The organism is Variovorax sp. PMC12 (genome assembly GCF_003019815.1).
Classification (GTDB): domain Bacteria; phylum Pseudomonadota; class Gammaproteobacteria; order Burkholderiales; family Burkholderiaceae_C; genus Variovorax.
On record NZ_CP027773.1, the window covers coordinates 5,828,618 to 5,873,297 of the forward strand.

Below are 44,680 nucleotides of genomic sequence, written 5' to 3' on the forward strand. Positions count from 1 at the left end.
GGCCGCTCGCCCGGCCCGGCGCGGATTCCATGACCCAGCTTTCGTCCCGCATCCTCGGCGTTCTTCTTCATAGCCTGCTCGTCCTCCGGCGCTGGGGGCAGGGCGTGCTGCTGTGCCTGGCCGCGGTGTCGGGCGCCCATGCGCAAACGGCTGCGACGGGCGACTGGCCGCAAAGGCCGATCCGCATGGTGGTGCCGTTCACGGCCGGCGGCGGCAGCGACATCGTGGCCCGTGTCCTCGCGCGGCCGCTGTCCCAAGAACTGGGCCAGCCGGTGTTCATCGACAACAGGCCGGGCGCGGCCACCGTCATCGGCACCCAGTACGTCGTGCGTTCGGTGCCTGACGGCCACACGCTGCTGCTGTCGGGATCGACCAGCTTCAGCATCAACCCGGCGCTGCGCAAGAAGCTTCCTTACGACCCGGCGCGCGACCTGGCGCCCATTGCCATCGTCGCGCGCAGTTCGCTCGCGATCGTGGGGGGCAAGGCCACGCCCTGGCATTCGCTGCCCGAGCTGATCGCGGCGGCCAAGGCGCACCCGGGGCGCATTCGCTACGGCACCTTCGGCCCGGGGTCGGGCCCGCACCTGGCGGGCGAGATGCTCGCCGCCGCAGCGGGCATCCGGCTGCAGGCCGTGCCCTACCGCAACACGGGCCAGCTTGCCGTGGCCCTGAGCGCCGGCGAAGTGGACCTGGGCATCGAGGTGGCGGGCGCGGTGGCGCCGCTCGTGAATGCGGGCCGGCTGCGTGCGCTGGCCGTGTTCGGCGCCGGACGCTCCGGTGCGTTGCCCGGGGTGCGCACCCTGGCGGAGCAGGGCTTGCCCGATGCCACGTTCGAAGCCTGGTTCGGGCTGGCCGCCCCGGCGCGCACGCCGGCGCCGGTGCTCGACGCGCTTTCCCGGGCGGTCACGCGGGCCATGGACGACGCTGCCTTGCAGGCGAACCTGCGCGCACAGGGCATGGACCCCGTGACGGTCGGCCCGGAAGCCTTCCGCAAGGAGGCCGAGAGCGAGATCTCGCGCTACCGCGTGCAGGCGGACCGCGCGGGCATCTCGCTGGACTGAGCCGCCAGCGCGGCGGCTTCAGGCGGCAGGCGCCGCGTCCAGGAAGTCGCGCAGCGCGAACAGCACCGCGTCCGGCGCCTCGCTCATCAGCGCGTGGCCGGCGTGCACCGTCACCACCTTGCCGCTGCGGGCCTTGCCCACCAGCGCCTTGGTGGCACGCGGCGGCGTCATCTGGTCTGCGTCGCCGAGCAGGAACAGCACCGGGCACTGCACCTTTTCCATGGCCGCTTCGCCGTTGGCGTAGTCGTTGCAGGCCTTGAAGCCGATGTGGAACACGTTGGCGTCGCGGTTGCTCGCGAGCACGCGGCGCATCAGCGCGCGCGAGCTGCCGTAGAGCCACGTGCCCGGCCCGAGCGAGGAGGGCGGCGGCGCCAGCAGCGCATGCGAGAAGGTGTTGACCATGGCGATGGCGCGCTGCGGGTCGTTGAGCGCGCCGTCGAGCAGCGCGGGCGACACCGTCATCGGGTAGGCCGTGCCCACCATCGCCAGGTGCGACACGCGCCCGGGCGCGCGCGCAGCGGTCTCCAGCGCGATCAGCGAGCCGAAGCTGTGGCCGACCAGCGCGGCTTTCTCCACGCCCGCCGCGTCGAGCAGCGCGATGACGAACTGCGCCGCCTCTTCCACGCTGGCGGGCGGCGGGCCTTCGCTCTTGCAATGGCCGGGCAGGTCGACCGCCAGCACGTTCCAGCCGTGGTTGGCGAACCAGCGGGTCTGCAGGATCCACACGCTGTGGTCGTTCAGCACGCCGTGGATGAACACGGCCGTGGGCCTGGCCGGATCGAGCGGCTTGCCGCCGGTGTAGCAGTAGGTGCCGTGGCCGTTGACGATGTAGTTCATGTCAGGCACCCGCCTTTTCCGCCGCCTTCAGCGCGCGCTTGAGGTCGTCGATCAGGTCGGCAGCGTCTTCCAGGCCGATCGACAGGCGGATCGTGCCTTGCGATATGCCCGCGCCGGCCAGCGCCTCGTCGGTCATGCGGAAGTGGGTGGTGCTGGCCGGGTGGATCACCAGGCTGCGGCAGTCGCCCACGTTGGCGAGGTGGCTGAACAGCTTGAGCGCTTCGATGAAGGCCTTGCCCTGCGCGCGGCTGCCCTTGATGTCGAAGCTGAACACCGCGCCGGCGCCGCGCGCGCCGTGGCGCAGCAGCTTCTGCGCGAGCGCGTGGCTCGGGTGCGACTCGATCAGCGGATGTCCCACGCGCGACACGAACGGGTGCGCGGCCAGGAATTCGACCACCTTCTGCGTGTTGTCGATGTGGCGCTCCATGCGCAGCGGCAGGGTCTCGATGCCCTGCAGGATGAGCCAGGCCGTGTGCGGGCTCATCGACGCGCCGAAGTCGCGCAGGCCTTCGCGGCGCGCGCGCAGCAGGAAGGCGCCGACGGTGCTTTCCTCGCTGAACACCATGTTGTGGAAGCCGTCGTAGGCCTGCGTGAGCTCGGCGAACTTGCCCGACTTCTCCCAGTCGAAGCTGCCGCCGTCGACCACCACCCCGCCGATCACGGTGCCGTGGCCCGACAGGAACTTGGTGGCCGAGTGATAGACCAGGTCGGCGCCCCAGTCGAAGGGCTTGATGAGGTAGGGCGAGGTGAGCGTGGAGTCGACCAGCAGCGGCACGCCGGCTTCGTGGGCGATGTCGCTCACCGCCGGTATGTCGAGCACGTCGAGCCCGGGGTTGCCCACGGTTTCGCCGAAGAACAGCTTGGTCTCGGGCCGTACGGCGTTGCGCCAGCCGTCCAGGTCGCCGGGCTTGACGAAGGTGGTCTCGATGCCGAAGCGGCGCATCGTGTAGTGCAGCAGGTTCTGCGAGCCACCGTACAGCGCCGTGCTGGCCACGATGTGCGAGCCCGCGCCCATCAGCGTGGCCACCGACAGGTGCAGCGCGGCCTGTCCGCTGGCGGTGGCGATGGCGCCGATGCCGCCTTCGAGCGCCGACACGCGCTGCTCCAGCACCGCGTTGGTCGGGTTGCTGATGCGCGAATAGACGTGGCCGGCGCGCTCCAGGTTGAACAGCGCGGCGGCGTGGTCGCTCGACTCGAAGACGAAGGAGGTGGTGAGGTGGATCGGCACGGCCCGCGCGCCGGTGGCGGGGTCGGGCGAGGCGCCGGCGTGCAGCGCGAGGGTGTCGAAACCGGGGTCGGAATAACCGGGCATGAAGGCCTTTCTGTGTCTGAGCGTTGTCTCCTGGCAATGCCCCGTTACGTCTGCAATTCATGCGTCCGCGACAAGGGCGCTCAGGTCGGCGTCGATTGTGGGCTATATTCAAAAACGGCAGGCCCGCCCAGATACACCAGAGATAGCCGAGATTGAGTCCCGAGAGGAGCACACGATGAAAGTCAGCGACATCCTTCGCGTCAAGGGCAACACGCTCTTCACCATCACGCCAGACGACCCGCTGGCAGACGCCGCCAACACCATGGCGGAAAAGGACATCGGTTCGCTGGTGGTCATGGAGCACGGCGACCTGGTCGGCATGCTCACCTTCCGGGAAGTGATCGTCGCCATCGTCAACAACGGCGGCCAGGTCGGCACCACGCTGGTCCGCAAGGCCATGGACGACGCCCCCGTCACCTGCACCCTGGAAACCGACCTCGACGAAATCCGCCGCATCATGCTGGAGCGCCACGCGCGCTACATGCCCGTCATGGACAAGCGCATGCTGATGGGCGTGATCAGCTTCTACGACGTGGCCAAGGCCGTGGTGGACAGCCAGAACTTCGAGAACAAGATGCTCAAGGCCTACATCCGCGACTGGCCCGCGGAAGACGAAAAGACCGGCTGAGCGCTGCCTCCGCGTTGGAGGCGAGCCCTACTCTTTGATGTTGGCGGTCTGCACGATCTTCTGGTTGCGCGCGTATTCCGCCTGCACGAACTTGCCGAACGACTCCGGCGTGCCGCTGCCCGGCAGCGCGCCTTGCTCCATCAGCTTGGAGCGCACGCCTTCTTCCTGCAGCACCGCATTGAGTTCCTGGTTGATCTGCGCGACCACCGCCGGCGGCGTTTTCGCGGGCGCGAAGATGCCGGTCCAGCTCACCATGTCGAAGCCCTTGAGGCCAGGCATCTCGTCGAAGGTGGGCACGTTCGGCAGCGTGGGCAGCCGCCTGGTGCTGGTGATGCCAAGGGCCTTCAGGCGCTTGCCGTTCACGTGCGGTATGGCGCTGGTGCTCACCAGCATGGCCAGGTCGACCTGGTCGCCGATCACGTCGGTGGCAATCTGCGCGCCGCCGCGGTAGGGCACGTGGGTGACGAAGATGCCGCTGCGCTCCTTCAGCAGCTCCATGGCCAGCTGCAGCACCGTGCCCACGCCCGAGGTCGCGTAGTTGTACTTGCCGGGCTTGGCCTTCGCGAGCTTCACGAAGTCGGAAAAAGTCTGGGCCTCCAGGCCGGGCCGCGCCACCAGCACCATCGGCGCGGTGTTGAGCAGGCCGACCGGCGCCAGGTCTTTCAGCGGATCGAAGCGGAAGGCGGTCGGGTTCACCAGCTTGCCGATGGCGATGGCGCTGTCGGGGCCGACCACCAGCGTGTAGCCGTCGGGCGCGGCGTTCACCGCCTTGGCCACGCCGATGGCGCCGCCCGCACCGCTCACGTTCTCGATGACCACCGACTGCTTGAGCCGCTCGCCGAGGCGCTGCGCGACGAGGCGCGCATTCACGTCCACGCTGCCGCCGGCGGTGTAGGGAACGATCAGCGTGATGGGCTTGGCCGTGGGCCAGGCCTGCGCGAGCGCCGCGGTGGGCAGGGCCGCGCAAAGCGCGGCGGTGAGAAGCAGGCGGCGGGGAGTGTTCATGGCGTGGGTCATTCGAGGGTGGTGGGGGCGGGTTCGGTGTCGAGGCGGTCGCGCAGCGTGTCGAACGCGGCGCTCCATTGCGTGCGCCATTCGCGGCGCTGCGTGTCGTCGATCCACGCGCCGTCCAGGCCGTTGTGCATGAAGCCGCGCAGGTCGTCCAGGCCGAAGCCGAAGTCGCGCACCATCATCAGCCAGGCCTGCGTGGGCGTGACCTTGTGCAGCGTCGGGTCGTCGGTGTTGGGGTGTATGCGCAGGCCCAGGCCGGGCATCTTGCGGATCGGATGGTCCAGCGCCCAGCGCTCCGGCGGCAGCGTGCGCAGGTAGTACGAATTGGTGGGCACCACGGTGAAGATCACGCCGCGCTCGGCGCACTGGCGCGCATAGTCGGGCTGGTCGACCACCGTGTAGCCGTGGTCGATGCGGTCGACCTGCAGCACGTCGAGCGCGGTGCGCACGTTGGTCCAGGGCATACCGAACTCGCCCGCGTGCGCGGTGGTCTTCAGGCCGGCTTTCTTCGCATCGGCATAGGCCCGGGTGAACAGCTCGGGCGGGCGGTCGTTCTCGCGGTAGTCGATGCCGATGCCGATCACCTCGTCGCAGCGGTGCGCCTTGACCCACTCCACCATTTCCACCGCGGCCTGCGGGCTGGCTTCGCGGTCGATGGCGGCGATGAGCCGGCCGGTGATGCCGAAATCCTGCTGCGCGTCGTGGATGGCGCGCACGATGGCCGCCTGCGCCATCGGATAGGCAATGCCCGATTCATGCACCGTGCCGGTGGGGTTCCAGAAGAACTCCGCATAGCGCACGTTGTGCGAAGCCGCGTCCTGCAGGTATTCGAGCGTGAGCTGGTACAGATCGCCGGGGCCGCGCACCAGCTGGGCGTCGAGCGCGCGCAGCACGCGCAGCACGCCGACCGGTTTTTCTCCGCGCGTGTAGAAGCCCTCGATCTCGTCGGCCGCCAGCGGCGCGCCGGCCCGCAGGTTGAGCTGCTTGAAGGTCTCATGGCGCACCGTGCCGAACAGGTGGCAGTGCAGCTCGGCCTTGGGCATGGCCCGCAGCATCGATTCCAGCGTGAAGGGGACGGGGGTGGGGCTGGTCATGCTGACCAGTCTAGTAATTGCCTTCTCATAAGGAAAATTTTGAATTTCTATAATTTGATTCACTGAATCAATAACCGAGGATGCGTCCATGGCCGCCTTGCCCCTGCGTGCGCTCACGCTGCGCCAGCTGCAGTTCTTCTCGGTGCTGGTGGAAGAAGGCCAGTTCGGCCGCGCTGCCAGGCGGCTTTCCATCACGCAGCCGGCCCTGAGCAACGCCATCAAGCAGATGGAAAAGCTGCTGGGCGCGGAGCTGCTGACCCGCTCCACCCACCGGCTGGAACTCTCGCCCGTGGGCGCCGAGGTGCTGGCGCGCACCGACTTCCTGGTCAACACCTTCGACGTGGCGCTGCGCGACATCGAAAGCACGGTGCAGCGCGGCCGGGCCTTCGTGCGCGTGGGCGTCATTCCCTCGGCCAGTGCGCGCGTGGCGGCCGCGGCCAGCGAGTTTCTGGGCAGCGGCCAGCGCGAGGTGGAGTTGGCCTGGCGCGACGCGCCGTCGAACACGCTGCTGGCCGAGCTGCGCAGCGGGCAGATCGACATGGCGGTGGCCGCCATCACCGAGCCACCGGGCGGGCTGACCTGCATCGACCTGTTCCGCGACCCGCTGGTGCTGGTGGTGCGGCGCGACCATGCGCTGGCGGCCGCCGGCGACGCGAACTGGGAGGCCATCGGCAAGGAACGGCTGGTGCTGTTCGAGAGCGGCAGCATGCCCGCGCTGGGCAACCCGGCGCGCGCGCAGTTCGCGCAAGGCGCGGAGCCCTACCGCGTGAGCTATTCGGAAACGCTCTATGCGCTGGTGCGCAGCGGGCAGGCGCTGGGGCTGATGCCGCGCCTGTACACCTCTTCGCTGCGCGACCCCGAACTGGCCGTGGTGCCGCTGCTGAAGCCGCGCGTCGAACGCCGCGTGGTGCTGGCCTACCTGCCGGGGCCGATGCGCAACGTGGTGGCGCAGGAGCTGATCGCGTTCCTGCGCGACAGGCTTCCGCAGGCCGGCGAGGCCACGGTGCGGCGCGTGAGCAAGGCGCAGCGCGCGCGGCGCTGAGCGCTTCAGGCCATCTGCGTTTCGCGCCGGAAGCGTTCCAGCGTCCAGCCCTCGCCAAGCAGAAACATGCGCGTGTGCAGTTCGGCGAGCGTGGCGCGCTCGACCTCTCGGCCAAGGTAGCTCAGCTGCTTGTTGCGCAGGTCGGCAAAGCCCGCCTCGCAGTGGCGCGACAGGCTCTGCCAGAGCGCATGCGCGCCCGGCGACTGCCGCGCGCCGCTCATGAGGCAGATGCCCCGGCCCAGCGCCCAGCGGTATACGGCGGAGGCCAGCCCGCGCCGCTGATAGGCCGGGTCGTACTGCGAATGCGGCGCGCGGATGTGGCGGTCGGCCCTGCGGTTGAGCTCGATAAGCCGGTTGAACACGGTGTAGCCGACGAGCCTGTCCCGGCGCGTGTCTTCGATGTAGACGTACAGCTCGCCGTCGGCCTCGCGATAGCGTGCGCGCAGGCCGGGGTCGCCGAGCGCGAGCTGCGGCATGTCGTGCAGGCGGGCGCCCATCGTGCGCATGCGTTCGTGCACCGGCACCAGCGTGTCTGCTGGCTTTGCCTTGTGCGGATCGACGTCGATGCGCAGCTCGGCCGGCCTGAAGCGCCACCAGACCGGCTGCATCGGAGGAAATGCCGGCGCGAGCGTCATGCCGCACCCCTCTGCGCCAGCGCCGCGGCGTGTTGACCCTGCCGTGCGGCAAGCGCGCAGTGCGGCACCACCAGCACGTCGCCCGTGGACCAGCGCAGCACGCGCAGCGCCACGCTGCCGAAAAGAAAGTCCATCAGCGCGCAGCGCCTGCGCTTGCCGACCACCAGCAGGTCGGCCTTCGAGTACTGCTGCTGCACGGCCGCCTGCCGCGCCGGATCGCCGCGCCCTATCGACGACACCACGCGGTTGCGGCGCGCGATCGACGCATCGGACAGCCACAGCATTCGTTCGCGCGCATGGCGGGCGCACGCGTGGCGGTAGGCGTCGATCACATGCGCGGACACGTCGGCGTAGCGCAGCTTGCCTTCGTGCATGGGCGTGAAGGCGTGGAACAGCTCGATGTCGGCCTGGCCGTCGAAGGCGCAGGCCAGGTCGACCAGGGGGCGCGACTCTTCCATGAGATCGACGGCGACGAGGATTCGGCCATAGCCGCCGGCGCGCGCATCGAGCCGCGCCACCAGCACCGGCCGCTGCGCCGCCCGCACCAGCTGTTCGGCCGGCTGGCCGTGGAAGAAGGCCGCGAGCGAGCGGTCGGGCTCGTCGCCGATCACCACGAGGTCGCACCACTGCGCCTCGTGCGCGGCGCCGTCGAGGCGCCCGCGCGTGTCGTCGATCTTCTTGACGAGGATGCCGAAGCGCTCGGCCACCTCCAGGCATAAGGCGCCCAGGCCGCTGGCCGCATCGGCATCCGCAGGTCCGGCGAAGGCGGCGGGCGCGTACATGATCTTCAGCAGCGCGCCGTGCGCCGCCGCGATGTTGGCTGCACGCACGACAGTGCGCAGGCCGTGCGCCGACAGGTCGGTCACCGCCAGGATCGATTGGATGTTCATCGTCAGTGTTCTTTCCGCATGACAAAGCCGGCCGCCGGCCACGGCGAAGCGGCTGGCAGCGAGCGAAGGAATCAGCTGGGGAAAGCGCGGCGTGCCCGTGCGGGCGCGCTACCGCGCGGGGCTTGGGCCCGGCGGTCGATGAAAGGTGCTGAAGAAAGGGGGGGAGGCTGACCGCCGGGCTCAGAGATCTGCGAGGGTCGGATGCGACCCTGCAGCCGTGCACGCAGTGAAGACTGCGCGCGGCGTGCTGCGGATGAAAGCCTGGCGTTGCATGGGCCCGAGTGTAGGAAGCCCGGCGCGCAAGGGCAAACAATGGCCTCACGGCCCTTGCCGGATTGCCGCGCTGCGGCTCAGCCGCTCAGCTCGGCCGCCGCGTGGATGGTTTCGCGCACGCGCGGGTAGATCTGCGCATTCCACTTGCTGCCGCTGAATACGCCGTAGTGGCCCACGCCGGCCTGCAGGTGGTGTGCCTTGAGGTAGGGGCGTATGCCGGTGCAGAGGTCTTGCGCTGCCACCGTCTGGCCCACGGCGCAGATGTCGTCGCGCTCGCCCTCCACCGTCAGCAGCGCGGTGCGGCGGATGGCGGCGGGGTTCACGGTGCGCTCGCCCACGGTGAGCTTGCCGCGCGGCAGGTCGTAGGTCTGGAACACGCGCTCCACCGTCTCCAGGTAGAACTCGGCCGGCAGGTCGTTCACGGCGAGGTACTCGTCGTAGAAGTTGCCGATGGTGCGGGCCTTGTCGATGTCGCCTTCCACCAGGTGGGTATACATGTCCTGGAACTGCTTCTTGTGGCGCTCCGGGTTCATGCTCATGAAGGCCGACAGCTGCAGGAAGCCCGGGTACACGCGCCGCATGGCGCCCGCATGCGGCCACGGCACATGGCTGATGAGGTTGCGCCGGAACCAGTCGATCGGCCGGTCGGTGGCGAGCTTGTTGACCGTGGTCGGGTTGATGCGGCAATCGACCGGGCCGGCCATCAGCGTGAGGCTGCGCGGCGTGGCGGGGTTGTCGTCCTCGGCCATCAGCGCGGTGGCGGCCAGCGCGGCCACGCAGGGCTGGCAGACCGCCACCATGTGCACGCCCGGGCCCACGGCCTCCAGGAAACGCATGAGCTGCAGCGTGTAGTCGTCCAGGCCGAACCGGCCCTCCCAGAGCGGCACGTCGCGCGCGTTGTGCCAGTCGGTCAGGTACACGTCGTGGTCGCGCAGCAGCGTGCGCACGGTTTCGCGCAGCAGGGTCGCGAAATGGCCCGAGAGTGGTGCGACCAGCAGCACGGGCGGGTGCACCGCTTCGGTGTCCTTCCTGAAGTGCAACAGGGTGCCGAAGGGCGAGACCAGGGCTTTTTCCTCGTGCACGGCCACTTCGGCGCCGTCGACCGGCACGCTGGCAATGCCGTAGGGCGGCCGCGTGTGGGTCAGCCGCATGCGCGAGAACACCTCGAACTGCGCGGCCATGCGCCGCAGCATGGTGCGCTCGGTGCCGTCTTTCCACAGCGCCTGGCCCAGGTACTGCGCGGCGAGCCTGGCAGGCGACAGCATGTCGGCTTGGTTCTGGTAGGCCCGGTACAGCATGGCCCTGGTGCAGGCAAGTTGCGGGCCAGCCGCATGGCATGGCGCTTGCACGCAGCGAGGCAACGCCCAAGGAGCTTCAAGATGGCCAAACCCGTTCTTACCATCAGCAGCAAGAACTACGGCGCGTGGTCGCTGCGCGGCTGGCTGATGTGCAGGCTGGCCGGGCTGGACTTCAGCGAGAAGGTCATCCCGCCCGACGACCCGGCCATGAAGGCCGAGATGCTGCTGCTGTCTTCGTCGATGCTGGTGCCCTCGCTGCAGCATGGCGGCGTGAAGGTGTGGGACACGCTGGCCATCGGCGAGTACCTCAACGAGATCAAGCCCAAGGCCGGACTGCTGCCCGACGACATCGCCGCCCGCGCCCACTGCCGCGCCGTCTGCGGCGAGATGCATTCGGGCTTTTCGTCGATGCGCGGCGCGCTGCCGATGAACATCAAGGCCCATTTCAAGAACTTCAAGGTGTGGTCGCGCGCGCAGGCCGACATCGACCGCATCGTCGCCATCTGGCGCGAATGCTTCAAGGCCTACGGCGGCCCCTTCCTGTTCGGCAAGCAGCCGGGCATGGCCGACGCGATGTACGCGCCGGTGGTCACGCGCTTCCTGAGCTACGACGTGGCGCTGGACAGCGCGTGCGCGGCCTACTGCAAGCGGGTGATGGAGCTGCCGGCCATGAAGGAATGGGTGGCCGCGGCGAAGCAGGAGCCCGAGGAAATCGACGAGCTCGACGCGGAGTTCTGAAAAAACGGGCGCGAGCTTCGGAGGCTAGTGCCGGAACATCCGCAGGTCGAGCGCGCTTTCCTCACCCAGCCACATGGCATGGGCCGTGTGGTCCGCGAAGTCGTCGCCGGTCACGCCGTGCACGAACACATCGAGCCCGTTGCGGTTGGCCTCTAGCCAGCCGATGACCTGGTCGAATTCTGCGGCGTCGAATGCGAGCTGGCAGCTCCAGTGCGGATGCGGCCCCACCAGCCGCTCGTGCACGCGGCCGACCACCACCATCAGTTCCTGTCCGGCGCGCTCGCAGAGGCTGCGCGCCTGCGCCAGTGTGTCGGGCGCGAAATAGACGTGGGCGTGGTACTGGGCGTAGAGGTTTTCAGGGCGGCGTGGCATGGTGGGCTCATTGTGGACCCGGGCGCGGGTCCAGGTGAAAACGCCCGCTGTAGCGGAACACGTCGCCGAACCAGCGGTGGCGCAGCAGCATCTTCATGGTGAAGCGGTCGGCGTCCTGCGGGTCGGGCCGCTCTTCCACGTAGGCGGTGCCCAGCAGGAGCCCCAGCGGCAGCGGAATGCGCAGCCCCGCCACGCGCCAGATGTAGCCCCGGTCGCGGAACACCAGCGCGCCTTCTTCCGCGCTCACGGCCAGCCGCATGCCGATGCCGAAGCGCACGTACTCGATCACCTCGCTGCCCCGGCGCGCGTCGTGCGCCATGTACGAGCGGAAATGGAAGGGCGGCCTGCCCGGAAAGCGGAAGACCCGGTCCCAGTGGAGCGTGGCGTCGTCGGGGCGGCAGCTGTAGTGCACTTCGATGGGCACGTCCTTGCCCTGATGCGGCACCAGCGCGCCGAACAGCCGGCCGAGGGGCATCAGCAGCGCGGCCCAGCGGGCGTGCCAGACCTCGCTCATGGTGCCGCGCACGCACACGTGGTCGTCGGAGAACGGTGCCATCGCGTAGTGGCGGCGGATGACGTCGCCGAGTCGTTCCCAGGCGGGGCCGAGCGCCTGCTGGAAGACCGGTGCGGTGGGCGGCATCGTCGTCATCCGGCCGCCGCCGCGCCGGCCGTGGCTTCGGCGCGTGCCTTGTAGAAGCGCAGGATGTTCTCGGACGCGTCTGCCAGCAGCAGGTGCATGACGCGGTCCGCATACCAGTTGAAGCTGGTGCTCATGCGCCACGACACCGCAACGCGCAGCTCGGTGCCGCCGTCGCGCGGCGTCAGCGTGTAGGTGGCGTCGCGCAGGTCGAAGTACTGGCCGCCGATCATCACGTGATCGTCGAGCGCACCGGCCGGGAAAGAGTCGGGCGAGAAGCGGAAGCGCCACTTCAGCTGGCGCTTGGGCTGCCATTCGGTGATGATTTCCTCGAAGTGCACGTTCTTCTGCCACTGCACCTGGCGCACGCGGCCTTCGGGCGTGTCGACCGTGACGCCCGACACCGGCATCGGCACGCCGATGCGGTAGGCCCAGGCGTCGCCGACTTCGGCGGGACGGATGTCGCGCGCGGCGTTCAGCTCGTGCCACACGCGCTCGGCCGGCGCGGCGATGAAGAGCGTGCGCGACGTGTTCGACAGCCGTTCGGGGTTGGGCAGCTGCGGCTCGATGGCGCCGAGCACCAGCGGCAGCACCGCGAAGCTGTAGATGGCCTGCTTCGGCCAGTTGGTGATGCGGCACACGATGCCCATCGCCAGTCCGCCGACGCTGCCCATCACCGCGAACAGCGGCACGATGACGACGGCGCAGATCAGCCCCTCGATGAACACCGCCAGCGTGCCGCCGACGAAAAGCGCCGTTGCCACCCACGGCGCCCAGAGGTAGTAGCCCCAGCTGCGGCGCTCGATGCGCTCGGCCATGTACACGGTGACGGCGCCGCACAGCGCGGGCACGAAGTACACGAAGGAGCCGAGCATCGGCGAGAAGCGCTGGCCCGGGCCGCCGCTGAAAATGATGCGAAGCACCAGCGCGATGGCCGCGCCCGCCAGCATCGGCCAGAACCATGCGAAGGGCATGGCGCCGCGGGATTGGGGCGGCAGTTCGCCGGGTGCCTGGTCTGGCGCGAGTGCGGCGAGCCTGCTGTCCTGGTTGTCGTCTTGCATGCGTAGCTTTCTGCTGGTTGTTTCTTCTCGTGTTCGCTCAGCCGGCACTGCGCGTGGCCGTGACCATGCAGTAGTCGAAGTCGCGCCAGAACATGCCCAGCGCCAGCGCGTAATAGCTGGCCACGATGTGCTTGCGCCGCCACGCGCCGAGCTTGCCGCGCGCCTTCCAGAGTTCGACCAGGGTGAAGCGCGTGGCCAGCACCGGAATGTGCAGCGCGCTGGGCGCGACGCGCCAGCGCAGCGACTTGCACTCGATGTCCTCGAAGCCGTTGTCGCGCAGGGCGGCGATGAAGTCGTCGCGAACGGCCAGCGTTGGCACGGCCCAGCTGTCGGCCCACAGGCGGTGCAGCCAGCCGGCCACACGGCCAGGCTTGCGGCGCAGCAGGAAGCCGTCGGCCACCGCCAGCCGGGCGCCGGGCTTGAGCAGGCGCGCGGCCTCGCGGATGAAATCGGCCTTGGCGGTGCCCTCTGCATAGCAGGCGCTCTCCAGGGCCCAGGCGCCGTCGGCCTGCGCGGCGGGCAGGCCGGTGCGGGTGTAGTCGGCCTCCACGTGGGCCATGCGGTCGGCCACGCCTGCCGCCGCATCGAGCCTGGCGGCGATGCTGTTCTGCACGGCCACGTTGGTCACGGTCACTGCGTACAGCGACGGGTTGTTGCCCACCAGCGTGCGCGCGGTGGCGCCGGCGCCGCAGCCCATGTCGATCACGCAGCGGCGGGGCGCGGCGCCGGGTTGCGCATCGCCAAGCCGCAGCGCGCGGCCGACCACGCGGTTCATCTCGACCAGCATGCCTTCGCGCCTGAACGGGTTCAGCCCGGCGCGCCAGAAGCCGAAGTGCATGTTGTAGCTGGGGCTCCAGGCGCTGTAGTCGAACGCGACTTCGGTGAAGTAGACCTGGGTGTCTTCGGCGGTGATGGAGGTGCCGGCAGGTGCCTGTGCGGGCGCTTCGAGCGGAAGGTGGAAGTCGGGCTGGAAAACTGTGGGCATGGCTGTTCCCTCGGGTGGTGTTTTTTCTTCAGAGGCGGCAGTTGCCGTCGTTGCAGGTAGGCGCGACGCGCCCCGCCAGCCGTGTCGCCAGCCAGCGCGGAATGCGGTAGCGGTTGCGCGCCAGCAGGGCATAGGCGCGGTCGGCCAGCGGCGCGACCAGCGGCAGGTCGAGCAGGCCGCCGCCGCTGGGCAGGCCCACCGCCGCGCGGCTCGCGCGGATGGCCGCCACGCCGACCAGCACCCGGCCCGTGGCGTCCACCGCGTGGATCGCGGCCATGAGCGCGTCGCGCGGCGCCGGCCCGTCGCTGAACGAGGCCGGCGAGCAATCGACGAACCGCAGCCGGCCCGCGGTGTCGCGCGCCCCCAGGTTGCCCATTTCGGCCGAGCAGATGGCGCAGCTTGCGTCGAAGTACAGGGTCAGCGGATAGGCGGGAAGGGCGTTGCGGCTCATGGCATCCTTTGTTCTCGATATTTCTGTCAAAACAGAAATACATAGGCAAAAAAAGAGAAGGGTTCAGATCATCGGCAGGCTGGCGTGGTGTGCGTCGGGGTCTTCGTCCTTGCCGCCCTTGTCGCCGCGCACGAACTTCTGCACGCTGGCGCCCAGCGTCAGCACCTTGTCGAGCGTGCCCGGCGACAGCCGCAGCATTTCGTCGGCCCAGGTGGCGAGCTTGTTCATGAGGTCCATGGTGGAGCGGATGCGGTCCTGCGCATCGGGCGGTTCCTTCTGGAAATCGGGGCTCGAGACAAGTTCTCGGAGCACGCGGATGGTCGGGTCGAACTCGCGTTCCTTGCGCTCGCGCACCACGGTGCGGAACAGCTCCCACACATCGACGCTGGTCTCGAAATAGTCGCGCCGGTCGCCCAGCGTGTGGGTGACGCGTACGAGGTTCCAGGCCTGCAGTTCCTTCAGGCTGTTGCTGACGTTGGAGCGCGCGACGCCCAGCGTTTCGGACAGCTCCTCGGCATGCATCGGCTTGCCGTGGGCGAAGAGCAGCGCGTGGATTTGCGAGACGGTGCGGTTGACGCCCCACATGGACCCCATTTCGCCCCAGTGGAGGACGAACTTACGTTGAATTTCTGTGAGTTCCATGGCTTGGAGTTTAGGATTTGCGAAATTTCTGTCAAGAGAGAAATGTAAAAAGCGGGCAGTCGCAAGGAAACGGTGAAATACTGTACAAATACACAGTAACGAGATTCGCCATGCCCGCAGCCCACATCCCCATCCACGCCATCAAGGGCCGCGGCGCGGCTACGCAGCTTGCGCATCGCTTCTCCAAGGACGAGCGCAATGCCTTCGACGACGGCTGGGGCACGCTCGAAGACGGCGTGGCCGAGGCGCAGGAGCTGCAGCCCATCGCCACCGAGGTGCGCTTCGAAGACGTCAAGTCGGCGCTCAACGAGAACGACTCGCCCGACATCTACTTCGACCGCTCGCTCAACCCCTACCGCGGCTGCGAACATGGTTGCATCTATTGCTTCGCCCGGCCCACGCACAGCTACCTCAACCTGTCGCCCGGCCTCGACTTCGAGACCAAGCTGATCGCCAAGCGAAACATCGCCGACATGCTGCGTACGGAACTCGGGCGCAAGAGCTACCGGCCCAGCTACATCGCCATCGGCACCGCCACCGACTGCTACCAGCCCATCGAGCGAGACTTGAGGCTCACCCGCTCGGTCATCGAACTGCTGCAGGAAGCGCGGCATCCGTTCGCGCTGGTCACCAAGTCGAGCGCCATCGAGCGCGACCTCGACGTGATCGCGCCCATGGCCGCCGACCGTCTTGCGGCCGTGTACGTGACCGTGACCACGCTCGACGGCGAACTCGCCCGCAAGCTGGAGCCGCGCGCCGCGGCGCCGCACCGCCGGCTGCGCACCATCCGCACGCTGACCGAGGCGGGCGTGCCGGTCGGCGTGAGCGTGGCGCCGCAGATTCCCTTCGTGACCGAAGACATGGAACAGGTGCTCGAGGCCGCATGGGAAGCCGGCGCGCGCAGCGCCTTCTACACCGTGGTGAGGCTGCCGTGGGAGGTGGCGCCGCTCTTCAAGGAATGGCTGGCGCTGCACTATCCGCAGCGCGCCGACCGCATCATGGCGCGCATCCACGAGATGCGCGGCGGCAAGGACTACGACGCCGACTTCGCCACGCGCATGAAGGGCTCGGGCCTGTGGGCCGACCTGATCCACCAGCGCTTCGAGAAGGCGACCAACCGACTGGGCTACAACCGCGAGCGCATTCCGCTGGACATCACGGCGTTCCGGCCGCCTGGCGCCGCGGGGCAGGGCAGCCTGTTCTGAACGTCCGCGTGCCGGCTTCGCGAACCTTCTACACGTAGCCCAGCGGGAGCGCCGTGGTCTGCTTCAGTTCCTGCATGGCGAAGCTGGAGCTGACGTCGTGCAGGTTCGTGCCCGAGATCAGTCGCTTGTAGACGGCGTCGTAGGCGGCGATGTCCGGCACCACCACGCGCAGCAGGTAGTCCACGTCGCCGCTCATCCGGTAGAACTCGACCACTTCCGGAATGGCATGGACCGTGGCGGTGAAGCGGTCGAACCACTCCTGCGAGTGCGTGCTGGTCCGCACCGACACGAAGACCGTCACCGCCACGTTGACCTTGCGCGGGTCGAGCAGGGCCACCGAGCGCGTGATGACGCCCGCCTCCTTGAGCCGCTGGACGCGCCTCCAGCATGGCGTGGCAGACAGGCCCACCTGCTCGGCGATGTGCGCCACCTGCAGCTCGGCGTCTTGCTGCAGGAGATCAAGAATCTTGATATCTATGGAATCCAGTTTCATCAAATATCCTTGATTGAGCATTGGATTCCAATCTTATCGGCATAGGCAGCATAAAACGCAAGCCGCTGCTCCGCCCCGGGCGGCAGACTCTTCCGGGTGCGCGGCGCTGTCGCCCGCCACGCCCGCCAAGCCTGCAAACGCTTGCATCTCTTCTCCCGGAATCACCTGAATGGACATCTACCTCGACGCCAACGCCACCACGCCCGTTCTGCCTCGTGCCCGGGCCGCGGCACTCGCAGCCATGGCCGACGACTTCGGCAACCCCAGCAGCGTCCACAGCACCGGGCTGAAGGCGCGCGCGCTGATGGATTCGGTGCGCTCCCGCGCGCGGCGCCTGCTGGGCGCTCCCACGGGCGACCTGCTGTTTCTCAGCGGCGCCACCGAAGGCATCCAGACGGCGGTGCTGTCGGCGTTGAGCGCGCTGCGCGGCCGCGAGGACGTCGACTGCGTGCTGTACGGCGCGACGGAGCACAAGGCGGTGCCGGAAGCGATCAGCCACTGGAACAAACTGCTGGGCCTGAACCTGCGCGTGCTGCCCATCCCGGTCGGTCGAGACGGCCGCCATGACCTGCATTGGCTGCGCGCGCATGCCGCACGTGCCGGTCTGGTCTGCACCATGGCCGCCAACAACGAGACCGGCGTCGTCAGCGACCTGGACGGCATCGCCCAGGCGCTCGACGGGAGCCCGGCGCTGTGGATGGTGGACAGCGTGCAGGCGCTGGGCAAGCTCGAGCTCCGGCTCGAAGCCCTCCGCATCGACTACGCGCCGTTCTCGGGGCACAAGCTCTATGCACCGAAGGGCATCGGCCTGCTGTACGTGCGCGCCGGCGCGCCGTTCACGCCGTTGATGGCGGGCGGCGGCCAGGAGGGCGCATTGCGCTCGGGGACCGAGAACATGTCCGGCATCGCCGCGCTCGGCACCGTGCTGGAAGCGCTCGAAGACGGCCACACCTTCCGGGACGCGCGCACGCTGGAGGCGTACCGCGACCGCATCGCCGCCGCGCTGAAGGATGCGTTCCCCGGCGTGGTGTTCAACGCGCCCTTTGAACTGAGCTTGCCGACGACCCTCAATTTCTCGGTGCCCGGCCTCGACTCGAAGCTCCTGCAGGATCTGTTCGACGCGGCCGACGTGCGGGTGAGCGGTGGCTCGGCCTGCGGCGCGTCGAAGGCGCTGCCGAGCCACGTGCTGCAAGCCATGGGGTTGCCCGCCTGGCAGGCGGCCTCGGCCGTGCGCCTGTCGTTCGGGCCGGCCAGCGACGCGGCCTTCATCGACGAAGCCTGTGAAAGGATCGGCTCCTGTGGCGCTTCGCTGCGCGCAAGCTGCCTCAATACCGGCGCCGACACCTCCCGTCCGGGCGACGCGCTCGACGGCCTGACCCGCTTCGTGGCCGGCGGTGCATGCTGCTACCTCCTGGCGGATGCCGGCAGCCGGCGCTGCGTGGTCATCGATCCGCTGCCCGAGTTGACCGGCCGCATCGCGCAGCTGCTTCGCTGCCAGGACTACACGCTGGCCGCCGTGCTCGACACGCACAGCCATGGCGATCATGTTTCCTCGGTGGGCGAATTGCGCGCCGCGCTGCCGGAACGCCTTCTCCAGCAAGGCGAGGTCGATGCGCTCGGCTGGCCCCTGGGCGCCGATGCCATCTGCCTGGGCGCGCAGACGCTGACCCGGCTGGCAACACCCGGGCACACCGCCGACTCGACCGCCTACCTGCTGCATGACGAGCAGTTGAAGATCCGCCTGGCATTCGTGGGCGACACGGTGATGCCCGGCGCGCTGGGGCGAAGCGATTTCGCGCAAAGTGCGCCGCTCGCATTCGGCCCTTCGCTGAAGCAACTGGCGCAGGCCGCGGGCCCCGGCACGCTGCTGCTCCCGGCGCACGACTACGACGACCGCTTCGCGAGCACCCTGGCCCGCGAATGCGCGGCCCAGCCGCTGCTCGCGCAGGTGCTGTCCGGCAGCATCGACGCGGCAGGCTTCGCCTCGGCAAAGGCCGAACTCGAGAAAGACCTCGCGCTGACCGAATACCAGACCCTCGCCTGCGGTGCGCGCATCGACAACGGCTGCGCCGGCCCGGGCCACGAGATGAACGCCATGCAGGCGCAGCGGCTGCTGCTCGAGCATCCGGGCCTGGTGCTGGTGGACGTGCGCGAGCCCTACGAGCAGCGCGTGAGCGAATCGTCGCCCTTCGGTGTCGACACCCACCGCGAGGCGGTGCCGCTGTCGGGGCTTCTGAATGCGCTGCCCGGCTGGATGGCGCTGCCGGCCGGTGCGCCGATGCTCTTCTACTGCCGAAGCGGCAATCGCAGCGCGCAGGCGGCCAAGGCCCTGCGCCGCCTCGGCCATGCGCAGGCATGGAGCCTGGCGGGCGGCCTCGCGCTGTGCTCCGCTGCGGACGCCGTCGCGCAGCCGGCTGCGTCAATGCACTGAGCCAGGGGAGCTCGAGCGGAATCGCTCCGACAGTGACGACGTGCGTCGATCGACCAGCAAGGCACCAAGTCGCGCGAACAGAGCTTGCCGTTCAACCGGCCTTCGCAGTCCGGTCGATGCCGACGGCGGGGCACGACGATGCCGGGGCCTTGCCGGGCTCATCCGCGCCGCACCAGTCGCCACCCAGCGCCTTCACCAGGAACACCGCGGTCAGCAGCCGCTGCCCCCGCAGCTGCGCGGCCTGGCGTTCCACCGTCAGCAGCGACTGCTGCGCGGTGATCACGTCGAGGTAGGTCGACGCGCCGCCCTCATAACGGCTGGTGGCCATGTCGAGCACGCGGCGCGCGGCCGTGACGGCGGCCTGCGCCTGGGTCGTTGCGCTGTCGAGCGCGGCAAGCCCGGTGATGCCGTCTTCCACTTCCTGCATTGCGGTCAGCACGGTGCGGCGGTAGTTGCCCACGGTGACCTCGTAGCCGGCCTTCGCGAAATCGACGTTGGCGCGGATGCGTCCGCCGTCGAACAGCACCTGCGTGGCCGACACGCCCAGCGACCACAGCAGGCTCGGGCCATTGAACAGGGTCTCGATCGTGCGGCTGTCCACGCCCACGGTGGGCGAGATGAAGATGCTCGGGTAGAAGGCCGCGGTGGCGACGCCGATCTGCGCGTTGGCGGCGGCCATCGCGCGCTCGGCCGAGGCCACGTCGGGCCGGCGCTGCAGGATCTCGGACGGCACGCCCAGCGGCACGGCCGGCGGCCTGATCTCGCGCAGGTCCACCGGCAGCGAGAAGCTGGGCGCCGGCGTGCCGGTGAGCGTGGCCAGCGCATGCTCGTACTGCGAACGCTGCTTCCTCAGCACGTCGACCTGCGTCAGCGTGGTCTCCAGCAGCGCCTGCTGCTGCGCCACGTCCAGGCCCGATACGGCGCCCAGGTCGTGGCGCGCCGTGACAAGCTCGAGCGCGCGGCGCTGCAGCGCGATGGAGCGGGTGAGCACGTCGAGTTCGACGTCGGTCGAGCGCAGGTTGAAGTAGCTGCTGGCCACGTCGGCGCTGAGCAGCAGCCGGGTGTTCTGCAGGTCCGCCGCCGATTGCTCCGCCGACGCCTTGGCACCCTCTACCGTGCGCTGCACGCGGCCGGCCAGGTCGACTTCGTAGCTCGCATTGAGCGACAGCGCGAAGTCGCTCTGCACGGTCGTCGAATTGGGCGTCGCGTAGTTGGTGAGCGGGCGGTTGGCGGAAATCCTCAGGCGCGAGGCGCGGGTGCCGAGGCCGACTTGCGGATATTGGCCGGCCGCATTGGCCGCGAGCGTGGCGCGCGCCTGCGCCAGCCGCGCATTGGCGATGGCCAGCGTGGGGCTGCCGGCCAGCGCCTGCTGCTGCAGCGCGTCGAGCTGCGGGTCGCCGAAGCGGCGCCACCATGGGCCCTTGTCGGCTGTGTCGCTCGGCGTGCTCACGCGCCAGGGCTCCTCCAGCTTCCAGCTGACCGGCAGCGGCGTGTCCGGCGTCCTGTAGTCGGGGCCGACCGCGCAGCCCGCCAGCAGCATGGCGGCGAGCAGCGCGAGCGGAGCGGCCACGCGCGGCGGCGTCACGCCGGGGCCTTCGGTGTCGGCGCCTTCGCCGGCGGCGCTTCGGGCGCCACCGCCACCACGTCGCCTTCGGCCAGCGAGTCGGACGGGTTCAGCACCATGCGGTCGGTTTTCTCGAGGCCGTCGATCACCTCGACGTTCTCGCCGTAGTTGCGGCCCAGCGTCACGGCGCGCAGGTTGACGCGGCCCTGCGCATCGACCACCGCGATGCGCGTGCCCTCGGCGCGGAACAGCAGCGCGTTCGACGGCACCGAGAGCGTGCGGCTCGCGGCCAGCGGCAGCGACACCTGCACATAGGCGCCCGGCAGCAGCGCGCCGTCGCTGTTGGGCAGCGACACCTCCACCTGCATCATCCGCGTGGTCGTGTCGATGGAGCCGGCGGTGCGCGCCACCTGGCCCTTGAAGGTCTGGCCGCGCAGCTCGGCCTGCGTCACTACCACGGGCTGGCCGGTCTTCACGAGCTGGGCGTAGGCCTGCGGCACGTTGATGTACACGCGCAGCGGATCGGTCTGCGCCAGCAGGAACAGCGCGCGACCGGCACCGCCGCCCGCGCCCGCGTCGATCAGGTCGCCCACGTCCACGTTGCGCCGCGTGATCACGCCCGCGAACGGCGCCACCACGCGCTTGAAGCCCTCGGTCTGCTTCAGCCGCTGCACGTTGGCGTCGGCCGCCGCCACGTTGGAGGTGGCCTGCGCCACCGCGCTGCGGCGCTCGTCCAGTTCCTGCTGCGAGACCACATCCTTCTTGCGCAGCGCTTCCCAGCGCTCGGCGGTGCTGCGCGCCAGTTCCAGGCCGGAGGCGGCCTGTGCGCGCGCGGCCACGGCCTGCGACAGCTGCTGGTCGATCTCGGGCGTCTCGAGTTCGGCGAGCAGCTCGCCCTTCTCGACGCGGCTGCCGATGTCCTTTGTCCAGCGCTTGAGGTAGCCGCTGGCGCGCGCCGAAATCGGTGACTGCACGAAGCCCTGCAGCGTGCCCGGCAGCGACAGCGTCTGGCCGGCGGTGGGCACGCGGGGCAGGGCGGTCTGCACGTACTGCTTGGCGCGTTCGGTCGTGCCCGCTTCGAGCGCGCGGGCGTTGGCGATGCGCACGAACACCGTGCGCGCCGCGCCCAGGCCCAGCAGCATGAGCACGATCAGCACCAGCCAGCGCGTGCGTCGCACGATCTGCCGGCGGCGCAGCAGCTCGCCGTCGCTCTCGCCGGTGGGATGGATGGTCAATGCCGCGTGGCGTTGCTCCGTCATGAAATCAATTCTCCTGGGGCGTTGCGCCCGCTGGCGGTTGATGCTGCTGCTGGGAGGCTTCACGCGCCGCCCGGCGGCGGGCAAGCCGACTGTGCACTCCCGCGAACACGGCGGGTACGAAAAACAACGTCGACACCGTGGCAAAGACCAGGCCACCGATCACCGCACGGCCCAGCGGCGCGTTCTGCTCGGCGCCTTCGCCCAGGCCCAGCGCCATCGGGATCATGCCGATGATCATCGCCAGCGCCGTCATCAGCACCGGCCGGATGCGGGTGGCGCCCGCTTCCAGCGCGGCCGACAGCGGCGGGATGCCGGCCTGCAGCCGCTCGCGCGCGAAAGACACCAGAAGAATGGAGTTGGCCGTGGCCACGCCCATGGTCATGATCGCGCCCGTGAGCGCCGGCACGCTCAGCGTGGTGCCGGTGATGAACAGCATCCACGCGATGCCCGCCAGCGCGGCCGGCAGCGCGGTGATGATGATGGCCGCGTCCAGCCACGACTGGAAGGTGACCACGATCAGCAGGTACACCAGCACGATGGCCATCGCCAGCCCCACGCCCAGGCCGATGAACGACGACTGCATGGTCTGCACCTGGCCGCGGATGTCGACCCGGCTGCCGCGCGAGAGCTTCGGACGCATCTCGTCGACCAGCTTCTGCACCTTGGAGGCCACGCTGGCCAGGTCGGTGCCCTGCACGCTCACGTACACGTCGATCACCGGCGCGATGTTGTAGCGCGACATGACGGCCGGCAGCCGGTCGGCCTGCGCGCTCACGAGATTGCCCAGCAACTGCTGCGAGCCCGGCCCGCCCGCGCCGCCGCTGGCGCCCACCGGGATGTTGAGCAGCGAATCGAGCGAATCGACCGTGTATTGCGGCGTCTGCACCGCGATGCTGTAGACCACGCCGTTGGCCGGGTTCAGCCAGAACGCGGGCGCCGTCTGCGAACTGCCCGACAGCGCGATGAGCACGTTCTGCCCCACGTTGGCGGCGGTCAGGCCGTATTGCTGCAGGCGCGTGCGGTCCATCTGCAGGCTCAGCGCGGGGCCGTCCAGGCGCTGGTGCACGTGGGCATCGACCGCGCCCGGAATCTGCCGTATCGCCTTGGTCAGCTCGGCCGCGCGCGCCGCGTTGCCGGCGATGTCGTTGCCGCTGAACTGCACGTCGATGGCCGCGGGCAGGCCGAAGTTCAGGATCTGCGTGACGATGTCCGCCGGCTGGAAGAAGAACTCGATGCCCGGAAAGCGCTTGGGCAGCTCGGCCCGCAGCAGCGACACGTACTGCTCGGTCGGCTTGTGGCCTTCTTTCAGCGACAGCAGCAGCTCGCCGTCGAAGGTGCCGATGGTGCCGGCGTTGCTGTACGACAGGTTGATGCCGCTGTTGGGAATGCCGAGGTTGTCCAGGATGGTTTCGAGCTGGTCCGGCGGCACCAGCTCGCGGATGGCGGCCTCGACCTTGTCGGTGAGGCGCGCGGTTTCCTCGATGCGGGTGCCGGTGGGTGCGCGCAGGTGCAGGCGGATCTGGCCGGCATCGACGGTCGGGAAGAAGTCGCGGCCCAGCGCCGGGTAGAGCAGGCACGACAGCAGGCAGAAGCCGAGGAACAGGCCGATGAAGCCGGCGCGCCTGGAGAGCACCGCCGACAGCACCAGCGTGTAGGCACGGCGCACGCGTTCGAAGCGCTGGTCGAAGGCGCGGTACAGGCGCTGCAGCGCGCTCTGCCTTGCGCCTTCGCCCGGCTGCGGTTGCTGCGGGCCGTGCGAGCCGCCCATCAGCAGCATCACCAGCGTCGGCACCAGCGTGCGCGAGAGCAGGTAGGAGGCCAGCATGGCGAACACCACCGCCTCCGCCAGCGGCACGAACAGGAAGCGCGCCACGCCCGAGAGAAAGAACATCGGCACGAACACGATGCAGATGCACAGCGTGGAGACGAAGGCGGCCGAGCCGATCTCGCCCGCGCCGACCTCGATGGCCTCCTTCAGCGGCTTGCCCATGTGCAGGTGCCGCTCGATGTTCTCGATGGTCACGATCGCCTGGTCGACCAGGATGCCCACCGACAGCGCCAGCCCGCCCAGCGTCATGAGGTTGAGCGTTTCGCCCAGCGAGTACAGCACCAGGATGGACGCCAGGATCGACAGCGGAATGGTCAGCCCGATGATCAGCGTGCTGCGCCAGTTGCCCAGGAACAGCAGCACCATCGCGGCGGTGAGCGCGGCGGCCAGGATGGCTTCGAACACCACGCCCTTCACGGCCGCCTTGACGAACACGGACTGGTCGAACAGCGGCGTGATCTTGATGTCCTCGGGCATCGTCTGCGCGGCGACGGGCAGCATGGCGCGGATGTTCGACACGATGTCCAGCGTGGAGGCGCCGCCGTTCTTCAGCACCGACAGCAGGACGCCGCGCACGCCGTCCTGGCGCACCACGTTGGTCTGCGGCGAGAAGCCGTCGCGCACGTAGGCCACGTCGCGCAGGTAGGTGGTGGCGCCGTTCACCGTGCGGATCGGCAGGTCGTTCAGGCCCGCGATGGCGTCGGGCGAGCCGTTCATCTTCACGTTGTATTCGGTGGCGCCGAACTTGGCCGTGCCCGAGGGCAGGATCAGGTTCTGCGTGTTCACCGCGTTCACCACGTCGGCCGGCGAGAGGCCGCGCGCCTGCAGCGCCTGGGTGTCGAGGTCGACCGAGATCAGCCGGTTCTTGCCGCCGTAGGGAAAGGGAATGGCCGCGCCCGGCACCGTGATGAGCTGCGGGCGCAGCTGGTTGACGGTGGCGTCGAACAGGGAGTTTTCAGAACGCGTGGGGCTGGAGAGCGCCAGCTGGATCACCGGCACGCTGGAAGCCGAATACTTGATGACCAGCGGCGGCGTGATGCCCGGTGGCAGCTGCCGCACCTGCGCCTGCATGGAGGCCACTACCTGCGAGATGGCCATCTCGATGTTGGCCGTGGGCTGGAAGAACACCTTGATGATCGACACGCCCGCCAGCGACTGCGACTCGATGTGCTCGATGTCGCTCACGGTTGTGGTCAGCCCGCGCTCGACCTGGCCCGAGATGCGCTGCCCCATTTCCTGGGCCGGCAGGCCGGTGTAGTTCCAGATGACGCTGACCACCGGAATGTTGATTTCCGGAAAGATGTCGGTCGCCATGCGCGCCAGCACGAAGGGCGTGGCCAGCACGATCAGCATCGCCATGACGATGAAGGTGTACGGACGACGCAACGCAAGCTGGACCATGGCGGGGGCTCTCTGCTTCCGACGGAAAAAGGTTTCGCATCATAAGGAAGTAGATTTAAGTTTGCTGGCCAGGTCAGGGCGGCTGTCGCGCTTTACCAAATGGGTGTCGAATGACACCAGATGCCATTCGCACAGGGCACTCTCAGGCCTTGCCCGCCCGCATTGCCTCGAGAGCCACGGACACGCGGTTCATTGCGTCGGCGACGATTTCCAGTTCTTGCGCAGTGGCTGGCGCAACCATCGCACTCACGAGTTCGGCCTGGATCGCCAGGCACTTCCGGGCGATTGCCATGCCGTCATCGGTCAAGGTCAGGCGCCTGATTCGCGCGTCGGCACCGTCGCTGTCGCGCCGCACCCATCCCCTGGTCTCCATCTGCGTGAGCAGCATGCTGACGCCACTCTTGGCGACGAAGCAACGAGCGGCCAACGCCTGCTGCGTGATGCCCGGCGTGGTCGCGATGGTGGCCAGCACCTCGTGTTCGCCCACGCGCAAACCGATCGCGGCGAGTCGTGACGTCATGACCGCGTCGCACAGGTTGTAGGCCCGTACCACCGCCAGCCAGGCTTGGGTTCCATGAGGCGACGAGGGCGCGCGGTCGAGTTCGGTCGGCTTTTTTGGCTTTGGGGTTTTGGTGGTGGCCATGGGGATGGTTCAGTATTGAACATATACTGTTCATTGCTGAACCAATTATGGCCTGCCCATGAATCTCTACTTGCGCCTGCTGATGACTCTGCTGCGTGCCTGGCGTGCACCGCGCCTGGTGCCAGGCGACACGCTGGAGCGGCGGCTTCGGGTGCTGCCCAACGACCTGGACATCAACGGCCACATGAACAACGGCCGCTATCTGACCATCATCGACCTGATGCTGGTCGAGTACTTCGTGCGCACCGGCTTTGCCGCGACCATGTTGCGTCAGGGCTGGCGGCCGATGTCGGGTGGCTCGCTCATCAGCTATCGGCGTGGGCTGAACCCGTTCGAGGTGTACACGCTGCGTTTCCGGCTCGACGCCACCGACCAGCACTGGAACTACATGCGCTTCGAGTTCGTCAAGGGCGACAAGGTATGCGCCGCCGGCTACATGAAGGGCGCGGCCGTAGGGCGCAACGGGCTGGTGCCCAACCTGGAGTCGTACGCCGCCATGGGCCTGGTGCCGCCGGCGCATGCACTGCCGTCGCCCGTGCGCGACTGGATCGCGGCAGAGCAGGGCGTGATGAGCGCGGCCTGGTGATGCAACTCAGGCCTCGGGTGCACCGAGCGCCAGCCGCAACTGCGTGACATTGGGGTTGCCCGGATCGCGCCGCACCTTGAAGCCCAGCTTGCGCGCCAGCGCCAGCATCGCGACGTTGTCGAACAGCGTGATGTCCGCGAGCTGCTTCACGCCGGCCTCGGCGGCCGCATCGATCAGCTTGCGCATGAGCTTGTGGGCCACGCCCCGGTGCTGCCAGGCGTCGGCGATGACCACCGCGAATTCCGCGACGTGCGCCGTCTCGGGTGTGTCGCCGCGCACGTAGCGCGCCACGCCCACCTGCTGCTCGGCGCCGTCGGCCACGGTGGTCGCGATGAGCGCCAGTTCGCGGTCGTAGTCGATGTGGGTCATGCGCCAGAGTTCGTCCGGCTGTGGCTTGCGCGGCGACAGCAGGCGGCGGTAGCCGGTTTCGTTCGACAGGCCCGCCACGAATGCCGCGTGCATGGCCAGGTCGTCGGCGCGGATCGGGCGGATGCGCACCGCCGTGCCGTCGCGCAGTTGCCAGTCCTCGACCAGGTGGCGGGGGTAGTCGAGGGCCGGCATGGCATCGCTCGGGCGACTCAGCCGATGACTTCGGGCCAGTCGGTGTGGAAGAACTGGCCTTCGGGCTTGTCGACGCGCTCGTAGGTATGGGCGCCGAAGAAGTCGCGCTGCGCCTGCAGCAGGTTGGCCGGCAGGCGCTCTGTGCGGTAGCTGTCGTAGTAGGCCAGCGACGCGCTGAATGCCGGCACGGGAATGCCGTTGCTCACCGCCAGCGCCACCACTTCGCGCCAGCTCTGCTGCGTGCGGTTGAGCAGGTCCTTGAAGAACGGGTCGAGCATCAGGTTGCCCAGCGCCGGGTCGGTGCGGAAGGCGTCGGTGATGCGGTTCAGGAAGCGTGCCCGGATGATGCAGCCGCCGCGCCAGATCGATGCGATGCCGCCCAGGTCGAGCTTCCATTCCTTCTTGTCGCCCATCGTCTTGATGAGGTCGAAGCCCTGCGTGTAGCTGATGACCTTGGAGGCGTAGAGCGCGTCGTGCACCTTGGCCACCAGCGCCTTCTTCTCGAGCGACAGCTCGATCTTCGGCCCCTGCAGCTGCTTGCTGGCCGCCACGCGCGCCTTCTTCTGCGACGACAGCACGCGCGCCTCGACGGCGGCGTTGATGGTGCTGATGACCACCGCGTTCTCGGCCGCGTTGATCAGCGTCCACTGCCCCGTGCCCTTCTGGCCGGCCTTGTCGAGGATCACGTCGACGATCGGCTTGCCGGTTTCCGGGTCTTTCTGCTCGAGCGCCTTGGCGGTGATCTGGATCAGGTAGCTCTGCAGCTCGCCGTCGTTCCATTCGTTGAAGATGGCGGCCATCTCGTCGGTGCTGAAGCCGGCCGCCTTGAACAGGCTGTAGGCCTCGCAGATGAGCTGCATGTCGCCGTACTCGATGCCGTTGTGCACCATCTTCACGTAGTGGCCCGCGCCGCCGGGGCCGATGTGAATGACGCAGGGGTCGCCGTCGACCTTGGCCGCGATGCTCTCGAAGATCGGCTTCATCACTTCCCAGGTGGAAAGCGGGCCGCCCGGCATGATCGACGGGCCCTTGCGCGCGCCTTCCTCGCCGCCCGAAACACCGGCGCCGATGAAGCGCAGGCCCTTGCTGCTCAGGTAGGCGTCGCGGCGCTCGGTGTCGGTGTAGAGGCTGTTGCCGCCGTCGATGACGATGTCGTCCTTGTCGAGCAGCGGGATGAGCTGCTCGATCACCTGGTCGACCGGCGCGCCGGCCTTGACCATGATCTGGATCTTGCGGGGCTTGGCCAGGCTCTGGACGAACTCCTCCAGCGTCTTGGTGCCCACCAGCTTCTTGCCGGGGTTGGCGGCAATGAAGGCTTCGGTGGTGGCTTCGGTGCGGTTGTACACGCTGACCTGGAAGCCGCGGCTTTCCACGTTCAGCACGAGGTTCTGGCCCATCACGGCCAGGCCGATCAGTCCGAAATCGCTTTTGGTGCTCATGGCCCTTCTTTCATTCATGTGCGCGGGCGGAGCGCTCCGCGCACGGGGTTTGGTTCCAGAACCATTTTGCCGGGGTCGGGAAAGGGCCGCAGTCGGAGGCGGTCTATACCCGCTTGGCAACCCGGCGGGGCTTGGGTATGTTCGCGCGCATGAGCAATGCCATCCACCGCTGGTCGACCGACGCCGTGCCGCCCGCGCAGCGGCTGGACTACTGGGTGGGCGCGGTGTGCGAGGGCTTCCTGGAGATGGACGTGACCAGCGCCGAGGCCGGGCGCTTCGGGGCCACGCTGGAGTCGGCGCCGCTCGGGTCCATCGTCGTGAACCGGGTGCGCGGCAGCGCGCAGGACGTCTACCGCACCCGCCGCGCCATCGCCCAGAGCCGCCACAACTACTTCTACCTGCTCTGCAAGACCGACTCGGCCTGGGTGGCGGTGCAGGACGGCCGCTCCGCGCGGCTGCTGCCCGGCGACGCGGTGCTGGTCGATTCGCGCCGGTGCTACGAATTTCACCTGCTGCAATCGGCCGACACCCTCTCGCTCGAACTGCCCACCGCCTGGGTCGACGAATGGATACCCGATGCCGGCGACCAGGTGGCGCGGCGCATCGACGGGCAGGCCGGGTGGGGCGGCGTGCTGTGCGGCTTTCTTCGGCAGCTGTCGCCGGAAGTTGCAGTGCAGCCGCCGCTGCCCGCCGGTTTGCTGAGCGACCAGCTCGGCAGCCTGCTGGCGCTGGCGACCGGGCAGGGGCAGTCGAGCGCGCCCGACAGGGGCCGGGAGGCGCTGCGCCGCCGCGTGCTCGACGCCACGCGCGAGCGGCATGCCGAACCCGGCCTCACGGCCGCGAGCGTTGCGCGCGGGCTGGGCATTTCGGAGCGCAGCCTGCACCGCTGCCTGGCCTGCGGCGTCGGCGAGGGTGAAGGTGCCATCACCTTCGCCGGCGCGCTTGCGGGCTTCCGCATGGCGGCGGCGCGCCGCATGCTGGGCGACGCGCGCTTCGACCGGCTGGGCATCGCGGAAATCGGCTTTCGCGTGGGGCTGACGGACGCGTCGCACTTCGTGCGGCAGTGCCGTGCGCACCTTGGCGCCACGCCGGGTGAACTGCGGCGCCGGCGCTGAGCCGGCAGCCGCCGCGCGCTCAGATGGCGCGCAGGTTCACCCGCCTTGAAAGCGCCTGCGCGCTTTCGCGCCGCTCGCTGTAGCGATCGACGAGGTAGCCGGCACAGTCGCGCGTGAGCAGCGTGAACTTGACCAGCTCCTCCATCACGTCGACCACGCGCTCGTAGTACGGCGAAGGCTTCATGCGGCCGGCCTCGTCGAACTCCATGAAGGCCTTGGCCACCGACGACTGGTTGGGGATCGTGAGCATGCGCATCCAGCGCCCGAGCACGCGCAGCTGGTTCACCGCGTTGAACGACTGCGAGCCGCCCGACACCTGCATCACCGCCAGCGTCTTGCCCTGCGTGGGCCGTACCGAACCGACCGACAGCGGGATCCAGTCGATCTGCGATTTCATGATGCCGGTCATGGCGCCGTGCCGCTCTGGCGATGTCCACACCATGCCTTCGGCCCACTGCGCGAGGCTGCGCAGTTCGCTGACCTTCGGGTGGTCTTCGGGCGCGCCGTCCGGCGGGGGCAGGCCGTGCGGGTCGTAGATGCGGGGCTCGGCGCCCATGGCGTCCAGCAGGCGCGCGGCTTCCTCGGTCAGCAGCCGGCTGTAGGAGCGTTCGCGAAGCGAGCCGTAGAGCAGCAGGATGCGCGGCGCATGCGTGGCGCGCTGCGCGGGCAGCAGGGAGTGCAGCCCGGGCAGGCGGAAGGCCTCGGGGTCGAGGTTGGGAAGGTCAGGAGTGAATGACACGCTGGCCTTTCGCATCGATGACGGGCTCGCCATCCTCCTTGGAAAACGCACCCTGCTGCGGGCGCGGGAGGATGTCGAGCACCAACTCCGAAGGCCGGCAGAGGCGAGTGCCCAGCGGCGTCACCACCACCGGCCGGTTGATGAGGATCGGATGCGCCAGCATGAAGCCGATGAGCTGCTCGTCGGTCCACTTCGGATCGTCGAGGCCGAGTTCGTCGTACGGCGTGCCCTTGCGGCGCAGCAGGTCGCGCACCGGCATGCCCATCTGCGCGATCAGCCGCTGCAGCGTGGCGCGGTCCGGCGGGTTCTTCAGATACTCGATGACGACGGGCTCCTCACCCGTGTTGCGGATCAGCGCGAGCACATTGCGGGACGTGCCGCAGCCGGGGTTGTGATAGATCTTGATGTGGTTGTTCATGGCAGTGCGATGCTCAGTCGAAGCGCCAGTGCCGCCAGGGTGACGAACAGCACCGGCAGGGTCAGCACGATGCCGACCCGAAAATATTCGCCCCAGCCGATCAGCGTGCCCTTCTTCGCGAGCACGTGCAGCCAGAGCAGCGTGGCGAGGCTGCCTATCGGCGTGATCTTCGGGCCCAGGTCGCAGCCGATCACGTTGGCGTAGACCATCGCTTCCTTCACCGCGCCGCTCGCGGCCGACGCGTCGATGGAAAGCGCCCCGACCAGCACCGTGGGCATGTTGTTCATGACCGAAGACAGCACCGCCGCGAGAAAGCCCGTGCCCATTGCCGCACCCCAGACGCCGCCTTGCGCGAACACATCGAGCAGCGCCGCGACCTGCCCGGTGAGCCCCGCGTTGCGAAGCCCGTACACCACCAGGTACATGCCGAGGGAGAACACCACGATCTGCCAGGGCGCGCCGCGCAGCACGCCGCGGATGCCGATCACCGGACCGCGCCCGGCCACCGCCAGCAGCACCACCGCGCCGAATGCGGCCACAGCGCTCACTGGCACGCCCAGCGGCTCGAGTCCGAAGAAGCCGACCAGCAGCAGCGCCAGCACCACCCAGCCGGCGCGGAAGGTCGCCGGGTCGCGGATCGCATCGGCAGGCGCCTTGAGCCGGGCCGCGTCGTAGCGTGCCGGAATGCCTCGGCGGAAGTACAGCATCAGCACCAGCAGGCTCGCGAGCACCGCCGCGATGTTCACCGGCACCATCACCGAGGCATACGCGCCGAAGCCGATCCGGAAGAAGTCGGCCGAGACGATGTTCACGAGGTTGGACACGATCAGCGGCAGGCTCGCGGTGTCGGCGATGAAGCCCGCCGCCATGACGAAGGCGAGCGTGGCCGCGGGCGTGAAGCCGAGCGCGGCCAGCATCGCCATCACGATGGGCGTGAGGATCAGCGCGGCGCCGTCGTTGGCGAACAGCGCCGACACCGCCGCGCCCAGCAGCACGACGAACGCGAACAGCAGCCTGCCGCGCCCGCCGCCCCAGCGCGCCACGTGCAGGGCGGCCCATTCGAAGAAGCCGGCCTCGTCGAGCAGCAGGCTGATGACGATCACCGCGACGAAGGTGGCGGTCGCGTTCCACACGATGCCCCAGACCACGGGAATGTCGGACAGCTGGACCGCGCCCAGCAGCAGCGCGATGACGGCGCCGAGCGATGCGCTCCAGCCGATGCCCAGGCCGCGCGGCTGCCAGATGACCAGCACGAGCGTGAAGACGAAGATCAGGACGGCGGTCAGCATGCCGGCCTCAGCAGCCGCATGCCGAAGGAGCCTCGACGGCGCAGGCCTCGCCCTGGCAGCAGTTCTCGCCGAGGTAGCCGAGCAGGGCGTTCATCTGCTCGAAGGCGGCGCGGTACACGAGGTTGCGCCCCTGCCGTTCCTGCGACACCAGCCCAGAATTCATCAGTTCCTTGAGGTGAAACGACAGGCTGGTGCCGGGCACCTCCAGCGATTCGGTGAGTGCACCGGGCGTCAGTCCGGCAGGGCCGGCGACCACCAGCGCGCGGAACACGCGCAGGCGAATAGGTTGCGCCAGGGCGGCGAGGGAGCGGACGACATCGTTTTCTTCCATATTTCAAGTATCGTTGAATAATTGAATGGAAGCAATCGCGTCGGGCCTTGGCACGAATCGGCCATCCGGCTGGCAGGCATGGGCTATTCAAAATGGATCACTGTTTCTAAAGTGCTCATCCGTCGCAACAACGAAAGAGACTTCCATGTCAGACACCTACGTTCTGGTTCACGGCGCATGGCACACCGGTGCCGAGATCGAAGCCGTGGCCGACGGCCTGCGCGCGGCCGGCCACACCGTGCATTGCCCCACGCTCGCCGGCAACAACCCCGGTGACGACCGCGCCAGCACCGGCCTGGAAGACGCCATCGCCTCGGCCGTGCGCTACATCGAGGAAAAGAACCTGACCCAGGTGCGGCTGGTGGGCCACAGCTACGGCGGGATGGTGATCTCCGGCGTGGCGGACCGCATCGCTGCGCGGTTGAAGCGGCTGGTCTACATCAACGCCTTCGTGCCGCTGGACGGCGAATCGCTCAACGACATGGTGCCGCCGCATTACGTGAGCATGTTCGATGCCGTCGCCGAGGCCAACGGCAACGCCGTGACCTTGCCGTTCGAGATCTGGCGCGAAGCCTTCATCAACGACGCCGACCTCGCCACGGCCACCGCCGCCTACGCCAGGCTCAACCCGCATCCGTACCGCACCTTCACCGACAAGATCCGGCTCAAGCAGCCGCTGGCCGCGCTGGCGCTGGGCAAGTCCTACGTCAATTGCCAGCAGGACACGGCGATGCCGCACGGCCTGCCGTGGCATCCGCGCCTGTCGGAGCGGCTGGGGCTGTTCAGGCTGGTGGAGTGCCCCGGCAGCCACGAGATGTTCTTCTCCAACCCGGCGCGACTGGCGCAGGCCATCATCGAGGCGGGGCGCGACTGAGCGCGCGGGTCAGCGGCTGCTGATGAGTGCGTCGTACACGCGGATCGACGCATAGGCGTCGTTCGCGGCGTAGCGGATCTGCGCCTCGGTGAGCTGCCTGTTGGCCCAGTTCGAGGTGGTCGCCTTGCGCGACTTGATGAAGCGGCGGTTGAACACCAGCGCCACCGCCGCCCTCACGCCGACCGACTTGCGGTAGCCGCGCCTGCGGAATTCGTCGTCGATGTCGAACACCGCCTTCGGCTCGATGCCGAGGCGGTTGCGTATCAGCGTGAGGTCGCCCGACAGCCCGAAGCCGACCTTGCGCAGTTCGGTCGATGCGATGAGCGCGGCCACCACCGGGTTGCACTCGGTGCGGTGCAGCTGGAACAGCCAGGCCGTGTCGCGGGTGGAGAACTGCACCACGTGCGGGCCGCCCGACACCTCGTTCTTTGCGAAGGTGGGCTTGGATTCGGTGTCGAAGCCGGCAATGCCCGCGGCCAGCAGCGCGCCGGCCGCATGCTCGGCGTCCTGCAGCGTGGCGACGACCACGATGTCTTTCAGGCCGAGGCCTTCGAAGGGTTCGAGCAGCGCGATCTGTTCGCGCTCGGGCAGGGGCGGGAGTGCCGGCTTGTGTTGCTCGCTCACCGGGAGGCTGCTTTCGTTGTCGTCTTTTTCTTCACTGCGGCTTTCTTTGCGGGAGGTTTCTTCTGTTTGGGCGGCTGGCCCGAGCGCAACGCCGCTTCGTAGGCGCGGCGGCCCCAGAGGGCTGCCTCGTGCCGGTCCTCGAACAGGTCCGCCGGAGCCAGCCGGTAGGACATCGGCATCGACTGGCCCTGGCGTTCGTAGGTGAAGGGCGGCAGGTCCAGCGCGTCGAAGTGCGGCGCGCTTTCTGCGTCGGCCTTGAGATAGAGCGTGTCGTTCACCACGAGGGCGATCATGCGGTCCTCGTGCCAGATGCCGTGGCCGCCGAACATGCGGCGCGTGCGAATGCGCCCCAGGCGCTCGAACACCTCGTGCAGGCTTTCGACGAATGCGCTCATTCGACAACCTTCGTGCTTCGCACTGCGGAGCGAGCTTGCTTGGGGCGCCCCGGCGCTGCGCTCATGCAGTGATCTCGATGCGGTTGCCGTCGGGGTCCAGCACCACGCTCTCGTAGTAGCCGTCGCCGGTGCGGCGCGGCCCGTCGAGCAGCGGGTAGCCGTCGGCCTTCAGGCGCTGGGCGAGCGCGTCGACGGCCGCGTCGGAGCCCACGCTGATGGCCAGGTGCGTCCAGCCCATGCGCTGGGCGCCGGCCTCGGCCGTCACCGGGGAGAGCGTGGAGGTGGTCATGGCCTCGATGCGCGCGCCGTCGCCCAGGCTCAGGAAGCACGAGGCGAAGCCCTTGGCCGGGTTGGCGTACCCCGCGCCGGCGGTGGCGCCGAAGTAGTCGACATAGAAGCGCTTGCAGCGTTCGAGATCGGTGGTCCAGAGTGCGATGTGATCGATGCGCATGGAGGGCGGGAAGAGAGGCGGGATCAGCCCACGCGCCACGGCGGGCGAGCGGGCGACCAATGGTAGGCGATGCGTTCGCGGCCGCTGCCCGGATGGCGGTCGACCGTGCCGCGCTCCAGGCCGTATCGCTCGTAGAAGCGCTGCGCCGAGGTGTTGGTCACTGCCACGTGCAGCCGCCAGCCGGTTGGAATGCGCACGCAGGCCTCGTCGAGCAGCGCCTTGCCAAGGCCCTGGGCGCGCAGGTGCGGTTCCACGAAGAGCTGTGCCACGTACTCGCGCCGCTCCAGCAGCACCATGAACGCCAGCACCTGGCCCTCGCGTTCCGCCAGCACCACGTCGGCGGGCGGGCCGAACTCGGTGTGCACGCGATGCAGCCAGTGGCCGATGGGTTCGATGAAAGCGGCGCCGCGGTTGGCGGCCGTCCAGGCCCGGCGCCAGATGCCGGCCAGCACCATGTTCTCTTCTGCGGAGCCTTCGCGCGACCGCAGGTGGAAGGCGGGAATTTGGGCGGCGGACATGCGGCTCATGATACGGCGCGAGTCCGCCCCGGTCGACCCGGGCCGCCGCTCAGGCGCGCAGGCTCTGCGCGTGGTGCGCGATGTGGTCGGCCATGAAGGTCTGGATGAAGTAGTAGCCGTGGTCGTAGCCCGCGTGGCGGCGCAGCGTGAGCGGCTGGCCGGCGGCGAAGCAGGCCGCCTCGAACGCCTCGGGGTGCAATTGCTCCGCGAGGAATTTGTCGCTCAGCCCCTGGTCGATCAGGATGCCTTGCGGGTAAGGCGCGGCCACCTGCGACTTCATGAGCGCGCTGGCGTCGTGCGAAAGCCATTGCGCGCGGTCGTCGCCGGGCGCGCCCAGGTAGCCGGCGAAGGCCTTCTCGCCCCACGGGCACTGCGTGGGCGCGCAGATCGGCGCGAAGGCAGAGAGCGACTTGAAGCGCCCCGGATGCCGCAGCGCCAGCGTGAGCGCACCGTGGCCGCCCATCGAGTGGCCGAAGATGCCGACGCGATGGCCGTCGATGGCGAAGTGCGCGGCCACCAGCGGCAGCAGTTCGTGCACGATCCAGCTCTCCATGCGCCAGTGCGTGGCCCAGGGCTCGGCCAGGGCGTCGAGGTAGAAGCCCGCGCCGATGCCGAAGTCCCAGTTGTCCTTGGCGCCCGGAATGCGCTCCGCCTCGGCGCCGCGCGGGCTGGTGTCGGGCGCGATCAGCGCAATGCCCAGGCTCGCGGCCATGCGCTGCGCGCCGGCCTTCACCGCGAAGGTTTCTTCGTTGCAGGTCAGGCCCGCGAGGTAGAGCAGGGCGGGCACGGGGCCGTTCGCGGCCTGCGGCGGCAGGTAGACCGAGAAGCGCATCGGCAGGCCGATTTCGTGCGAGCTGTGCTCGTGGAAGCTCTGCACGCCGCCGAAGGCGTGATGCTCGGAAAGGGTCTTGGGTGTGTTGTCTGTCATGGGGTGTTGTTGCGCAACGCGGGGACCAGTTCGAGCACGGCATCGGCAAAGGTGCGCGGCGCTTCCTGCGGCATGTTGTGGCCCACCCCGGGCACGAGGCGGTGCGAGCGCGGCCCGGAAAAGCGGTGCGCGTGGGCCGTCGCCTCCGCCGGCGGGCGCACGCCGTCGTCGATGCCGTCGAAGGTGATGGTCGGCACGGTGATGGCGGGCTGGGCCGCGAGCCGGCGCTCGATGTCCGCATACGCCGGGTCGCCCGGCACAAGGCCGAAGCGGTGGCGGTACGACTGGATCACCACGTCCACGAAGTCGGGGTGGTCGAATGCGGCGGCGCTGCGCTCGAAGGTGGCGTCGTCGAACTTCCAGGTCGGCGACCACAGCTTCCACAGCAGCTTCGTGAATGCCCTGCGGTCTTTCTCGAGACCCGCGCGGCCGCGCTCGCTGTGGAAGTAGTACTGGTACCAGAGGCTGTGCTCGTTGGCCGGCGTGTCGGGCTCCATCGCCTTCGCGATGTTCTGGATGTTGTAGCTGTTGAAGGACACCAGCCCCGCCACGCGCTCCGGCCACAGCGCCGCCACCACGCAGGCGGCACGGCCGCCCCAGTCGTAGCCGGCCAGCACCGCGCGCTCGATCTTCAGCGCATCGAGCAGCGCCAGCAGGTCGGCGCCGAGCGCGGCCTGCTCGCCCGAACGCGGCGTGGCGTCGCTCAGGAAGCGCGTGGCGCCGTAGCCGCGCAGGTACGGCACGATCACGCGGCAGCCCTGGCCGGCCAGCATGGGCGCGACTTCCGCGTAGGTGTGGATGTCGTACGGAAAGCCGTGCATCAGCAGCACCGGCGGGCCGTCTGCCGGACCGGTTTCGAAGTACGCGACTTCGAGGACGCCGGCCTCGATCTTCTGCAAGGGCTCCATGCGTGTCATGGCCGGGTGCCTCCGGGGCTTCTAGTAGATGACCACGCCGCGGATGGACTCGCCGCGCTTCATGAGGTCGAAGCCCTTGTTGATGTCTTCCAGCGGCATGGTGTGGGTGATGAGGCTGTCGATGTCGATCTTGCCTTCCATGTACCAGTCGACGATCTTCGGCACGTCGGTGCGGCCGCGCGCGCCGCCGAAGGCCGAGCCTTCCCACTTGCGGCCGGTGACCAGCTGGAACGGCCGCGTGCTGATCTCCGCGCCGGCCTCGGCCACGCCGATGATGATGCTGCGGCCCCAGCCCTTGTGCGTGCATTCCAGCGCCTGGCGCATCACCTTGGTGTTGCCGATGCACTCGAAGCTGTAGTCGGCGCCGCCGTCGGTCAGCTGCACGATGGCATCGACGATGTTCTCGTGGTCCTTCGGGTTCAGGAAGTGCGTCATGCCGAACTTGCGGGCCATGGCTTCGCGCTCGGGGTTCAGGTCGATGCCGATGATCTTGTCGGCGCCCACCATCCTGGCGCCCTGGATCACGTTCAGGCCGATGCCGCCCAGGCCGAACACCACCACGTTGGCGCCGGCTTCCACCTTGGCGGTGAAGATCACCGCGCCGATGCCGGTGGTCACGCCGCAGCCGATGTAGCAGACCTTGTCGAAGGGCGCGTCCTCGCGGATCTTGGCCAGCGAGATCTCGGGCGCCACGGTGTAGTTGCTGAAGGTGCTGGTGCCCATGTAGTGGGCGATGGGCTTGCCGTCGAGGCTGAAGCGGCTGGTGCCGTCGGGCATCTGGCCCTTGCCCTGCGTGCCGCGGATCAGCTGGCACAGGTTGGTCTTGCGGCTCAGGCAGAACTTGCACTGGCGGCATTCGGGCGTGTACAGCGGAATGACGTGGTCGCCCTTCTTCAGGGTGGTGACGCCGGGGCCGACATCGACCACGATGCCCGCGCCTTCATGGCCCAGGATGGCGGGGAAGATGCCTTCGGGGTCCGCGCCCGAAAGCGTGTAGTAGTCGGTGTGGCAGATGCCGGTGGCCTTGATCTCGACCAGCACTTCGCCGAACTTGGGGCCTTCGAGGTCCACGGTTTCGATGGTGAGCGGCGCTCCGGATTTCCACGCGACGGCGGCTTTGGTTTTCATGGTGTTGGGTTCTTCAGAAGGCGGGAGGGGTGAGGATACTCAGGCGGGGCCAGCGGGGAAGATACCCGACATGCCGATGAACCCGCGCACGTGGCGGACATTCCACACCCAGTTTCGCAGTGCGGGAAATTCGTCGAGCGAAATGCCGCCTTCGCCGGCCAGCGCCACGTACGGAAAGCAGGCAATGTCGGCAATGGTCGGCTCGGGCGCGGAGGCCAGCCAGCGCTGGCCCGCGCTGGCCTGTTCCGCCAGATGGTCGTCGAGCACGCGGAACACGGCGCGCGCGCCGCCGCGGCAGGCGTCGATGTCGAGGTGGTGGTAGCCGAGCGCATCGTGCAGCCGCGCGGCCGAGGCGGTGCGGGTGATCTCGTCGGCGGTGGCGAGCCACATCGCGATCTGGCCGCGCAGCCTGGGGTCGTCGGGATACCAGCGGCCCTGCGGGTCGTAGCGGCTCGCGAGGTAGACCAGGATGGCCTGCGCATCGCGCAGCAGGAAGCCGTCGTCGTCGAGCACCGGCAGCTGGCCGAGCGGGTTGACCCTGGCCAGGAACGCGGCCGACTTGTGTTCGCGGCCCGGAAAGAAATCGACCGGCACCGTCTGGTATTCGACGCCGAGCCACGCCAGCATCTGCCGCACCTTGAAGCAGTTGCCCGACAGCGGGTAGTCGTACAGCTTCACGGTCATGCCGCCGCCCTCACGCCGAAGCGCATGCCGCGCTCGCGCAGCCAGCGCCGGTAGGTGACGGAGGAGGTGTCGCCGCGCGTCGGCGTCTCTGCGCGGCCTTCGAGCGGCATGCGCTTGAAGGCGTGGTTCTCCAGAATGGGCTTGTCCTGCCCGAAGATGGTGTGCTGGAAGGCGATGAGCTCCGCGTCGGTGGAGTCGTCGTCGAAGCAGGCGAGCATGGTGTGCGCGATGACATGCTCGTCGTCCACGGGCTGCAGGAAAAGGCCGATGGCGTCGAGCTGCCCTTCGCGGAAGCTCGACTTGTAGAGCATGGCCGAGAAGGGCTGCATCACCCGGTACTTGTAGAGCACCTCGCTGCCTGAGCTGTCGTGCGCGGCCGAGGCCCGGGGCTGCCAGAAGCGGCAGTCGGTGGCCCAGATCTCGCCGGTGGCGGGCTCGACCTGCACCTGGTATTGCGCCACCTCGGTGTGGGGCACCTTGCCGAGGTAGTCGGCATGCACGAAGGGAAAGTGCGCCATGTCCAGGAAGTTCTCGATCACGCGCAGGCCCGACACCGCCACGCCGATGCCGCCGCAGTCGATGGTGCGGCGGCCGGGCTCGCTGTATTCGGGAAAGTCGAACAACGGGCGCGCCGGTTTGCCGCTGGGGCAGGCCCAGAGGTAGCCGTAGCGCGACTGCACGGCCAACGCCCGGTCGCCGAGGCGGCACCGGGGCGTGCCGTCGGAGTCGTCGATCCACAGCTGCACGGTTTCTCCGAGCAGACGGGTGGTGCGGGGTGCGGCCGTGGCGGGGCCGATGACGAGCCAGTCGTCGAGCATGTTGGGGTCGTCGGTGACGAAGGGCATGGGATCTTTCAGCCGAGGGCTTCGATGTCGGCGCGCAGGCTGCGCGCGGCGGTGTGCAGGGCCTGCATGGCGAGGGAGCCCGGGGCGGCGTCTGTCCAGAGGTGGACGAAGGCGAGCCGGGGCTGGGCGTCGAGCACGAGCGCGGCGGCGGCCACCCCGTCGAGCTGGCCGCGCCAGGCGCCCGAGGCTGCTTCGGCGATCAAGCCGCGTTGCGCCAGTGCCGCTCGCACGGTGTCGGCGGGCGTGTTCACGGTCAGCGTGCGGCAGAAATGCCAGCCGGCGGGCACGGCGTCGGCCAGGGCCGGTGCCGCGGGCGTCGCCTCCGGCGACAGGCGGACCCAGAGCATTCCGGCAGCCTCCGCCGTCGCGAAGGTCCCGGCGCAGACATTGCGCGGCGCCTGCATGGCCGGGTGCGCCGGGATGCGGGTGCATTGCCCGCTGCCGGCGGCGTACTGCCAGCCGTGGTACGCGCAGGCCAGGTGGTTGTCGACCACCTGCCCCAGCGTGAAGCGCACGCTGCGGTGCGGACAGCGGTTTTCCCAGGCCTGCGCGGTGCCGTCGGTGGCGCGCCAGAGCGCGAGTTCCTGGCCTTCAGCAAAGCCGGCGACGATGTTGTCGCCGGGGCGAAGATCGGCCGAGCGCGCGACGGGGTGCCAGACGGCGGTGTTCTGTGTGTTCATGGCGGTGATACCGTACCGCTTCCCACGCACCGATGAAAGCCACATGGAGAGACGCTACTTTTCATTCCTGCAACGCCGGGCCGCATGAGCCGGATCGATCTTGCGCTGGTCGAGGCCTTCGTGCTGGTCGCGAAGAGCGGCAGCCTGACCAGGGCCGAAAGCCTGTCGGGCACGTCCAAGGCCACGCTGAGCCGGCAGCTCACGCGGCTCGAAGAGTTGCTGGGTGCCCAGCTGCTGCTGCGCAGCCCGCGCCGCATCGCGCTCACCGAGGCGGGGCGCGCCTTTATGCTGCGCGGCGAGGGGCTGCTCGACGAAGTGACGGGCCGGCTCGAGGCGGCCAGCACGGAGATCCACGAGCTGACCACGGGCGTGTCGGGCCGTCTCTCGCTGCTGTCGGACACGCAGTTCAGCACCTCCTTCGTCTGCCACGTGGTCAAGCTTTTCCTGGAATCGCACCCAGAGGTGCGCTGCCAGCTCGACGTGGCCAACGGCTTCCATGCCCCGCGCATCGGCGACGTCGACTGCTATGTCTGCGCCGAGCCGCCCGACGCGCCGAACCTCGTGGCCAAGCTGCTGGGGCGGCTGAACTACGGGCTCTATGCGAGCCCGCAGTACCTGGCGCGGCACGGTGCGCCGTCGTCGCCGGCGGACCTGGCCGCGCACCAGTCCATCGTGATGAAGGAGCCTTCTTCGGGGCGTTCGCAGGTGCTGCTGGTGTCGGGCGCGCAGAGCTTTGCCTTCCAGCCCGAGCCTGCCTTCGAGACCAACGACCACTGGGTCATGAAGACCTTCTGCATCGACGGCCTGGGCATCGCGCTGCTGCCGGCCTTCTTCGTGCGGCCGGAGGTGGAGCAGGGCGTGCTCGCGCCGGTGCTGCCGCAGTGGCAGCCCGAGCCGCGCCGCATCTACTGTGCCTACCAGCGCCAGCGCTACATGGGGCAGAAACTGCGGGCCTTCGTCGACCTGATGGCGCGCTGCGTGGTCGACATCGACTCTTACAACTACTACGTCGGCTCATCGGCCGCGCGGCGCCGCCGGACGGCCGCGAGACCATAATCTGCGCCTGCCAGACCGACCCTCATTCATACAGCCATCATGAAGAAAATCCTCGTCCTCAACGGCCCCAACCTCAACCTGCTCGGCACGCGCGAGCCCGAACAGTACGGACGCGACACGCTGGCCGACGTCGAACGGCTGTGCAAGGAAACCGGCGCCAAGCACGGCGTTGAAATCGAATGCCGCCAGTCGAACCACGAAGGCGTGCTGATCGACTGGATCCAGGAGGCCGGCCGCGAGGTGGCGGCGGGCAACATGCTGGGCGTGGTGATGAACCCGGGCGCCTATACGCACACCTCGATCGCCCTGCACGACGCCATCAAGGGCGCGAGCGTGCCGCTGATCGAACTGCACATCTCGAACGTGCACGCGCGCGAGCAGTTCCGCCACCACTCGTACATCTCGCCGGCGGCGAAGGGGATCATCGTGGGCCTGGGCGTGAAGGGCTACACGCTCGCCATCGCGGCGCTGGTGCCCTGACTAGTACTGCTGCTTCGGCGCCGCCGCCTTCCAGCTGCGGCTTACGCGGCCCTGGCTGTCGACGCTTTCCAGGTGCACGTCGAAGCCCCAGAGCCGCGCGACGTGCTTCAGCACTTCCTCGGCGCCGTCGTGCAGCGGCAGGTGGTTGCGCTGCGTATGGCGCAAGGTCAGCGAGCGGTCGCCGCGCGTGGCCACGTTCCAGACCTGGATGTCGGGCTCGCGGCTGCCGATGTCGTACTGGCGTGACAGCGATTCGCGCAGCGCGTGGTAGCCGCTGTCGTCGTGGATGGCCGACACCTCCAGCTCCGACTCGCTCTGGAAATCGCGGATCGAGAACAGGCGCAGGTCGCGCATCGTCTTCGGGCTCAGGAACTGGCCGATGAAGCTCTCGTCCTTGAAGTTGCGCATGGCGTAGTCGAGCGTCTTGACCCAGTCGGTGTCCACGAAGTCGGGGAACCAGCGGCGGTCTTCCTCTGTCGGCTTCTCGCACACGCGGCGCAGGTCGGTCATCATCTTGAAGCCGAGCGCATACGGGTTGATGCCGCTGTAGGCGCGGTGCCCCACCGGCGGCTGGTAGATCACGCCGGTGTGCGAGCTGAGCCATTCCATCATGAAGCCGTCGGCCAGCTGGCCCCGGTCGTACATGGTGTTGAGCAGCGTGTAGTGCCAGAAGGTGGCCCAGCCTTCGTTCATGACCTGGGTCTGGCGCTGCGGGTAGAAGTACTGCGCGATCTTGCGCACGATGCGCACCACCTCGCGCTGCCAGGGTTCGAGCAGGGCGGCGTTCTTCTCGATGAAATACAGCAGGTTCTCCTGCGGCTCCGACGGGAAGCGCTTCGACGAATCGGCCTCGGCAGCCTGCTCGCTCTTGCGCGGCAGGGTGCGCCAGAGGTCGTTCACCTGCTGCTGCATGTGGCGCTCGCGCTCGGCGCGCTGCGCGCTTTCCTGCGCCAGCGAGCGCTTCTGCGGACGGCGATAACGGTCGACGCCGTAGTTCATCAGCGCGTGGCAGGAGTCGAGCAGCTGCTCGACCGCATCGAGGCCGTGGCGCTCCTCGCATTCGGCGATGTAGTGCCGCGCGTAGACCAGGTAGTCGATGATGGACGAGGCATCCGTCCACATGCGGAACAGGTAGTTGCCCTTGAAGAAGCTGTTGTGGCCGTAGGCCGCATGCGCGATCACCAGGGCCTGCATGGCCATGGTGTTTTCTTCCATCAGGTAGGCGATGCACGGATCGGAGTTGATGACGATCTCGTAGGCCAGCCCCATGTGGCCGCGCTTGTAGTTCTTCTCGGTCGAGATGAACTGTTTGCCATACGACCAGTGGCGGTAGATCATGGGCATGCCCACGCTGGCGTAGGCGTCCATCATCTGCTCGGCCGTGATGACCTCGAGCTGGTTCGGGTACACGTCGAGGCCGTAGCTCCTGGCCGTCTTGGCGATCTCGGCGTGGTAGGTCTCGATGAGTTCGAAGGTCCAGTCGGAGGGGCTGGGCAGGCGTTCGTGAACACGGTCGGTGATCATGATGTCACCCCTTCCTTCTTGAACAGGTCGCGGAAGACCGGATAGATGTCCTGCGCGTCGGACACCTTGCGCATCGCGAAGTTGGGCTGCACGCCTTCGAGCTGCTGGTACTCCTGCCACAGGTTCTGCTCGGTCTCGGCCACCTGCACGTAGGCGTAGTAGCGCACCACGGGCAGGATGTTGTCGACCAGCAGCTCGCGGCAGCGGCCGCTGTCCTGGTGCCAGTTGTCGCCGTCGCTGGCCTGCGCGCCGTACACGTTCCACTCGCCGCTGGGGTAGCGCGCCTTGATGATCTCGTCCATCAGCACCAGCGCGCTCGACACCACGGTGCCGCCCGTTTCCGTGGCGTGGAAGAACTCTTCCTCGGTCACCTCCTGCGCCTGCGTGTGGTGGCGCAGGAACACGAGGTCGATCTTCTCGTAGTGCCGCGTGAGGAACATGTACAGCAGCATGAAGAAGCGCTTGGCCATGTCCTTGCGCGCCTCGTCCATCGAGCCCGACACGTCCATGAGGCAGAACATCACCGCCTTGGCGCTGGGCACGGGCGTCTTCACGCGGTTACGGTAGCGCAGGTCGATCGGGTCGATGTAGGGCACGTGCCGCATGGTGCGGCGCAGCTCGGCGATGCGCTCCTCGGTCTCGCGGATTTCATTCTGGATGAGGGCCTGCGCGGCCTGCGGATGCTGCTTCAGCTGCTCGAGGTGCGCCTCCAGGCGCTTGAGTTCCTTGCGCGGCTCGCCGCCCAGCGCGATGCGGCGGGCGAGGGCGCCGCGCATCGAGCGCACCACGTGCAGGTTGTTGGGGGAGCCGTCGCTGGTGAAGCCGGCGCGGTGGCTCTTCCACTCGGGAACGTCGGCGATCTGCGTGCGAATGAGGTGCGGCAGCGCGAGGTCGTCGAAGAAGACGCGCATGAACTCCTCGCGCGTGAGGCGGAAGACGAAGTCGTCCTCGCCTTCGCCGCCGTCGCTGGCTTCCCCGCTGCCGGAGCCGCCCCCGCCCCCGCCTTCGGGGCGCTTGATGCGGTCGCCCTTCAGGTATTCCTGGTTGCCCGGGTGCACGTACTCGCGGTCGCCGCCGCGCGCATGGCCGAACACGGGCTCGGACACATCGTGGCGCGGCAGGGTCACGTCTTCGCCTTGCTCCAGTTCGCGGATGTTGCGCCCGCTGACGGCGCGCCTCACCGCTTCCTGGATCTGCCCCTTGTAGCGCCTGAGAAAGCGCTCGCGGTTGCCAATGGACTTGTTCTTGCCCGATAGCCGGCGGTCGATGATCTGCTGCAGGATGGCCACGATGTCTGCTCCCTTAAT

General features: G+C 68.5%; 47 protein-coding genes. 11 read left to right on the forward strand and 36 right to left on the reverse strand.

Annotation, left to right across the window (positions count from 1 at the left end; genetic code table 11):
- Positions 1 to 29 precede the first annotated feature (29 nt).
- Positions 30 to 1,061: a Bug family tripartite tricarboxylate transporter substrate binding protein gene (locus C4F17_RS27400; protein ID WP_106937349.1), complete on the forward strand. Its 1,032-nt coding sequence runs from the start codon at positions 30 to 32 to the stop codon at positions 1,059 to 1,061.
- Positions 1,062 to 1,079: 18 nt separating this feature from the next.
- Here C4F17_RS27400 and C4F17_RS27405 read toward each other — a convergent pair whose 3' ends face one another.
- Together C4F17_RS27405 and C4F17_RS27410 are read right to left on the reverse strand one after the other, a co-directional pair.
- The gene (locus C4F17_RS27405) at positions 1,080 to 1,898 is read right to left on the reverse strand and encodes an alpha/beta fold hydrolase (protein ID WP_106937350.1); all 819 of its coding nucleotides are present in this window, start codon (positions 1,896 to 1,898) and stop codon (positions 1,080 to 1,082) included.
- 1 nt (position 1,899) lies between these two features.
- Positions 1,900 to 3,210, reverse strand: a complete 1,311-nt coding sequence (locus C4F17_RS27410) for an O-acetylhomoserine aminocarboxypropyltransferase (protein WP_081270266.1) — start codon at positions 3,208 to 3,210, stop codon at positions 1,900 to 1,902.
- Positions 3,211 to 3,385: 175 nt separating this feature from the next.
- Here C4F17_RS27410 and C4F17_RS27415 point away from each other — a divergent pair, with 175 nt between their 5' ends.
- Entirely contained in the window at positions 3,386 to 3,838 is a 453-nt protein-coding gene (locus C4F17_RS27415; RefSeq protein WP_081270267.1) for a CBS domain-containing protein, read from the forward strand.
- 27 nt (positions 3,839 to 3,865) lie between these two features.
- Here C4F17_RS27415 and C4F17_RS27420 read toward each other — a convergent pair whose 3' ends face one another.
- Both C4F17_RS27420 and C4F17_RS27425 read right to left on the reverse strand, forming a co-directional pair.
- Complete coding sequence (locus C4F17_RS27420; RefSeq protein WP_234382443.1) at positions 3,866 to 4,843, reverse strand: Bug family tripartite tricarboxylate transporter substrate binding protein; 978 nt, start codon at positions 4,841 to 4,843, stop codon at positions 3,866 to 3,868.
- 8 nt (positions 4,844 to 4,851) lie between these two features.
- Positions 4,852 to 5,943 (reverse strand): adenosine deaminase family protein, encoded by a 1,092-nt coding sequence (locus C4F17_RS27425; protein ID WP_199851904.1) that lies wholly within the window; start codon positions 5,941 to 5,943, stop codon positions 4,852 to 4,854.
- An 88-nt stretch (positions 5,944 to 6,031) separates the two neighbouring features.
- Here C4F17_RS27425 and C4F17_RS27430 point away from each other — a divergent pair, with 88 nt between their 5' ends.
- Entirely contained in the window at positions 6,032 to 6,985 is a 954-nt protein-coding gene (locus tag C4F17_RS27430; RefSeq protein ID WP_106937353.1) for a LysR family transcriptional regulator, read from the forward strand.
- A gap of 5 nt (positions 6,986 to 6,990) precedes the next feature.
- On the opposite strand, the gene C4F17_RS27435 is transcribed toward C4F17_RS27430, so the two are convergent.
- From C4F17_RS27435 to C4F17_RS27445, 3 genes are all read right to left on the reverse strand, one after another.
- Positions 6,991 to 7,620, reverse strand: coding sequence for an N-acetyltransferase (locus C4F17_RS27435; RefSeq protein WP_106937354.1), 630 nt, complete (start codon positions 7,618 to 7,620; stop codon positions 6,991 to 6,993).
- Positions 7,617 to 8,510 (reverse strand): universal stress protein, encoded by an 894-nt coding sequence (locus tag C4F17_RS27440; protein WP_106937355.1) that lies wholly within the window; start codon positions 8,508 to 8,510, stop codon positions 7,617 to 7,619. The genes C4F17_RS27435 and C4F17_RS27440 overlap by 4 nt, the downstream gene beginning before the upstream one ends.
- Positions 8,511 to 8,860: 350 nt before the next feature.
- Positions 8,861 to 10,081, reverse strand: coding sequence for a polyhydroxyalkanoate depolymerase (locus C4F17_RS27445; protein WP_106937356.1), 1,221 nt, complete (start codon positions 10,079 to 10,081; stop codon positions 8,861 to 8,863).
- An 81-nt stretch (positions 10,082 to 10,162) separates the two neighbouring features.
- On the opposite strand from C4F17_RS27445, the gene C4F17_RS27450 reads away from it, so the two are divergent.
- Positions 10,163 to 10,819: a glutathione S-transferase family protein gene (locus tag C4F17_RS27450; RefSeq protein ID WP_106937357.1), complete on the forward strand. Its 657-nt coding sequence runs from the start codon at positions 10,163 to 10,165 to the stop codon at positions 10,817 to 10,819.
- 24 nt (positions 10,820 to 10,843) lie between these two features.
- On the opposite strand, the gene C4F17_RS27455 is transcribed toward C4F17_RS27450, so the two are convergent.
- From C4F17_RS27455 to C4F17_RS27480, 6 genes are all read right to left on the reverse strand, one after another.
- Entirely contained in the window at positions 10,844 to 11,191 is a 348-nt protein-coding gene (locus C4F17_RS27455; protein WP_106937358.1) for a DOPA 4,5-dioxygenase family protein, read from the reverse strand.
- Positions 11,192 to 11,198: 7 nt separating this feature from the next.
- Positions 11,199 to 11,831, reverse strand: a complete 633-nt coding sequence (locus C4F17_RS27460) for a DUF4166 domain-containing protein (RefSeq protein WP_106937739.1) — start codon at positions 11,829 to 11,831, stop codon at positions 11,199 to 11,201.
- Between the two features lie 5 nt (positions 11,832 to 11,836).
- Positions 11,837 to 12,889 carry a polyketide cyclase gene (locus C4F17_RS27465; protein WP_106937359.1) on the reverse strand — a complete coding sequence of 351 codons (1,053 nt, stop codon included), beginning with the start codon at positions 12,887 to 12,889 and terminating at the stop codon, positions 11,837 to 11,839.
- 37 nt (positions 12,890 to 12,926) lie between these two features.
- The gene (locus C4F17_RS27470; protein ID WP_106937360.1) at positions 12,927 to 13,874 is read right to left on the reverse strand and encodes an SAM-dependent methyltransferase; all 948 of its coding nucleotides are present in this window, start codon (positions 13,872 to 13,874) and stop codon (positions 12,927 to 12,929) included.
- Between the two features lie 28 nt (positions 13,875 to 13,902).
- Entirely contained in the window at positions 13,903 to 14,325 is a 423-nt protein-coding gene (locus C4F17_RS27475; protein WP_106937361.1) for a thiol-disulfide oxidoreductase DCC family protein, read from the reverse strand.
- A gap of 63 nt (positions 14,326 to 14,388) precedes the next feature.
- Positions 14,389 to 14,967: a GbsR/MarR family transcriptional regulator gene (locus C4F17_RS27480; protein ID WP_106937362.1), complete on the reverse strand. Its 579-nt coding sequence runs from the start codon at positions 14,965 to 14,967 to the stop codon at positions 14,389 to 14,391.
- 110 nt (positions 14,968 to 15,077) lie between these two features.
- Here C4F17_RS27480 and C4F17_RS27485 point away from each other — a divergent pair, with 110 nt between their 5' ends.
- A complete protein-coding gene (locus C4F17_RS27485) occupies positions 15,078 to 16,172 on the forward strand; it encodes a PA0069 family radical SAM protein (RefSeq protein ID WP_106937363.1) in 1,095 nt (364 codons plus the stop codon).
- 28 nt (positions 16,173 to 16,200) lie between these two features.
- On the opposite strand, the gene C4F17_RS27490 is transcribed toward C4F17_RS27485, so the two are convergent.
- Complete coding sequence (locus tag C4F17_RS27490; RefSeq protein WP_106937364.1) at positions 16,201 to 16,665, reverse strand: Lrp/AsnC family transcriptional regulator; 465 nt, start codon at positions 16,663 to 16,665, stop codon at positions 16,201 to 16,203.
- Positions 16,666 to 16,834: 169 nt separating this feature from the next.
- Here C4F17_RS27490 and C4F17_RS27495 point away from each other — a divergent pair, with 169 nt between their 5' ends.
- Positions 16,835 to 19,096, forward strand: a complete 2,262-nt coding sequence (locus tag C4F17_RS27495; protein ID WP_106937365.1) for an aminotransferase class V-fold PLP-dependent enzyme — start codon at positions 16,835 to 16,837, stop codon at positions 19,094 to 19,096.
- Positions 19,097 to 19,187: 91 nt separating this feature from the next.
- Here the strand turns inward: C4F17_RS27495 and C4F17_RS27500 are convergent, their stop codons facing one another.
- The 4 genes from C4F17_RS27500 to C4F17_RS27515 all read right to left on the reverse strand — a co-directional run bounded on the left by C4F17_RS27500 (position 19,188) and on the right by C4F17_RS27515 (position 25,791).
- Positions 19,188 to 20,636, reverse strand: a complete 1,449-nt coding sequence (locus C4F17_RS27500; RefSeq protein ID WP_106937740.1) for an efflux transporter outer membrane subunit — start codon at positions 20,634 to 20,636, stop codon at positions 19,188 to 19,190.
- Positions 20,637 to 20,677: 41 nt separating this feature from the next.
- On the reverse strand, positions 20,678 to 21,919 hold the full coding sequence (locus tag C4F17_RS27505) for an efflux RND transporter periplasmic adaptor subunit (RefSeq protein WP_106937366.1): 1,242 nt from the start codon (positions 21,917 to 21,919) through the stop codon (positions 20,678 to 20,680).
- Positions 21,920 to 21,923: 4 nt separating this feature from the next.
- Complete coding sequence (locus C4F17_RS27510) at positions 21,924 to 25,148, reverse strand: efflux RND transporter permease subunit (protein WP_106937367.1); 3,225 nt, start codon at positions 25,146 to 25,148, stop codon at positions 21,924 to 21,926.
- A 142-nt stretch (positions 25,149 to 25,290) separates the two neighbouring features.
- Entirely contained in the window at positions 25,291 to 25,791 is a 501-nt protein-coding gene (locus C4F17_RS27515) for a MarR family winged helix-turn-helix transcriptional regulator (protein WP_106937368.1), read from the reverse strand.
- A gap of 58 nt (positions 25,792 to 25,849) precedes the next feature.
- Between C4F17_RS27515 and C4F17_RS27520 the strand changes: the two genes are divergently transcribed.
- The gene (locus tag C4F17_RS27520; protein ID WP_081268580.1) at positions 25,850 to 26,377 is read left to right on the forward strand and encodes a thioesterase family protein; all 528 of its coding nucleotides are present in this window, start codon (positions 25,850 to 25,852) and stop codon (positions 26,375 to 26,377) included.
- A 6-nt stretch (positions 26,378 to 26,383) separates the two neighbouring features.
- On the opposite strand, the gene C4F17_RS27525 is transcribed toward C4F17_RS27520, so the two are convergent.
- Together C4F17_RS27525 and gnd are read right to left on the reverse strand one after the other, a co-directional pair.
- Complete coding sequence (locus C4F17_RS27525) at positions 26,384 to 26,938, reverse strand: GNAT family N-acetyltransferase (RefSeq protein ID WP_106937369.1); 555 nt, start codon at positions 26,936 to 26,938, stop codon at positions 26,384 to 26,386.
- Positions 26,939 to 26,955: 17 nt separating this feature from the next.
- A complete protein-coding gene (gene gnd / locus C4F17_RS27530) occupies positions 26,956 to 28,377 on the reverse strand; it encodes a decarboxylating NADP(+)-dependent phosphogluconate dehydrogenase (protein ID WP_106937370.1) in 1,422 nt (473 codons plus the stop codon).
- Between the two features lie 149 nt (positions 28,378 to 28,526).
- Here gnd and C4F17_RS27535 point away from each other — a divergent pair, with 149 nt between their 5' ends.
- Positions 28,527 to 29,492, forward strand: coding sequence for a helix-turn-helix domain-containing protein (locus C4F17_RS27535; protein ID WP_106937741.1), 966 nt, complete (start codon positions 28,527 to 28,529; stop codon positions 29,490 to 29,492).
- Between the two features lie 19 nt (positions 29,493 to 29,511).
- Here the strand turns inward: C4F17_RS27535 and arsH are convergent, their stop codons facing one another.
- Genes arsH through C4F17_RS27555 form a run of 4 tightly spaced genes read right to left on the reverse strand, consistent with a single transcriptional unit; the run spans position 29,512 to position 32,269 of the window.
- Positions 29,512 to 30,246: an arsenical resistance protein ArsH gene (gene arsH / locus C4F17_RS27540; protein WP_106937371.1), complete on the reverse strand. Its 735-nt coding sequence runs from the start codon at positions 30,244 to 30,246 to the stop codon at positions 29,512 to 29,514.
- Positions 30,215 to 30,649, reverse strand: a complete 435-nt coding sequence (arsC, locus tag C4F17_RS27545; protein ID WP_106937372.1) for an arsenate reductase (glutaredoxin) — start codon at positions 30,647 to 30,649, stop codon at positions 30,215 to 30,217. Before arsC ends, arsH begins: the two co-directional genes overlap by 32 nt.
- A complete protein-coding gene (locus tag C4F17_RS27550) occupies positions 30,646 to 31,938 on the reverse strand; it encodes an arsenic transporter (RefSeq protein ID WP_106937373.1) in 1,293 nt (430 codons plus the stop codon). Before C4F17_RS27550 ends, arsC begins: the two co-directional genes overlap by 4 nt.
- A gap of 7 nt (positions 31,939 to 31,945) precedes the next feature.
- Positions 31,946 to 32,269 (reverse strand): ArsR/SmtB family transcription factor, encoded by a 324-nt coding sequence (locus tag C4F17_RS27555; protein ID WP_106937374.1) that lies wholly within the window; start codon positions 32,267 to 32,269, stop codon positions 31,946 to 31,948.
- 145 nt (positions 32,270 to 32,414) lie between these two features.
- Between C4F17_RS27555 and C4F17_RS27560 the strand changes: the two genes are divergently transcribed.
- On the forward strand, positions 32,415 to 33,143 hold the full coding sequence (locus C4F17_RS27560; protein ID WP_106937375.1) for an alpha/beta fold hydrolase: 729 nt from the start codon (positions 32,415 to 32,417) through the stop codon (positions 33,141 to 33,143).
- A gap of 9 nt (positions 33,144 to 33,152) precedes the next feature.
- Here the strand turns inward: C4F17_RS27560 and C4F17_RS27565 are convergent, their stop codons facing one another.
- From C4F17_RS27565 to C4F17_RS27610, 10 genes are all read right to left on the reverse strand, one after another.
- Positions 33,153 to 33,767 carry a 3'-5' exonuclease gene (locus tag C4F17_RS27565; RefSeq protein ID WP_106937376.1) on the reverse strand — a complete coding sequence of 205 codons (615 nt, stop codon included), beginning with the start codon at positions 33,765 to 33,767 and terminating at the stop codon, positions 33,153 to 33,155.
- Positions 33,764 to 34,162 (reverse strand): TfoX/Sxy family protein, encoded by a 399-nt coding sequence (locus C4F17_RS27570; protein ID WP_106937377.1) that lies wholly within the window; start codon positions 34,160 to 34,162, stop codon positions 33,764 to 33,766. Before C4F17_RS27570 ends, C4F17_RS27565 begins: the two co-directional genes overlap by 4 nt.
- Before the next feature lie 61 nt (positions 34,163 to 34,223).
- Positions 34,224 to 34,613 (reverse strand): VOC family protein, encoded by a 390-nt coding sequence (locus C4F17_RS27575; protein ID WP_106937378.1) that lies wholly within the window; start codon positions 34,611 to 34,613, stop codon positions 34,224 to 34,226.
- Positions 34,614 to 34,636: 23 nt separating this feature from the next.
- Positions 34,637 to 35,131, reverse strand: coding sequence for a GNAT family N-acetyltransferase (locus C4F17_RS27580; protein ID WP_234382446.1), 495 nt, complete (start codon positions 35,129 to 35,131; stop codon positions 34,637 to 34,639).
- A gap of 49 nt (positions 35,132 to 35,180) precedes the next feature.
- Positions 35,181 to 36,059, reverse strand: a complete 879-nt coding sequence (fghA, locus tag C4F17_RS27585; protein WP_106937380.1) for an S-formylglutathione hydrolase — start codon at positions 36,057 to 36,059, stop codon at positions 35,181 to 35,183.
- Positions 36,056 to 36,976 (reverse strand): alpha/beta fold hydrolase, encoded by a 921-nt coding sequence (locus tag C4F17_RS27590; RefSeq protein ID WP_106937381.1) that lies wholly within the window; start codon positions 36,974 to 36,976, stop codon positions 36,056 to 36,058. Before C4F17_RS27590 ends, fghA begins: the two co-directional genes overlap by 4 nt.
- A 21-nt stretch (positions 36,977 to 36,997) precedes the next feature.
- Positions 36,998 to 38,104 carry an S-(hydroxymethyl)glutathione dehydrogenase/class III alcohol dehydrogenase gene (locus tag C4F17_RS27595; RefSeq protein ID WP_106937382.1) on the reverse strand — a complete coding sequence of 369 codons (1,107 nt, stop codon included), beginning with the start codon at positions 38,102 to 38,104 and terminating at the stop codon, positions 36,998 to 37,000.
- A gap of 39 nt (positions 38,105 to 38,143) precedes the next feature.
- Entirely contained in the window at positions 38,144 to 38,788 is a 645-nt protein-coding gene (locus tag C4F17_RS27600) for a glutathione S-transferase family protein (protein ID WP_106937383.1), read from the reverse strand.
- Positions 38,785 to 39,633: an aromatic ring-hydroxylating oxygenase subunit alpha gene (locus tag C4F17_RS27605; RefSeq protein WP_106937384.1), complete on the reverse strand. Its 849-nt coding sequence runs from the start codon at positions 39,631 to 39,633 to the stop codon at positions 38,785 to 38,787. The genes C4F17_RS27600 and C4F17_RS27605 overlap by 4 nt, the downstream gene beginning before the upstream one ends.
- Before the next feature lie 8 nt (positions 39,634 to 39,641).
- Positions 39,642 to 40,313: a Rieske (2Fe-2S) protein gene (locus C4F17_RS27610; protein WP_106937385.1), complete on the reverse strand. Its 672-nt coding sequence runs from the start codon at positions 40,311 to 40,313 to the stop codon at positions 39,642 to 39,644.
- 84 nt (positions 40,314 to 40,397) lie between these two features.
- Between C4F17_RS27610 and C4F17_RS27615 the strand changes: the two genes are divergently transcribed.
- Positions 40,398 to 41,369 (forward strand): LysR family transcriptional regulator, encoded by a 972-nt coding sequence (locus tag C4F17_RS27615; protein ID WP_106937386.1) that lies wholly within the window; start codon positions 40,398 to 40,400, stop codon positions 41,367 to 41,369.
- 39 nt (positions 41,370 to 41,408) lie between these two features.
- The gene (gene aroQ, locus C4F17_RS27620; protein WP_081268598.1) at positions 41,409 to 41,849 is read left to right on the forward strand and encodes a type II 3-dehydroquinate dehydratase; all 441 of its coding nucleotides are present in this window, start codon (positions 41,409 to 41,411) and stop codon (positions 41,847 to 41,849) included.
- On the opposite strand, the gene C4F17_RS27625 is transcribed toward aroQ, so the two are convergent.
- Together C4F17_RS27625 and C4F17_RS27630 are read right to left on the reverse strand one after the other, a co-directional pair.
- Complete coding sequence (locus C4F17_RS27625) at positions 41,850 to 43,373, reverse strand: SpoVR family protein (protein ID WP_081268599.1); 1,524 nt, start codon at positions 43,371 to 43,373, stop codon at positions 41,850 to 41,852.
- Positions 43,370 to 44,662 (reverse strand): YeaH/YhbH family protein, encoded by a 1,293-nt coding sequence (locus C4F17_RS27630; RefSeq protein ID WP_106937387.1) that lies wholly within the window; start codon positions 44,660 to 44,662, stop codon positions 43,370 to 43,372. The genes C4F17_RS27625 and C4F17_RS27630 overlap by 4 nt, the downstream gene beginning before the upstream one ends.
- Between the last annotated feature and the right edge of the window lie 18 nt (positions 44,663 to 44,680).

What these genes read in the sequence shown, in the direction of transcription:
- C4F17_RS27500 (WP_106937740.1), bottom strand. Translation starts at nt 20,636, where the DNA reads ATGCTGCTGGCGGGCTGCGCGGTCGGCCCCGACTACAGGACGCCGGAC.
- C4F17_RS27625 (WP_081268599.1), bottom strand. Translation starts at nt 43,373, where the DNA reads ATGATCACCGACCGTGTTCACGAACGCCTGCCCAGCCCCTCCGACTGG.
- C4F17_RS27605 (WP_106937384.1), bottom strand. Translation starts at nt 39,633, where the DNA reads ATGCCCTTCGTCACCGACGACCCCAACATGCTCGACGACTGGCTCGTC.
- C4F17_RS27405 (WP_106937350.1), bottom strand. Translation starts at nt 1,898, where the DNA reads ATGAACTACATCGTCAACGGCCACGGCACCTACTGCTACACCGGCGGC.
- C4F17_RS27460 (WP_106937739.1), bottom strand. Translation starts at nt 11,831, where the DNA reads ATGCCGCCCACCGCACCGGTCTTCCAGCAGGCGCTCGGCCCCGCCTGG.
- C4F17_RS27445 (WP_106937356.1), bottom strand. Translation starts at nt 10,081, where the DNA reads ATGCTGTACCGGGCCTACCAGAACCAAGCCGACATGCTGTCGCCTGCC.
- C4F17_RS27550 (WP_106937373.1), bottom strand. Translation starts at nt 31,938, where the DNA reads ATGCTGACCGCCGTCCTGATCTTCGTCTTCACGCTCGTGCTGGTCATC.
- C4F17_RS27470 (WP_106937360.1), bottom strand. Translation starts at nt 13,874, where the DNA reads ATGCCCACAGTTTTCCAGCCCGACTTCCACCTTCCGCTCGAAGCGCCC.
- C4F17_RS27410 (WP_081270266.1), bottom strand. Translation starts at nt 3,210, where the DNA reads ATGCCCGGTTATTCCGACCCCGGTTTCGACACCCTCGCGCTGCACGCC.
- C4F17_RS27465 (WP_106937359.1), bottom strand. Translation starts at nt 12,889, where the DNA reads ATGCAAGACGACAACCAGGACAGCAGGCTCGCCGCACTCGCGCCAGAC.
- C4F17_RS27455 (WP_106937358.1), bottom strand. Translation starts at nt 11,191, where the DNA reads ATGCCACGCCGCCCTGAAAACCTCTACGCCCAGTACCACGCCCACGTC.
- C4F17_RS27440 (WP_106937355.1), bottom strand. Translation starts at nt 8,510, where the DNA reads ATGAACATCCAATCGATCCTGGCGGTGACCGACCTGTCGGCGCACGGC.
- C4F17_RS27510 (WP_106937367.1), bottom strand. Translation starts at nt 25,148, where the DNA reads ATGGTCCAGCTTGCGTTGCGTCGTCCGTACACCTTCATCGTCATGGCG.
- C4F17_RS27490 (WP_106937364.1), bottom strand. Translation starts at nt 16,665, where the DNA reads ATGAAACTGGATTCCATAGATATCAAGATTCTTGATCTCCTGCAGCAA.
- aroQ (WP_081268598.1), top strand. Translation starts at nt 41,409, where the DNA reads ATGAAGAAAATCCTCGTCCTCAACGGCCCCAACCTCAACCTGCTCGGC.
- arsC (WP_106937372.1), bottom strand. Translation starts at nt 30,649, where the DNA reads ATGAACAACCACATCAAGATCTATCACAACCCCGGCTGCGGCACGTCC.
- C4F17_RS27450 (WP_106937357.1), top strand. Translation starts at nt 10,163, where the DNA reads ATGGCCAAACCCGTTCTTACCATCAGCAGCAAGAACTACGGCGCGTGG.
- arsH (WP_106937371.1), bottom strand. Translation starts at nt 30,246, where the DNA reads ATGCGAAAGGCCAGCGTGTCATTCACTCCTGACCTTCCCAACCTCGAC.
- C4F17_RS27560 (WP_106937375.1), top strand. Translation starts at nt 32,415, where the DNA reads ATGTCAGACACCTACGTTCTGGTTCACGGCGCATGGCACACCGGTGCC.
- C4F17_RS27590 (WP_106937381.1), bottom strand. Translation starts at nt 36,976, where the DNA reads ATGACACGCATGGAGCCCTTGCAGAAGATCGAGGCCGGCGTCCTCGAA.
- C4F17_RS27520 (WP_081268580.1), top strand. Translation starts at nt 25,850, where the DNA reads ATGAATCTCTACTTGCGCCTGCTGATGACTCTGCTGCGTGCCTGGCGT.
- C4F17_RS27525 (WP_106937369.1), bottom strand. Translation starts at nt 26,938, where the DNA reads ATGCCGGCCCTCGACTACCCCCGCCACCTGGTCGAGGACTGGCAACTG.
- C4F17_RS27435 (WP_106937354.1), bottom strand. Translation starts at nt 7,620, where the DNA reads ATGACGCTCGCGCCGGCATTTCCTCCGATGCAGCCGGTCTGGTGGCGC.
- C4F17_RS27505 (WP_106937366.1), bottom strand. Translation starts at nt 21,919, where the DNA reads ATGACGGAGCAACGCCACGCGGCATTGACCATCCATCCCACCGGCGAG.
- C4F17_RS27430 (WP_106937353.1), top strand. Translation starts at nt 6,032, where the DNA reads ATGGCCGCCTTGCCCCTGCGTGCGCTCACGCTGCGCCAGCTGCAGTTC.
- C4F17_RS27475 (WP_106937361.1), bottom strand. Translation starts at nt 14,325, where the DNA reads ATGAGCCGCAACGCCCTTCCCGCCTATCCGCTGACCCTGTACTTCGAC.
- C4F17_RS27480 (WP_106937362.1), bottom strand. Translation starts at nt 14,967, where the DNA reads ATGGAACTCACAGAAATTCAACGTAAGTTCGTCCTCCACTGGGGCGAA.
- C4F17_RS27485 (WP_106937363.1), top strand. Translation starts at nt 15,078, where the DNA reads ATGCCCGCAGCCCACATCCCCATCCACGCCATCAAGGGCCGCGGCGCG.
- C4F17_RS27575 (WP_106937378.1), bottom strand. Translation starts at nt 34,613, where the DNA reads ATGCGCATCGATCACATCGCACTCTGGACCACCGATCTCGAACGCTGC.
- C4F17_RS27420 (WP_234382443.1), bottom strand. Translation starts at nt 4,843, where the DNA reads ATGAACACTCCCCGCCGCCTGCTTCTCACCGCCGCGCTTTGCGCGGCC.
- gnd (WP_106937370.1), bottom strand. Translation starts at nt 28,377, where the DNA reads ATGAGCACCAAAAGCGATTTCGGACTGATCGGCCTGGCCGTGATGGGC.
- C4F17_RS27535 (WP_106937741.1), top strand. Translation starts at nt 28,527, where the DNA reads ATGAGCAATGCCATCCACCGCTGGTCGACCGACGCCGTGCCGCCCGCG.
- C4F17_RS27515 (WP_106937368.1), bottom strand. Translation starts at nt 25,791, where the DNA reads ATGGCCACCACCAAAACCCCAAAGCCAAAAAAGCCGACCGAACTCGAC.
- fghA (WP_106937380.1), bottom strand. Translation starts at nt 36,059, where the DNA reads ATGACAGACAACACACCCAAGACCCTTTCCGAGCATCACGCCTTCGGC.
- C4F17_RS27615 (WP_106937386.1), top strand. Translation starts at nt 40,398, where the DNA reads ATGAGCCGGATCGATCTTGCGCTGGTCGAGGCCTTCGTGCTGGTCGCG.
- C4F17_RS27610 (WP_106937385.1), bottom strand. Translation starts at nt 40,313, where the DNA reads ATGAACACACAGAACACCGCCGTCTGGCACCCCGTCGCGCGCTCGGCC.
- C4F17_RS27580 (WP_234382446.1), bottom strand. Translation starts at nt 35,131, where the DNA reads ATGTCCGCCGCCCAAATTCCCGCCTTCCACCTGCGGTCGCGCGAAGGC.
- C4F17_RS27425 (WP_199851904.1), bottom strand. Translation starts at nt 5,943, where the DNA reads ATGACCAGCCCCACCCCCGTCCCCTTCACGCTGGAATCGATGCTGCGG.
- C4F17_RS27400 (WP_106937349.1), top strand. Translation starts at nt 30, where the DNA reads ATGACCCAGCTTTCGTCCCGCATCCTCGGCGTTCTTCTTCATAGCCTG.
- C4F17_RS27415 (WP_081270267.1), top strand. Translation starts at nt 3,386, where the DNA reads ATGAAAGTCAGCGACATCCTTCGCGTCAAGGGCAACACGCTCTTCACC.
- C4F17_RS27555 (WP_106937374.1), bottom strand. Translation starts at nt 32,269, where the DNA reads ATGGAAGAAAACGATGTCGTCCGCTCCCTCGCCGCCCTGGCGCAACCT.
- C4F17_RS27600 (WP_106937383.1), bottom strand. Translation starts at nt 38,788, where the DNA reads ATGACCGTGAAGCTGTACGACTACCCGCTGTCGGGCAACTGCTTCAAG.
- C4F17_RS27570 (WP_106937377.1), bottom strand. Translation starts at nt 34,162, where the DNA reads ATGAGCGCATTCGTCGAAAGCCTGCACGAGGTGTTCGAGCGCCTGGGG.
- C4F17_RS27595 (WP_106937382.1), bottom strand. Translation starts at nt 38,104, where the DNA reads ATGAAAACCAAAGCCGCCGTCGCGTGGAAATCCGGAGCGCCGCTCACC.
- C4F17_RS27495 (WP_106937365.1), top strand. Translation starts at nt 16,835, where the DNA reads ATGGACATCTACCTCGACGCCAACGCCACCACGCCCGTTCTGCCTCGT.